The 47,987-nt window shown below is 69.2% G+C and carries 48 protein-coding genes, 2 tRNA genes and 1 pseudogene; 24 read left to right on the top strand and 27 right to left on the bottom strand.

Translation table 11 applies throughout. The features are described 5' to 3' along the window. Positions 1-428: 428 nt before the first annotated feature. The 7 genes from ACT3UN_RS13340 to ACT3UN_RS13310 all read left to right on the top strand — a co-directional run bounded on the left by ACT3UN_RS13340 (position 429) and on the right by ACT3UN_RS13310 (position 6,946). Positions 429-668: a hypothetical protein gene (locus ACT3UN_RS13340; protein ID WP_444657256.1), complete on the top strand. Its 240-nt coding sequence runs from the start codon at positions 429-431 to the stop codon at positions 666-668. Positions 669-1,247: 579 nt separating this feature from the next. Then, entirely contained in the window at positions 1,248-2,741 is a 1,494-nt protein-coding gene (locus ACT3UN_RS13335; RefSeq protein ID WP_444657255.1) for a gamma-glutamyltransferase, read from the top strand. Between the two features lie 347 nt (positions 2,742-3,088). Next, positions 3,089-3,382: a hypothetical protein gene (locus ACT3UN_RS13330; protein WP_444657254.1), complete on the top strand. Its 294-nt coding sequence runs from the start codon at positions 3,089-3,091 to the stop codon at positions 3,380-3,382. Further along, entirely contained in the window at positions 3,379-4,236 is an 858-nt protein-coding gene (locus tag ACT3UN_RS13325; protein ID WP_444657253.1) for a hypothetical protein, read from the top strand. Before ACT3UN_RS13330 ends, ACT3UN_RS13325 begins: the two co-directional genes overlap by 4 nt. After that, positions 4,233-5,237 carry a poly-gamma-glutamate biosynthesis protein PgsC/CapC gene (locus ACT3UN_RS13320; protein ID WP_301441809.1) on the top strand — a complete coding sequence of 335 codons (1,005 nt, stop codon included), beginning with the start codon at positions 4,233-4,235 and terminating at the stop codon, positions 5,235-5,237. The genes ACT3UN_RS13325 and ACT3UN_RS13320 overlap by 4 nt, the downstream gene beginning before the upstream one ends. After that, positions 5,228-6,799, top strand: coding sequence for a gamma-glutamyltransferase (locus ACT3UN_RS13315; RefSeq protein ID WP_441578823.1), 1,572 nt, complete (start codon positions 5,228-5,230; stop codon positions 6,797-6,799). Before ACT3UN_RS13320 ends, ACT3UN_RS13315 begins: the two co-directional genes overlap by 10 nt. Positions 6,800-6,873: 74 nt before the next feature. Further along, positions 6,874-6,946, top strand: a tRNA-Ala gene (locus tag ACT3UN_RS13310). A 54-nt stretch (positions 6,947-7,000) separates the two neighbouring features. Here ACT3UN_RS13310 and ACT3UN_RS13305 read toward each other — a convergent pair. After that, on the bottom strand, positions 7,001-7,567 hold the full coding sequence (locus ACT3UN_RS13305; RefSeq protein WP_301441807.1) for an LGFP repeat-containing protein: 567 nt from the start codon (positions 7,565-7,567) through the stop codon (positions 7,001-7,003). A 122-nt stretch (positions 7,568-7,689) separates the two neighbouring features. Here ACT3UN_RS13305 and ACT3UN_RS13300 point away from each other — a divergent pair, with 122 nt between their 5' ends. After that, positions 7,690-7,860 (top strand): hypothetical protein, encoded by a 171-nt coding sequence (locus tag ACT3UN_RS13300; RefSeq protein WP_301441806.1) that lies wholly within the window; start codon positions 7,690-7,692, stop codon positions 7,858-7,860. A gap of 114 nt (positions 7,861-7,974) precedes the next feature. Next, a complete protein-coding gene (locus ACT3UN_RS13295; protein ID WP_301441805.1) occupies positions 7,975-8,154 on the top strand; it encodes a hypothetical protein in 180 nt (59 codons plus the stop codon). Positions 8,155-8,173: 19 nt separating this feature from the next. On the opposite strand, the gene ACT3UN_RS13290 is transcribed toward ACT3UN_RS13295, so the two are convergent. Further along, on the bottom strand, positions 8,174-9,091 hold the full coding sequence (locus ACT3UN_RS13290) for an ABC transporter permease (RefSeq protein ID WP_444657252.1): 918 nt from the start codon (positions 9,089-9,091) through the stop codon (positions 8,174-8,176). Between the two features lie 95 nt (positions 9,092-9,186). Here ACT3UN_RS13290 and ACT3UN_RS13285 point away from each other — a divergent pair, with 95 nt between their 5' ends. Continuing rightward, the gene (locus tag ACT3UN_RS13285) at positions 9,187-9,762 is read left to right on the top strand and encodes a TetR/AcrR family transcriptional regulator (RefSeq protein WP_301441803.1); all 576 of its coding nucleotides are present in this window, start codon (positions 9,187-9,189) and stop codon (positions 9,760-9,762) included. On the opposite strand, the gene ACT3UN_RS13280 is transcribed toward ACT3UN_RS13285, so the two are convergent. Next, positions 9,722-10,726, bottom strand: a complete 1,005-nt coding sequence (locus ACT3UN_RS13280) for a DNA glycosylase AlkZ-like family protein (protein WP_444657251.1) — start codon at positions 10,724-10,726, stop codon at positions 9,722-9,724. The genes ACT3UN_RS13285 and ACT3UN_RS13280 overlap by 41 nt on opposite strands. Continuing rightward, on the bottom strand, positions 10,727-11,596 hold the full coding sequence (locus ACT3UN_RS13275; RefSeq protein WP_301441801.1) for a GDSL-type esterase/lipase family protein: 870 nt from the start codon (positions 11,594-11,596) through the stop codon (positions 10,727-10,729). It lies immediately after the preceding gene. Between the two features lie 133 nt (positions 11,597-11,729). On the opposite strand from ACT3UN_RS13275, the gene ACT3UN_RS13270 reads away from it, so the two are divergent. After that, a complete protein-coding gene (locus ACT3UN_RS13270) occupies positions 11,730-12,761 on the top strand; it encodes a methyltransferase (protein WP_301441800.1) in 1,032 nt (343 codons plus the stop codon). Here ACT3UN_RS13270 and ACT3UN_RS13265 read toward each other — a convergent pair. After that, positions 12,758-13,207 carry a DUF4442 domain-containing protein gene (locus tag ACT3UN_RS13265; RefSeq protein ID WP_301441799.1) on the bottom strand — a complete coding sequence of 150 codons (450 nt, stop codon included), beginning with the start codon at positions 13,205-13,207 and terminating at the stop codon, positions 12,758-12,760. The genes ACT3UN_RS13270 and ACT3UN_RS13265 overlap by 4 nt on opposite strands. Before the next feature lie 140 nt (positions 13,208-13,347). Between ACT3UN_RS13265 and ACT3UN_RS13260 the strand changes: the two genes are divergently transcribed. The 7 genes from ACT3UN_RS13260 (at position 13,348) to ACT3UN_RS13230 (ending at position 19,644) form a co-directional block, all read left to right on the top strand. After that, positions 13,348-14,340 (top strand): glycerophosphodiester phosphodiesterase family protein, encoded by a 993-nt coding sequence (locus ACT3UN_RS13260; RefSeq protein ID WP_301441798.1) that lies wholly within the window; start codon positions 13,348-13,350, stop codon positions 14,338-14,340. Between the two features lie 66 nt (positions 14,341-14,406). Further along, entirely contained in the window at positions 14,407-15,435 is a 1,029-nt protein-coding gene (locus ACT3UN_RS13255; protein ID WP_444657250.1) for a lipase family alpha/beta hydrolase, read from the top strand. Between the two features lie 64 nt (positions 15,436-15,499). Beyond that, entirely contained in the window at positions 15,500-16,276 is a 777-nt protein-coding gene (locus ACT3UN_RS13250) for an SDR family oxidoreductase (RefSeq protein WP_301441796.1), read from the top strand. A gap of 89 nt (positions 16,277-16,365) precedes the next feature. Continuing rightward, positions 16,366-17,208: an ABC transporter ATP-binding protein gene (locus ACT3UN_RS13245; RefSeq protein WP_301441795.1), complete on the top strand. Its 843-nt coding sequence runs from the start codon at positions 16,366-16,368 to the stop codon at positions 17,206-17,208. Then, positions 17,205-17,969 carry an ABC transporter permease gene (locus tag ACT3UN_RS13240; RefSeq protein ID WP_301441794.1) on the top strand — a complete coding sequence of 255 codons (765 nt, stop codon included), beginning with the start codon at positions 17,205-17,207 and terminating at the stop codon, positions 17,967-17,969. The genes ACT3UN_RS13245 and ACT3UN_RS13240 overlap by 4 nt, the downstream gene beginning before the upstream one ends. After that, entirely contained in the window at positions 17,966-19,033 is a 1,068-nt protein-coding gene (locus tag ACT3UN_RS13235) for a sensor histidine kinase (RefSeq protein ID WP_441582567.1), read from the top strand. The genes ACT3UN_RS13240 and ACT3UN_RS13235 overlap by 4 nt, the downstream gene beginning before the upstream one ends. After that, positions 19,030-19,644 (top strand): response regulator transcription factor, encoded by a 615-nt coding sequence (locus ACT3UN_RS13230; RefSeq protein ID WP_444657249.1) that lies wholly within the window; start codon positions 19,030-19,032, stop codon positions 19,642-19,644. Before ACT3UN_RS13235 ends, ACT3UN_RS13230 begins: the two co-directional genes overlap by 4 nt. Here the strand turns inward: ACT3UN_RS13230 and ACT3UN_RS13225 are convergent. The 3 genes from ACT3UN_RS13225 to ACT3UN_RS13215 form a co-directional block, all read right to left on the bottom strand. Next, on the bottom strand, positions 19,626-20,804 hold the full coding sequence (locus tag ACT3UN_RS13225) for an MFS transporter (RefSeq protein ID WP_441582566.1): 1,179 nt from the start codon (positions 20,802-20,804) through the stop codon (positions 19,626-19,628). The genes ACT3UN_RS13230 and ACT3UN_RS13225 overlap by 19 nt on opposite strands. Positions 20,805-20,971: 167 nt before the next feature. After that, the gene (locus ACT3UN_RS13220) at positions 20,972-21,457 is read right to left on the bottom strand and encodes a hypothetical protein (protein ID WP_441582565.1); all 486 of its coding nucleotides are present in this window, start codon (positions 21,455-21,457) and stop codon (positions 20,972-20,974) included. Then, positions 21,454-21,981 (bottom strand): nucleoside 2-deoxyribosyltransferase, encoded by a 528-nt coding sequence (locus tag ACT3UN_RS13215; protein WP_444657248.1) that lies wholly within the window; start codon positions 21,979-21,981, stop codon positions 21,454-21,456. Before ACT3UN_RS13215 ends, ACT3UN_RS13220 begins: the two co-directional genes overlap by 4 nt. A 55-nt stretch (positions 21,982-22,036) precedes the next feature. On the opposite strand from ACT3UN_RS13215, the gene ACT3UN_RS13210 reads away from it, so the two are divergent. After that, a complete protein-coding gene (locus ACT3UN_RS13210) occupies positions 22,037-23,020 on the top strand; it encodes a nucleoside hydrolase (protein WP_441582563.1) in 984 nt (327 codons plus the stop codon). 13 nt (positions 23,021-23,033) lie between these two features. Here the strand turns inward: ACT3UN_RS13210 and ACT3UN_RS13205 are convergent, their stop codons facing one another. From ACT3UN_RS13205 to ACT3UN_RS13180, 6 genes are all read right to left on the bottom strand, one after another. Further along, complete coding sequence (locus ACT3UN_RS13205) at positions 23,034-24,581, bottom strand: ABC transporter permease (protein ID WP_441588252.1); 1,548 nt, start codon at positions 24,579-24,581, stop codon at positions 23,034-23,036. A gap of 38 nt (positions 24,582-24,619) precedes the next feature. Continuing rightward, on the bottom strand, positions 24,620-25,384 hold the full coding sequence (locus tag ACT3UN_RS13200) for an ABC transporter ATP-binding protein (RefSeq protein ID WP_444657247.1): 765 nt from the start codon (positions 25,382-25,384) through the stop codon (positions 24,620-24,622). After that, positions 25,381-26,469 carry an ABC transporter substrate-binding protein gene (locus tag ACT3UN_RS13195; protein ID WP_301441785.1) on the bottom strand — a complete coding sequence of 363 codons (1,089 nt, stop codon included), beginning with the start codon at positions 26,467-26,469 and terminating at the stop codon, positions 25,381-25,383. Before ACT3UN_RS13195 ends, ACT3UN_RS13200 begins: the two co-directional genes overlap by 4 nt. A 123-nt stretch (positions 26,470-26,592) precedes the next feature. Continuing rightward, positions 26,593-27,444 (bottom strand): HAD family hydrolase, encoded by an 852-nt coding sequence (locus ACT3UN_RS13190; protein ID WP_441582559.1) that lies wholly within the window; start codon positions 27,442-27,444, stop codon positions 26,593-26,595. 13 nt (positions 27,445-27,457) lie between these two features. Next, complete coding sequence (rhuM, locus tag ACT3UN_RS13185) at positions 27,458-27,724, bottom strand: RhuM family protein (protein ID WP_441582585.1); 267 nt, start codon at positions 27,722-27,724, stop codon at positions 27,458-27,460. 89 nt (positions 27,725-27,813) lie between these two features. Further along, positions 27,814-28,743 (bottom strand): LysR family transcriptional regulator, encoded by a 930-nt coding sequence (locus ACT3UN_RS13180; RefSeq protein WP_444657246.1) that lies wholly within the window; start codon positions 28,741-28,743, stop codon positions 27,814-27,816. 58 nt (positions 28,744-28,801) lie between these two features. Here ACT3UN_RS13180 and ACT3UN_RS13175 point away from each other — a divergent pair. Beyond that, a pseudogene (locus ACT3UN_RS13175) lies at positions 28,802-29,572 on the top strand (EamA family transporter); the annotation flags it as partial. A gap of 55 nt (positions 29,573-29,627) precedes the next feature. On the opposite strand, the gene ACT3UN_RS13170 reads toward ACT3UN_RS13175, so the two are convergent. Next, complete coding sequence (locus tag ACT3UN_RS13170; RefSeq protein WP_301441782.1) at positions 29,628-31,274, bottom strand: flavin-containing monooxygenase; 1,647 nt, start codon at positions 31,272-31,274, stop codon at positions 29,628-29,630. A 122-nt stretch (positions 31,275-31,396) separates the two neighbouring features. Beyond that, complete coding sequence (locus ACT3UN_RS13165) at positions 31,397-33,085, bottom strand: hypothetical protein (RefSeq protein ID WP_444657245.1); 1,689 nt, start codon at positions 33,083-33,085, stop codon at positions 31,397-31,399. A 188-nt stretch (positions 33,086-33,273) separates the two neighbouring features. Between ACT3UN_RS13165 and ACT3UN_RS13160 the strand changes: the two genes are divergently transcribed. Together ACT3UN_RS13160 and ACT3UN_RS13155 are read left to right on the top strand one after the other, a co-directional pair. Next, positions 33,274-33,807 (top strand): peptidylprolyl isomerase, encoded by a 534-nt coding sequence (locus ACT3UN_RS13160; protein WP_441579719.1) that lies wholly within the window; start codon positions 33,274-33,276, stop codon positions 33,805-33,807. Between the two features lie 68 nt (positions 33,808-33,875). Next, entirely contained in the window at positions 33,876-34,442 is a 567-nt protein-coding gene (locus ACT3UN_RS13155) for a rhomboid family intramembrane serine protease (RefSeq protein ID WP_444657244.1), read from the top strand. Here ACT3UN_RS13155 and crgA read toward each other — a convergent pair. Continuing rightward, positions 34,405-34,683, bottom strand: coding sequence for a cell division protein CrgA (crgA, locus tag ACT3UN_RS13150; RefSeq protein WP_301444246.1), 279 nt, complete (start codon positions 34,681-34,683; stop codon positions 34,405-34,407). The two genes, ACT3UN_RS13155 and crgA, sit on opposite strands and share 38 nt — an antisense overlap. Positions 34,684-34,774: 91 nt before the next feature. Here crgA and ACT3UN_RS13145 point away from each other — a divergent pair, with 91 nt between their 5' ends. Then, positions 34,775-35,449, top strand: a complete 675-nt coding sequence (locus tag ACT3UN_RS13145) for an aminodeoxychorismate/anthranilate synthase component II (protein WP_301444247.1) — start codon at positions 34,775-34,777, stop codon at positions 35,447-35,449. A gap of 85 nt (positions 35,450-35,534) precedes the next feature. Here ACT3UN_RS13145 and ACT3UN_RS13140 read toward each other — a convergent pair whose 3' ends face one another. The 10 genes from ACT3UN_RS13140 to ACT3UN_RS13095 all read right to left on the bottom strand — a co-directional run bounded on the left by ACT3UN_RS13140 (position 35,535) and on the right by ACT3UN_RS13095 (position 47,039). Then, entirely contained in the window at positions 35,535-35,912 is a 378-nt protein-coding gene (locus ACT3UN_RS13140) for a PLDc N-terminal domain-containing protein (RefSeq protein WP_441582896.1), read from the bottom strand. A gap of 60 nt (positions 35,913-35,972) precedes the next feature. Continuing rightward, on the bottom strand, positions 35,973-36,542 hold the full coding sequence (locus ACT3UN_RS13135; RefSeq protein WP_441582897.1) for a fumarylacetoacetate hydrolase family protein: 570 nt from the start codon (positions 36,540-36,542) through the stop codon (positions 35,973-35,975). Next, positions 36,430-36,936, bottom strand: a complete 507-nt coding sequence (locus ACT3UN_RS13130; protein ID WP_444657243.1) for a hypothetical protein — start codon at positions 36,934-36,936, stop codon at positions 36,430-36,432. Before ACT3UN_RS13130 ends, ACT3UN_RS13135 begins: the two co-directional genes overlap by 113 nt. 340 nt (positions 36,937-37,276) lie before the next feature. Then, positions 37,277-39,199 (bottom strand): Stk1 family PASTA domain-containing Ser/Thr kinase, encoded by a 1,923-nt coding sequence (gene pknB / locus ACT3UN_RS13125; protein ID WP_444657242.1) that lies wholly within the window; start codon positions 39,197-39,199, stop codon positions 37,277-37,279. A gap of 124 nt (positions 39,200-39,323) precedes the next feature. Further along, the gene (locus tag ACT3UN_RS13120; protein WP_444657257.1) at positions 39,324-40,820 is read right to left on the bottom strand and encodes a serine/threonine-protein kinase; all 1,497 of its coding nucleotides are present in this window, start codon (positions 40,818-40,820) and stop codon (positions 39,324-39,326) included. Between the two features lie 139 nt (positions 40,821-40,959). Beyond that, positions 40,960-42,414 (bottom strand): peptidoglycan D,D-transpeptidase FtsI family protein, encoded by a 1,455-nt coding sequence (locus ACT3UN_RS13115; protein ID WP_441582901.1) that lies wholly within the window; start codon positions 42,412-42,414, stop codon positions 40,960-40,962. Further along, the gene (locus tag ACT3UN_RS13110; protein WP_444657241.1) at positions 42,411-43,865 is read right to left on the bottom strand and encodes an FtsW/RodA/SpoVE family cell cycle protein; all 1,455 of its coding nucleotides are present in this window, start codon (positions 43,863-43,865) and stop codon (positions 42,411-42,413) included. The genes ACT3UN_RS13115 and ACT3UN_RS13110 overlap by 4 nt, the downstream gene beginning before the upstream one ends. Position 43,866: 1 nt before the next feature. Continuing rightward, positions 43,867-45,435 carry a PP2C family protein-serine/threonine phosphatase gene (locus ACT3UN_RS13105; protein ID WP_444657240.1) on the bottom strand — a complete coding sequence of 523 codons (1,569 nt, stop codon included), beginning with the start codon at positions 45,433-45,435 and terminating at the stop codon, positions 43,867-43,869. Then, a complete protein-coding gene (locus ACT3UN_RS13100) occupies positions 45,432-45,938 on the bottom strand; it encodes an FHA domain-containing protein FhaB/FipA (RefSeq protein ID WP_441582904.1) in 507 nt (168 codons plus the stop codon). The genes ACT3UN_RS13105 and ACT3UN_RS13100 overlap by 4 nt, the downstream gene beginning before the upstream one ends. Positions 45,939-46,022: 84 nt before the next feature. Further along, entirely contained in the window at positions 46,023-47,039 is a 1,017-nt protein-coding gene (locus ACT3UN_RS13095; RefSeq protein WP_441582905.1) for a DUF3662 and FHA domain-containing protein, read from the bottom strand. 307 nt (positions 47,040-47,346) lie between these two features. On the opposite strand from ACT3UN_RS13095, the gene ACT3UN_RS13090 reads away from it, so the two are divergent. Further along, a tRNA-Leu gene (locus ACT3UN_RS13090) sits at positions 47,347-47,429 on the top strand. Positions 47,430-47,987: the final 558 nt, after the last annotated feature.

Raw genomic sequence — 47,987 nt, 5'->3', positions numbered from 1 at the left:
TCCTGAAGTCGGAGAAACGTGGTTTGCTCTACTGAGTGTTACGACTCGCACCATCTGATCAGGCATAACGCTTTATCGTGACATGGTGGGGAATCCCCACTAAATAGGCGGCCCTATCAGGGGCCGAGGATGACGCCTGTAGTCCTCCTCACCCCCCACTCAGAGCACCCGCAGGCGACCGCCCAACGGCCTCTACGGTGCGTTTCCGCAGGGGCCGCGACCCTGGAACCCGTACAGACTCCGAAGTCCCCTATGCCAACCGTAGGGGCGCCGGGCAGGGGAGGTGCCCCACGTTCCGTAGCGAAGGTTACAATTCGGTGAACATGTGAGCCGGAGGGTAGATACCGTCCGGGGTATGTGCTTATGGTATCAGCACTGGTTGTTCGGAGGCTGGGTGGTCTCCGCCAGAGCTGCTTGAAAGGTTCATCATGGACATTGCTTCAATCATCGCTGCTATCCAGGCCGCCGGCGAGGCCCTCCCGTTCATCGGTGCTGCGGGTGAGTCCCTGACCGGTTCGGCGGATGCTATCTCTGGTAGCTCCGACGTCATCGCCGGGTCGTCTGAGATTGTGGGCGGCTCCGCTACGAGCGTTGGCGGCTCCGGTGGGATCTTCACGGGTATCAGTGATGCTTTGACCCCGATCGTGGACCTGGTTTCCGGCGAGTAGTTCTGGCGCCGCGTTGGGCGGTTTGCTTCCCCGAACGGTTGAGCTGTTCGGGGTTTCTTCTTGCCTGTTCCAGTCCGCTTTCAGTCCGCTACAGGTTTAGTTGGCCGTGTCGCCGTGTCACACTGTTAGCTCTTTGACCTGCTGTTACGTCACTCTATGTGTTGTTGCTGTTTCGCCGTAACGCCTGGTGCGCGTGTTTTGCAAGCAGAAGGTCAGGGGTTCGATTCCCCTCAGCTCCACTGGAGAAACAGCAGTGACGGGCACCATCCGATGATTCGGAGGGTGCCCGTTTTCTGTGTTCCGTGGGGCACCACCACGTAGGCGCGCACCCGGGGGGGTACGCGCCTACGGCGAAAGGTAGTGCACCATGCCAGGTGCGCCATCGGCGGGTTCATCACGCCCACCGCGCACAGTATAGAACGGGTACTACAGAAAAGCAGGATGAATACCGACCTAAGAATAGAACCACCCCCGCTCGGTAGTGGTCTCACTATTTTCTTCACCGTGGATAGATAATGGCCGGGAACTGTCCGACGGGAAAGTGAGTGCCACGTGAAGAGTCTACGCACCATGGCAATCGTGGCGATTCTCTTCATCGTGCTCGCCGGCGTCACCGTCACCGTGACGTCGAATTTCCAGCGGACCTTCAGCCCCGGGGCGTCCTGCGGCAGTTCCAGGGGCGTCACCGACGCGCGGTCGGCGAAGGGGGACGAGGACGCCGGCCTGGTCGTCACCCCGGACCGCTACGCCTCCGACATCGCCTGCCGCGTGCTGGCGGACGGAGGTAGCGCCGCGGATGCCGTCGTCGCGGCCCAGTTCACCCTCGGTCTCACCGAACCCCAGTCCTCCGGGCCGGGCGGTGGGGCCGTCGCCGTCTACTACGATGCCGCGACCGACCACGTCCGGACGTGGAACGCCGCGGTCCCGGCGCCGCGGGACGGCGGCAACCTGACGGGAGTGCCCCAGACACCGCAGCTGATGCGCACCATGCAGGACGACTACGGTGTCCTGGACTTCGATGCGGTGCTCGCCTCCGTCGCCGAGCTGGCGGAAGACGGTTTCGCCGCCAGCGGTCGGCTGACCGGGGCCCTCGACCGGCGGGTCGACGTCCTCGACGGGATGCCGTGGCCGGGGGTGGACGCCCAGGACCTTCCGCGTGCGGGGGACGTGCTGACCAACCCCGACTACGCCGCCTATCTCCGCGACCTGGACGTCACGGGGCGTATCGAGCCCGAGGCACCGCTGTGCACCGGCTACCGGGACCACCAGGTCTGCGGGTCGGGCTCCACCGGTACCGGCATGATGGTCGTCGGTGAGGCGCTGGGCATCCTCGACCGGGCCGACGTCGGCGACGACCTGAGGCACGTCGTCACCGAGGCCGAGCGGCTGGCCCTGGCCAACGGGAACACCTGGATGCAGGACCCGGAGGTCGACCCCGGGCTGTCCGAGGCCTACGTGGACTCCCTGGTCACCGATCCCGGGCACCTGCAGCAGCAGGCCGACCGGATCGACCCGGACGCGACGCTGGGGTACATCGAGCCGGACCCACTGGTCGGCACCGAAGGCACCTACCTGCCGAACCTGGAGGAAGGGACCTCGCAGATCACCGTGCGTGACGGCCACGGCAGTATCGCCAGCGTGACCACCACCCTGCACCAGCACTTCGGGTCCGGCGTCCTGCGCGACGGCTACTTCCTGAACAACTCGCTGAACAACTTCAGCGCCGGCTCGAAGTCGATCAACCAGCGGGCCCCCGGGGTCCGGCCCAAGACGGCGATGAGCCCGGTGATCGTGTTCGGGGACGGGGAACCCGTTCTCGCCCTGGGCAGCCCCGGAGGCGGGGCAATTCCGTCGTATGTGATCAAGACGATCGTGGGGTTCGTCGACGAGGGAATGTCGGCGAGGGACGCGGTGGACGCCCCGAATTACGGCGCGACGGGACGTGACGCCACTTACATCGAGGAGCCTGGTGTGGGCCACGACAGTGGGCTGAGTGTAATTTCCCGCGAAGGGCGCTATTTTCGCGCCGAAGCGGATGAACGTGCCGGTGGGACGGCACGGGCAGCAGGGTAGGGGTGTCGGGGGCATCCGTCGAATCATGTGTTTTCCCTGGGCACGGGTCCCGGACCACAAGCCCGGCTAATGGTCCATAAATCGCGTTTCGTAACTGAGAAAACAGTGCTGGTGTAACACTTAATTCGGCATTAGTGTGCGGAGTAGAGGGCGCAACTACCAGCATCTTTGTCACGATCCACCTCTGTGGATCGACTTGGCATGTCTCAGGGGAACTTGCCGAAGCCCTAACATTTCGGGTACCTGAAGGAGAATTACCCATGCTCGCTTTTCTGTCCCTGTCCGCACTTGCTGCGACAACCGGGATGGCGGCTTTTCATCGTAAGGAAGTGCGTCACCGTCGTCGGATGGGCGGTCTCGACATCAACGTGCACGTGAACGGAATTCGGGGGAAGTCCACGGTCACCCGCATGATCGGCGGCGTGCTGCGGGAGTCGGGCAAGACCACGATCTCGAAGACCACCGGAACCTACGCCTGCGTGATCGACAGCCAGGCCGGTGAGCGCCCGATCAAGCGCACCGGGCCGGCGAACATCAACAAGCAGTACCGCTTCCTCGCGGAATGGCTGGACGGTGCCGACGACCCGGTCGAGGCCCTGGTCGTGGAGTGCATGGCGGTGAAGCCGAAGTACCAGACGTGATCCTGCGCTCGCCGATCACCGTGCTCACCAACGTCCGGCTGGACCACCAGGAGGACATGGGCGACACGCTCGAAGAGATCGCCGCGTCGCTGTGCTGCACCGTCCCGGAGAACGGGCTGGTCATCACCGGCGAGCGCGACCCGAAACTCGTCCAGATCATCCGTGAGCACTGCGAGGCCCGCGGCTCCCGCCTCGTCGTCGCCGAGGAGACGGAGCTCTCCCGCAGCCTGTGCAACCGGTTCGACTACCGCCAGTTCGAAGAGAACGTGGCCGTCTGCCTCGCCGTCGCCGCCGAACTCGGCATCGACACCGGCGTCGCGGTGCGCGGCATGCTCTCCGCCGAGCCGGACCCGGGAACCACCCGCATCGCCCACGTCCGCGACTCCGAGACCGGACCGTTCTACTGGGCCCCGATGTTCGCGGTGAACGACTGGGAGTCCACCACCCGTGTCTTCCACGACGTCGTCGACGACGACCTCCCGTCCTGCAGGAAGGTGGTGGCGTTGAACAACCGCGCCGACCGTACCGACCGCGCGGCGATGTTCGTCGACCTCGTCGCCACCGACCTCGCCGACGACATCGACCGGGTCGTGCTCTACGGCGAGATCCAGGACGTGGTCCGTCAGAAGCTGCTCAACGCCGGTGTGGAGGACGACATGATCCTCACCACCACCGACCTCGACGGTGAGCAGGGTGCGGACGGCCGCGACCTCGTCGCCCGTGCCCGCGCAGGTTTCGAGGGTGAGGACGTCGCCATCTTCGGCATGGTGAACATCCACACCGACCACGTGACCGCCATGGAGCGTTACGTCGGTCAGCTTGCCGAGGAGCGTATCGAGGCAGTGGCGGCATGACCTACCAGATCATCGGGTCCACTGGGTTCCTCACGGACTACGTGCACGTCACCTTCCTCGTCGGCCTGGTCATCAGCTACCTGTACTTCCGGCGCCGGCAGATCTCCGTCGGCGGCTCGCTGGCCGTCGGTTACCTGGCGTCCTCGCTGTACATGCCGCTCAACGTGCTGTCCACGCTGGTCGCCGCGCTCCTCGGCTACGTCCTCATCAAGTTCGTGATCCTGAAGATCTTCCTGCCGCGTCCGCGTCAGATCTTCGCCATCGGCCTGGGTGTGGGCGTGGGCTGCGGTGCGGTGTGGATGGCCCTGACCAGCTGGCTCCTCGGCGGTCTCTCCCTCGACGGCCTCTCACTGGTCGGCGTGATCGTGCCCGGCATGTTGTGCAACTCCCTGATCAAGCAGGGCGTGGTCCGCACCGTCGTCCCGCTGGCCTGGATGGTGCCGGCCGCGGGTCTGGCCGGGCTCGCGATCACCATGCTGACCTCCACCCTCCTGCCGGGGTCGCTGGCGAACACCATCATCGACACCAACCTCCGGCCCGTGCCGATGCTCTTCCTCATGAGCGCCCTGTCGGTGCTCTTCGCCGTGCTGGTGCAGGAGGGGACGGTGCGCTCGCGCAAGCTGCGCACCGGCGGCTACGTCACCGCCGGCGTCATCGTCAGCGTCCTGACGAGCCCGGGCTACCTCGTCGTGCTGGCCGCAGCCACGCTGCTGGTGCTCGGCGTGTACGTGCCGTACTCGCGCAAGGTCCCGCTGTTCGGCAAGGACCGCTTCGTGATCCTCTGCACCGTCTCGTTCGTGATGGTCACCCTGGTCGAGCTGGTCATGGCGTCGTTCACGGGTGTGCGTTTCGACGGTCCGACGAACGTGGTGTTCTGCGTGCTGCCGGCGATCATCGCCAACGACCTCGTCCAGTACGGGTTCAAGCGCACGTCGGCCGGCATGGGACTGTCGATCGCCGGTTGTGCCGCGGTCGCGGTGCCGGTGATGGTGTGGGGCTGAGCCGCCGGGCGGCCGGTGCCACCGTCGGCACGGTCTCCGTTCTTGCGATGGTCACGGGCTGTTCGACGCCCGAACCTGAGCCGCTGCCGACCGCGTCGCCGGACGCCTGCCTCGACGGCGGGCTCGAGGCGCGTGGCGCCTCCCGCGGTGGCATGGTGTCCACCCCGGACCCGGACGCGACGCGCGCGGCGTGCAGCGTCCTCGCCGAGGGTGGGACGGCCGCCGACGCCGTGGTCGCCGCCCAGTACGTCCTGGGCCTGCCCGAACCGAACTACTCCGGCCCCGGTGGGGGCGGCCTGGTGATCTACCACGACGCGCAGACGGGGGAGACCGCCAGCTTCGACGGCACCGTGTACGCGCCGCAGGACGATGCGTCCGACGATGCGGTGGGGGTGCCGCAGACCGACCGGCTCATGGACTCCCTGCGCCGGGCACATGGTGTGAAGAGCCTGGCGGAGCTCACGGAGCCGGCGCGGAGGCTGGCGTCCGACGGGTTCGTCGTCACCGAACGGCTCGCCGCGGCGATGGACGCGCGCAACGGGATCTTCGAGGAACTCCCCGCCGCCGGGGACGTGCTCACGAATCCGGACTACGCCGAGTACCTGATGGAACTGGAGCCCACCGAAGAGCCGATCGAGCCGTCCGACCCGCTGTGCGTGGACTACCAGGGGCACTCGGTGTGCGGGTCGCACTCCACGGCGACGGGCATGATGGTCGTCGCCGAGGCGCTCGGCATCCTGGACCGGCTGGACCTGGCCCGGCTGACGCCGGTGGCGGGGACGGCGCGGGCCACCGCGCAGCACCTCGTGATGGAGGCCGAACGTATCGCGTTCACCGACGCCAACACGTGGATGGGTGACGGTACCGAGGGGTACGTCGACCAGATCGTCACCGACGACGGGCACCTCGACGACGCCGCGGACTCCATCCGTCAGAAGACCACGCTCAGCGGGCTCGAGCCGCAGGACCTGGACGGTCTCACCGGCGAGTACGAGGACAGCGACGACCAGGGGACCTCCCAGGTCACCGTGCGTGACTCCGCCGGCAGCATGGCAACCCTGACCACCACGCTGCAGCGCAGCTTCGGCAGCGGGAAGCAGGAGAACGGCTACTTCCTGAACAACTCGCTGGACAATTTCAGCGCCGACGCCGACCCCGGTGACCCGAACTACCGCGAGCCCGGTGCGCACCCGCGCACCATGATGTCGCCGGTGCTCGTCTTCGACGGGGACGAGCCGGTCATGGCCCTCGGTTCGCCCGGCGGGCGCAAGATCCCGTCCTACGTGGTCAAGGCGCTGGTGGCGATGGTGGACTGGAACCTTCGACCGGTCGACGCGGTGGACATGCCGAACTTCGGCGCCACCAACCGCAACAGCGTGTACGCCGCGCGCGGAGGTGCCGAGCAGAAGAAGATGCGTGGGCTGCTGGAGGAATGGGGCCACGACCTGGAGGCCGGACGCTTCGACTCCGGACTTAGCGTGATCCGTCTCCGGGACGACCAGGTCGACGGCGCTGCGGACCACCGACGCGACGGTTCCGTCGCCGGGGTCGACCTGGGGTGAGCCGGGGTCAGCCGGTTATGTGCTCCGGCCCGGCCGGGTGTACGATATCCGGTGTTGTCTCCACGTGAGACTTCGGGGCTATAGCTCAGTTGGTAGAGCGTCGCGTTCGCAATGCGAAGGTCTGGGGTTCGATTCCCCATAGCTCCACAGACAAGGAACCCGCCGGTCGTCCGGCGGGTTCCTTCGTGTGTGGGGGAGGTGTTACTCGTTGCCCTCCACGTCGGCGTCCCAGGTGCCGTCCTCGTCCTGCATCCAGGAGATCGTGCCGTTCTCGAACTGCTGGGTCCAGCCCTGCATCGCGTCCCCGGACTCCGGGGCGGTGGGCAGACCGATCTCGTTTTCCAGGCCGCCGTCGTTCGCCCAGGTCTCACCGATCATGCCGATGAGCGGGGTGACTTCGCCGCTGTCGTTCTCCACGGCCCACCCGTTGTCGAACGTGGCCAGGGTCGCGCCGTCGGCGCTCTCCACGTTCTGCACGGCGCCCCACTCGCCCTGCTCGCCGCCTGCCTCGTCGTAGGCGGCCTGCAGGCCCTCGGGGAGCTCGGTGTCGCCTGAGCCCTCTGAGCCCTCGGCGCTCTCGGACTCGGTGGACTCCGCCTCGGTGGATTCGGAGCCGCCCATGGCGTCGGACGCCTCGGCGGCGCCGCTCTCCGCGGCCGAGCTGGCGTCCGAGACGCTGTCGGAATCGTCGTCGCTGCACGCCGCCGCTCCGAGGAGGAGGCCGCCTGCGGCGACGGCGGTGAAGGTGCGTTTGAGAATGGACTTCATGGTGGAACTGCCTTCCGTGTCAAATCGGGGGTGTAGTTCACCTTCCCTTTCTACCTGACGGCGACGAAGCCTGCACGGCTATGCTTGTCGCTGTCATACCCCTCCCACGGAAAGGTCCCCTCATGGACGCCCTGTTCGAACCCATCCTCAACCTGCTCAGCTCCACCGTCGGCCTGGGCTCGTCGATCGCCACCGGCAACCCGATCGGCATCGGCTCCTCCACCCTGGAGCTCGGCTCCTCGGCGATCGACCTGAGCACCGCCGGCTCCTCGGTCCTGGAGGCGCAGGACTGATCAGGTGGGGGTGGCGGGACGATTTTCAGCAATATCCCTTTCCTGGGGAAACGTTCGCCTAGTGTCAACCCCGTCACCGCGTCATAGGACGCTCACACTACGGAAAGGTCCGTCATGGAATCTCTCGTCACCCTCATCGAATCGGTCTTCGCCTTCGGCTCCTCGGCGCTGGAGCTCGGCTCCACCGTGCTCTCCGGGGACGGCTCACTGGCCGTCGGCTCCGGCGTCCTCGACCTCGGATCCTCGGCCGCAGAGCTCAGCGGGGCCGGCTCCGCTGTCGTCCAGGGGAGCTGACCTGAGGGCGCACGCCTGATCAGGCGGGGGTGACGGTGCGGCGGTTCTTGAGTGCCGCCGCGCCGACCAGCGCACAGCCGATCGCGACCCAGGCGAGCAGGACCCACACGGAGTGGGCGATGCCCGCACCGTCGAAGAAGGCCACCGAGCGGGTCGCGTTGCCCGCCGCACCGATCGGCAGGTACTGGCCGATCGCGCCCCAGGGGGAGGGGAGCCACTGCCAGCCCGTGGCGATGCCGGACAGCGGGTTGGACACGAACAGGGTCAGCACCGCGCCGATGCCCAGGCCGGGGGCCCCGATGAGCGCCTCCAGGCCGAGGACGAACAGCGACGTACCGGCGATGCCGAGTGCGAGCACCCCGGCGGTCTCCCAGTAGTTGCCGTCGAAGGTGCCGAAACCGAACTGCAGGATCGCACCCACCGCCAGGCCCGCGGCCAGCGAGAACACCATCGATCCGACGATGCGCAGGCCGTAGCGCATCTTCATGGTGAGCGACAGGACGGCCGCCGACACCATGCCGCCGAAGGCCAGCGGCAGCGCCAGGGCGCTGAGCCCGCCGGCGCTCGGGTCGTCCTGCGTGGTCGGTGCGACGTCCTCCACCGTGGCGTCCATGCCCTCGGCGACGCCGGTGAGCACCTGCGTGTAGGGGGTGCCCGCGCCGGAGGCGGTGTAGACCGTCGCGCCGTCCGCCGCGACGGTGACGGCGCCGACGGCGTCGCGGGAGAGGACGGCGTTCCGGGCGTCCGACGGGTCGTCGTAGGTGGTGACCTCGAACTTCTCGTCGAGCTGGCTGACGACCGCGTCGGGCGCGGAGACGGCGATCGGGATGTCGTCCGGGCCGGAGTGCATCTGCGGGGAGAGGAAGGCGAGCAGCATCAGTGTGACCGCGGCCGTGAGGCCGAGGATGATGCCGCCGAGCTTGAGCGTGGTCTTCATGAGGGACTCCTGCATGGTAGCGTGATAAATGGAACAAGGCGCTCCGTTTTTGTGGAGCGTAATCCTCCGGTTACCGAGATGCAAGAGGAGAGCCGATGCGAGCCGACGCACGGGAGAAACGGGCGGCCCTGCTCACCGCCGCCTGGGACCTATTCGCCGAGGACGGGCCCGAGGTGCCGCTGCGCACCGTGGCCGCACGGGCCGACGTGGGCATCGCCACGCTCTACCGGCACTTCCCGACCCGGGAGGACCTCATGGTCGGGCTCATCGAGGACATGGCCGGACGCGTCCTGGCCATCATCGAACGCCATGTCGCCGACTGGGACGGGGGGTCGGAGGGGTGGCGCAACTTCGTGCACGAGATCGCCGCGCTGAAGGTCGCCGCGCTGGCAGAACGCTCCATCGCCGTGATCCCGGTGGACGGCCGGGTCTGGGTCGAGACCGAGCCCGTGCGCGAGGAGTTCCTGGCGGCCTACCGCACCATCCTCGACCTCGCCGCCTCCAGCGGTTTCGTGGAGGACGACCTGTCGCCGTGGCGCTTCCACCTCGGCCTGGCGGCGGTGTCACGCCCCATGCCGGAGAAGGCCGAGCGCTTCGCGCCCGGTCAGGCAGACTGGTTGATCGACACCTTCATCGACGGGTTGCGGGGTAGGCGCGCAGCGCTCGGCTGACGTCGCGTCGCGCCGTCGCGCTGAGCTCCCGGAAGGGGGCCACGTCGGAAGACGACGAGGACGACCAGGTCGCGATGAACTTCCCGCCGCGCACCACCGTCCGGCGGAACACCCCACGGTTGCCGGGGGCGACCTGCTCGTGGTGGTCGGACGCCAGGAAGGACAACCGGTCGCGGTACCCCAGCATCACCTCGTCGAAGGCGGGCAGTGCGAAGGTGCCGTGGGCCCGGCGGGAGACCGCGGCGAGTTCGTCGTACAGGCCCGGACGGTGGTGGAGCCCGTCGGTGGTCTCGACCTCGCCGGCGATCTCGGCGAAGGCGTCCTTCACCACCCGCTGGGAAAGCTTCGTCCACCACGCGAAGTCGCGCAGGTCCGCCGGGCCGTGGCCGGTGAGGTAGCGCAGCAGCAGCTCGGCGGCGGGGGAGCGGTCCGCGGTGTACGGCACCGCCGTGGCGGGGACGATGAGCTGGTCGGCGCCGTCGAACGGTCCGTAGACGGCGGTGCCGTGCAGCATCATGTCGCGGATCATCAGGTAGCGGAAACCCCGGTCGTCCGGGAAACCGTGGCGGGCCCACAGCTCGCCCAGCCCGGCACGGGTGAGGCCCGGGGAGCCCAGGAAGACGTCGTGTGCGCGGGTCACCTCGGCCCGGGAGAACCCCTCCTTCTCCCAGCGCCGGGCGGACTCACGGCGCTGCTGGCCGGCGCACAGTTCGGTGACCCAGCCGACGTCGCGGGCGGACAGGGCGAATACGGTGGAACGCATCGGGTAGCCGCGGACGACCTCCCCGGCGTCGAAGGTGGCGCGCACGTCCGTGCTCTTCGGCAGTCGCAGCGCCAACGACGCCAGCACGCCGGTGAGGTCCTGGCCCTGCATCGGGCCCATGGCCTCCAGCAGGTGGACGGCGGAGTCCGCGGGGGAGAGCAGCCCCTGCGCGACCAGCCGGGCCTCGACCAGCGAGGGCATCTAGACGGCGCGGGACATCCGGTCGGCGATGAAGGTGGAGCCCTTCAGCGACGGGTGGATCATCATGTTGTAGTTCGGGGTGGTGGTGTCGAGGATGCCCGCCACGTACCGGTTCTGGTCGGGGGAGCAGGTCGCGTTGCCGGCGGACTCGGTCTTCAGGTCCACGAAGGACGCGCCGATCTGGCGGGCGGCCTCCTGCTGGTTGCCGCGCAGCCAGATCTCCACGTCGCTGAGCACCGGGATCGGCAGGCCGGCGGGGAAGTTCGGGACCACGTTGGCGAAGCAGAACATGCCGTTGGAGGTGATCGCCATCTGCCCGGCCATCACGATGCGCGCACCCGGGGCGGCGGAACGCACCTTCGCCGCGGCGGCGCGCACGTCCGAGAGGTAGCGGTTGCGCACGTCGCCCGGGTCCAGGAAGTTTGCGCCGTTGTCGGTGCCACCGGGGCCGAAGTTGTTCATCCCGTAGTTCAGCACCACGGTGCGGGTGCCGCGGTGGATGTCGCCGGCGTTGACGGCGCGGTCGATGCGGCCCAGGGCGCTGTGGGAGGTCATCCCGGAGCAGGACCAGTCGGTCACCGCCAGGCCGTGGCGCTGCTGCATCAGCCGCGGCCAGTTGTTCGGCGCCTGCAGGCAGTTGCCGCCGACCGGGTAGTTGTCGGGGACGAAGCCGTCGATGCCGCGCAGGGTGTTGTAGTACTGGTCCGGGTTCGCCGCGTAGGAGTCACCCATGACCACCACGTTGCCGGCCGGGGCAGCGGTCGCCATGGGTGCGGTGGCGAGGCCGAGGGCCACGGCGAGTGCGCCGACCACCGCGGTCGTCGCTCGGAAGAGTCGGTTGCGGCGGGGCTTGGCACGGTGGGTCGTCACGTCTTTGGTCCTCTCGAAACGCGTGCGGGCACGCGGGTGCGCTTGAAACAGTCTGCCTGGTTCTAACGGTTCGCTGTGAGATGCCGTTACTTTTGCTGCCGACACTAGCAGGGTCCGTGGAACAATCAGCGGTATGACGGAAATCGCCGACGACACCACCACCGCCGACCGGGCGCTGCGCCACTTGCGCACCGGCGGCACGCTGCTGTGGACGGGCGACTTCCACAACGCCCGCCAGCTGCTCAAGGCACTCGACCGGCGGCTGACGAAGCGGGCCGGGAGGCGTCGGACCGGGGATACCGACGCCGCGACGCTGTTCCTGCGCCAGCGCGCCGAACGCGCCGAGCGGGCGGACGTCCTGGGCCGCGTCCTCGTCGATCTGGGGGAGGACTACAGCCTCGACCTGCGACGGGCGCCGGACGTGCGCGAGGCGTGCCGGCACGCCTACGGGCAGGACGGCCCGCGGCGCGTGCCGTTCACCGAACTGCAGGGCGTCCTCGGCGCCTGGCAGTGGCACCTGCGCGGGGTGTGGGTCGAGGAGCTCGGCGACCACGTCCACCCGGACTACGGCGTCTTCTCGCCGACGCGCAGCGAGTACGTCGGCCTGGTCGACCGGCTCGCCGACGAGACGTCCGGACGCGACGTCCTGGAGATCGGCACCGGCACCGGCGTCCTCGCCGCCGTCCTGGCACGGCACGGGGCACGCGTGACGGCGACGGACGTCAGTGCGCGTGCCGTGACCTGCGCGCGCGCCAACCTGGAGCGCCTCGGGGTCTCCGCCGAGGTCGTGGAGGCCGACCTGTGGCTGCCCGGGCAGCGCGCGGACATCGTCGTGTTCAACCCGCCGTGGCTGCCGGGCACGCCGACCTCCGAACTGGAACTCGGCATCTACGACGACAGGTCGGACGCCCTGCGCCGCTACCTCGCCGGGCTCGCCGAGCACCTCACCGACGGCGGGGAGGGCTGGCTGGTGCTCTCCGACCTGGCCGAACACCTCGGCCTGCGCACCCGGGAGCAGCTGGAGGGGTGGATCGCCGACGGTGGGCTGCGCGTGGTCGGGCGGGAGGACACAGCCCCACGCCACCCGAAGGTCCGCGACGCCGACGACCCGCTGCACGTCGCCCGCAGCCGCGAGGTCACCTCGCTGTGGCGTCTGCGCGCCTAACGCTTGCGCCGGTAGTACACCTGGCGGCGGACCGTGGCGACGGTGTCGCCGGCCTCGTCGGTGACGTCCACCTCGAACCAGTGCAGGTACTTGCGCCCCTCGGTGGTCTCCTCGCGGATGCGTTCGTAGGTGGCGTCGTCGATGCGCATGTCGGCGGTGAGGGTGCCGCGCCCCGGTTTGAGGAACGAGACCTCCGCGCCGACGTCCCACACGTTGAACCCGCCGCCCAGGCGCGCCATGGAGGCGAGCATGAAGAAGGGGTCGGTCATCGACATGATCGTGCCGCCGAAGGCGGTACCCACGATGTTCCTGGTCAGGCGGTTGGGACGGTGGGTGACGAGGACGCGCGAGCCGTCCTGCGCGAACTCGCGGATCTTCACCCCGGCACCGAGCAGGGGCGGCCACAGGGGCATGAGACGTCGGAGCTGGGTGGTGTTGATGTCCATGCTCTCCGTGTCTAGCACGATAGGCAACTGGTTGCTTAAGTTTCGGTGAACCTTCGGCAACGTCCCCTGCGGCGGGCGCGGCGGGCCGTTACGGTCAGATCGCCCCCGACGACAGCCCCCGACAAAAGCCCAGGAGAACCATGCCCCGCACCCCTCACATCGCCGCCGCCGTCTCCGTCTCCGCCGTTCTGGCCGCGGGGCTCGCCGCATCCCCCGCCGCCGCCTCGGTGACCGGCAGCCTCGGCCTGCCGCCGGTGCCGCCGGCGGTGTCCTCCCCGGCGGACAACCTGCCGTCCACCTTCGACCTGCAGGCCCACCGCGGCGGACGCGGCGAGTACACCGAGGAGTCGGTCGCCGCCTTCGACCACGCCCTCGACCGGGGCGTGACCACCCTCGAGCTGGACGTCCACCTGTCCGCCGACGGCGTCCCCGTCGTCTGGCACGACGCCTCCATCCAGGCCGACAAGTGCACCGGCGAGCACGTCGGCGAGGACGTCCACGACCTCACCTTTGAGCAGCTGCAGACCCTCAACTGCAACCTGCCGCTGGAGGACTACCCCGACGCCGTCCACGCCGACGACAACCGCATCCTCTCCCTCACCGACGTCTTCGACCTCGCCGCGCGCGACCCGCAGGTCCACTTCAACATCGAGACCAAGATCGAGGCGGAGCAGCCGGAACGTTCCGCCCCGGCGCAGGAGTACGTGGACGCGATCCTCGACGCCGCGCAGGACGCCGGGACCACCGACCGCATCGCCGTGCAGTCCTTCGACTGGTCCAGCCTGCCGCTGGTGCGCGAGCGCGCACCGCAGGTCCCGCTCATCGCCCTGTTCGACGCGACGACGTGGGTGCCGGACTCGCCGTACCTCGGCCCGGTGGACTACGGCGACGGGGACGTCGTCGCCGCCGCGCAGCGGCTCGGCGTCGAGGTGCTCAGCCCCGCCTACGAGGACGTCGACGCGGCGTCCTTCATCACCCGGGCGCACGACGCGGGCCTGCGCGTGGTGCCCTGGACCATCAACGAGGCCGCGGACATGGAGGAGTACGTCGACGCCGGCGCCGACGGCGTGATCACCGACTACCCCACGCGCCTGCGCGACATCCTGCAGGAGCGGGGCGTCGCCTACCGGTGACGAAACTGCCTCGAACCACACCGATCCATGTTTGCGGGCGAACAGGATCCGGTACGGTTCTGGATCATGTTACGTTTCAAAACCAAAGGCGCCGTCGCCGTGGCGACGGTGGCCACCGTCGCGGCCGTGACCGTCTCCACTGCGCCAGCTGAGCCCGCCGCCCCGTCCAACTTCGTCGACGCCTTCGTGCAGAGCTTCCACGACCCGCTGCGCTCCCCGGCCGGGGCCAACGACTGGGACTGCACCAGTGACCGCAACCCGGTCGTCCTGATCCACGGGACGTGGGAGAACGCCTACGACAACTGGTCCGCACTGGCGCCGGCACTCGCCGACGACGGGTACTGCGTCTTCGCCCCGAACTACGGGCGCGCGGAGATCCAGGACAAGGGCGGCGTCGGCACCGTCCTGCCGAACACCTTCGCCACCGGCGACATCGCCGAGTCCGCCACCGAGGTCGGCGAGTTCGTCGACCGCGTCCTCGAGGCCACCGGCAGCGAGGAGGTCGACCTCGTCGGGCACTCCCAGGGCGGGCTGCTGGCACGCCAGTACCTCACCTTCAACGGTGGGGCGGACAAGGTGGACAGGGCCGTGACCCTCGGTGCCACGAACCACGGCACCACCCTGTCCGGTATCGCGAACCTCAACCGGTTCATCGGTGGCCTCGGCCTGGACCTCGACCCCGCGCTGGACTACGTGATCGGCGAGGGCGGCACCCAGCAGCAGTACGGCTCACCGCTGCTCGAGCGGCTCAACGCCGCGGGCGACACCGTGCCCGGCGTGGACTACACCGCGGTCGGTACGAAGTACGACGAGGTCACCACGCCCTACGACTCGACGTTCCTCACCGCCGGTGAGGGTGCGAGCGTCACCAACGTCACCGTGCAGGACGGGTGCGAGCAGGACCATTCGGACCACGTCTCCATGTCCTACTCGCCGCGGGTCGTCGACATCGTGCGTGACGCCCTGGACCCCGGCAGCGTCCCGGAGAAGCGCTGCACACCGAACTCGCCGATCATGGGTGCCGGCACCACGGAGATCACCGAAGGCCTCACCGGGCCCTTCGGCTGGCTGTCGGAGAACACCCGCCCACTGTAGTGGGGGAAAGCTTATTTTTCGGATTGTGATGTATCTATGTTGGACCCCTGATAGATTGCGCCCTATGAACAACACGAAGAGCATCTTCATCTCCGGCGGCGCCGCCGGAATCGGTCGCGAGGTCGCACTGAAGTTCCGCGACGCAGGCTGGACCGTCGGCGCCTACGACATCGACGAGCAGGGCCTCGAGCTGCTCAAGGAGCAGTTCCCCGACATCATCACCGGCCGTCTGGACGTCACCGACTACGAGTCGTGGGAGGAGGCCCTGGCCGACTTCACCTCGCACACCGGTGGCCGTCTCGACGTCCTCGACAACAACGCCGGCATCATCGGCGACCACGACGTCGCCGACCAGGCCCCCGGCCTGATCGCCAAGCAGATCGAGATCAACTGCACCGGCATCACCTTCGGCGCGCGTGCCGCCCACCAGTACCTCAAGAACACCAAGGGCTCGCACATGGTGTCGATGGGGTCGGCGTCCGGCATCTACGGTCAGCCGCACATCACCCCGTACTCCGCCTCGAAGTTCTACGTGCACGGTTTCACCCAGGCGATGAGCCTGGAGTGGCGCAAGGACAAGATCCGCGTGGTCAACATCATGCCGCTGTGGGTCAAGACCAAGCTCGCCGACGTCGAGGCCGCCTCGACCAAGCGTCTCGGTGTGCGCATCAAGACCGAGGACGTCGCCGACGCCGTGTGGAAGTCCGTGCACCCGAAGAACTGGCTGGAGCGTCAGCGCCAGGACTACTCGGTGTCCTTCCCCGACCTGGCCCTGCGTCTGGCCGCCCGGTTCTCCCCGGCCCCGGTCGCCCGCGAGTTCAACAAGATCATCGCCGGCTGATCACCGGGTCGGACACATGACAACTGTCATGGTCACGTCGTGACCGTTGCCCCGGGCCTTCGGGTCCGGGGCGCGGTTGTGTTGGGGGCATGGAGAACACAGCCACCACAACACACACGGCCATCAACGCACAGGGGCTGCACAAGTCCTTCCGCGGCGGCGTCAGTGCCTTGCAGGACGTCAGCCTGACCGTCACCAGCGGGGAGATCGTGGCCCTGCTCGGCCGCAACGGCGCGGGCAAGACCACCCTGATCGACCTGGTCCTCGGCCTCACGAAACCCACCGCCGGCACGGTCAACGTGCTCGGCGGCACACCGCGTGCCGCGATCACCGGCCAATGCGTCGGGGCGGTGATGCAGACCGGCGGGCTGCTGCCCGACATGACCGTGGAGGGCACGGTGGCGATGATCGCCGCCACGATGCACCGTCCGCGTCCCGTCGCCGAGGTGCTGGAGCACGCCCGGCTGACCGACATGAGGAAACGCCGTGTGGGACGCTGCTCCGGCGGTGAACAGCAACGCCTGCGCTTCGCCCTCGCCCTGCTCGGCGACCCACGGCTGCTCATCCTCGACGAGCCGACCGCGGGCATGGACCCCGCCAGCCGCCACGACTTCTGGGAGGACATGCGCGTGCAGTCCGCCCGCGGGGTCACCGTCGTCTTCGCCACGCACTACCTGCAGGAGGCGCAGGACGTCGCCGCACGGATCGTCCTGCTCGACGGTGGTGCCGTCGTCGCCGACGGCACCACCGAGGAGCTGCGCGGCGGCGGGGACGTCGTCGTGGAGTACGACCTGGACGGCCACCACTCGGTGACCACCGGGGAGTCGGACGCGCTGGCGCGCGACCTGCTCTCCCGCGGCGCGTCCAACCTGCGTATCAGCGGGCGGACGCTGGAGGACACGTTCATCCGGCTGACCGGGGGTGCGCGATGACCACGCTACGTTTCGCCCTGCACGACCTGCGTCGGCTCTCCCGCGACGGCGCGATGCTCTTCTTCTCCATGGGCCTGCCCGTGGTGTTCTACCTGGTCTTCGGCCAGGCGATGGGGTTCGGCGACGAGTCCGTGGGCCGAGGCGACGTCTCGGCGTACATCATGATCGGCATGGCGCTCTACGCCGGCGTGACCGGCGCGGTCGCCGCCGCCGGGCAGGTCGTGGTCGAGAGCACCACCGGCTGGGGACGCCAGCTCGCGCTCACCCCGCTGACCCACGCCCAGCTGGTGGCGTCGCGTCTGCTGGGCATCACCATCCGCGCGGTGCTGCCCGTCGCCGCCGTGTTCACCGTCGGTGCGGTGACCGGCGCGTCGATGCCGGCTGCGGCGTGGGCGGCGTCCTTCCTGCTGTGCGTCGTCGGCGCGGTACCCTTCGGTTTCTACGGCATGGCCTGGTCGCAGGCCTGGCCCACGGAGACCTCGGTGAGCATCGCCGGGACCAGCGTGGTGGTGCTCGCGTTCCTCGGCAACCTGTTCATGCCCCTGCCGGAGACGATGATGACCGTGGGACGCTTCAGCCCGATGTACGGGGCGGTGTCGCTGGCCAGGTGGCCGCTGAGCGAGGGCTACCAGTCCGTCTCGTACGAACCGTGGCTCGTGCACGACCCGCTATGGTGGGCGGTGGTGAACTTCCTGGTCTGGACGGCGGTCCTCGTCGCCGTGGTCCTGGCCCTGCACTCCCGGGAGAAGGGACGGCGATGAAGAACTTCGACGGTGCCTCCAGCCTGATGGCGTCCATCTGGCTGGTCGTGCTCGTGGTCCCCGCGGTGGTGCTGGTCGTCACCGAGGGGTTCACGCCACGCACGGTGGCCGGGGTCGCCCTGTTCGTACTCTTCGGCACGGTGTACGCCACCGCCTTCGGCCTGGTCGACCACTGGCCGGGCGGGATGTCGATGATGCGGCGCTACCTGTTCTGGTTCTCCCTGCTCGCCGTCGTGGCGGTGGTGACCGCCGTGGTCGTCGGCGCGTTGGCGGCCTTCCTCGTCCCCTTCTTCGTGGCGGTGCTGTCCTTCCCGCTGCCGGTACGGTTCAGCCTGCCGGCCACCGTGGTGCTGGTGGTCGTGTCGACGGCGCTGGTGTGGCTGCTGGAACCGGCGGCGATGCCCGGGGTGCTGGGCGGCACGCTGGTCTCCCCGGCGATGGTCTACGCCGTGGCACTGGTGACCCGCCGCTACGAGGAACGCGCGGAGCTCGAGCACGACCTGGAGATCTCGCGGCAGCGCGAGTCCATCGCCGTGGACGTCCACGACCTGCTCGGCCACTCCCTGACCGTGGTGACCCTGAAGTCCGAGCTCGCCGGACGCCTCGTCGACACCGACCCGGCGGCGGCGAAGGACGAGCTCGAGCAGATCACCCGGATCTCCCGCACGGCCCTGGCCGAGGTGCGCTCCACGGTGACGCGGATGCGCTCGCCCGACCTCGCCGGCGAGGTGGAGGCCGCGCGCCGGGCGCTGGGCACCGCGGGCATCCGCGCCGTCCTGCCCCACGACGTGTCGGTGGCCGGGGTGAACGCCCACCTGTACTCGTGGGTGGTGCGTGAGGCGGTGACGAACGTGGTGCGTCATTCGCGGGCGCGTACGTGCGAGGTGACGATGAGCGCCGACCGGGTGCAGGTCAGCGACGACGGTGTCGGCGGGACGGACGCGGCCCGGTGGGGCAACGGGCTGACCGGGCTGGGTCGCCGCGTCGCCGATGCCGGCGGCACGCTGACAGTGGACGGCACCGCCGGCACCACCGTGCTGGTGAGAATGGCGGGTCGACCATGATCCGGGTACTTGTCGCCGACGACCAGGACCTGGTGCGCGGTGCCCTCGCCGCGCTGCTCGCCACCGAACGCGACATCGACGTCGTCGCCGAGGTCGGACGCGGCGACGAGGTGGTCGACGCCGTGCGGGAGCACCGCGTCGACGTCGCCCTGCTCGACATCGAGATGCCCGGCATGACCGGCATCGAGGCGGCGGAGGAATTACAGGCGCTGGCGGCGTCCGGCACGTCCTGCCGTTCGGTGATCGTGACGACGTTCGGACGCCCCGGCTACCTGCGCGCCGCGCTCGCCGCCGGTGCCACCGGCTTCGTGGTGAAGGACACCCCGGCGTCCCAGCTGGCCGAGACGGTGCGTCGGGTGCACCGCGGGCTGCGCGTGGTCGACTCCGCACTGGCGGAGGAGTCCCTGTTCACCCCGGACTCGCCGCTGACCGCGCGCGAGGTCGAGGTGTGCCGCGCGGCGCGCTCCGGGGCGGGCGTCCGGCAGATCGCCGCCCAACTGCACCTGTCGCAGGGCACGGTACGCAACCACCTGTCCTCGGTGATCGGCAAGACCGGGACGTCCAACCGCTTCGAGGCGGTGGGCGTGGCCGATCAGAACGGGTGGCTGTGACGTGCGGTGACGAGCACCGACACCGCGCAGACCGCCGCGCCGACGCAGAACACCGGCACGTAACCCACCGTCGGGGCGATCAACGAGACCACGAACGGCATGAAGAAGCCCAGGTACGTCAGGGCGTAGAAGACCGCGGTGAGTGAGCCGAGCTCCCCGGGCCCGGCGATGCGCTGCACCTCGCGCAGCCCGGAGACCATCATGATGCCGTAGGCCGTGCCCAGCACCACCGCGGTGGGCACCAGGAACCACACCGCCTGGGTGGTCACCACCACGATCGAGGCGACCATGCCCAGCCCGGCGGTGCCCAGCGCGTACATCGGCGGGGTCACCCGCGTGTGCACCGGCAGCCGCCCCGCCCACGGCTGCACGAACGTGCCGGTCAGCATGGTGACCCCGGCGATGAGCCCCGTGTAGGCGACCGGTGCCGACACCTGTGCGGTGACCAGCGGGGGCAGCACGGCGAAGGACGTCGTGGCCAGGCCGAACGCCCACGGCGCCCACAGTGCCACCGTGAACAGGAACCGCGGTGAGCGCGCCGAGGGCGGGACACGCAGCCGGGCGTCCGAGCGTCGGCCGGCCTCCGGGGTCACCCACACCAGCGGGGTGACGACCAGCGCCATGACCAGGTGCAGGATCAGCGGGGTGGTGTCCGGCCCCGGCAACCACTCGGCGACCGGGCCGCTGACCAGCGGGCCGACCCCGAAACCGGCGGACGTGGCGGCGGTGGCGCGCCGGGCGGCGGCCCCGTCGGTGCCCGGCGTGACCTCCTTGAGCCACGACGCCCCGGCGGCGAGGACCAGGCCCACCGCCACGCCGGTGAGCATGCGTCCCGCGCTGAGCAGGACGGGGCCGACGGCAGCAGTGGCGTCAGTGGCGTCAACGGCGAGGTGCGCGGCGAGGGTGACGAGCGTGCCCGCCACGGAGAACAGCAGCGCGGGACGTACCACGGCGCGGCGTCCACGACGGTCCGACAGCGGGCCGCCGACCATGAGTGCGGGGATCAGGCCGAGGACGTAGACGGCGAGGATGAGGTTCACCGGTGCCTGCGCGAGACCGTGGACGTCGCGCATCACCGGCAGCAGCGGGGCGAAGAGGTTCGCGCCGTAGGAGACGGCGAACATGCCCAGGGCGATGCGGACCCAGGGTGGCAGTGTCATGAGTCACATTGTGGCATGCGCTTCGCGGGCTTATGGATACCGGGCTGTTTCTGACGCAGAAAGGTCCAGTAGAATCCCGCGCAATGGTCCAGTAGGGGAGGCCAATGCAGGTCAGACGATTTCATCAGTGACACGTCCGATGGGGGATCAGGGCCTCACGGAGCGGCTCACTGCACGACGAGGCCGGTCGTGGAACCGCCCGTGGCACACCGCTCGGGAAGGCCGTCCAGGTCCTCGAGCTGCACCGGCACCGCCTCGACGCTGATCGGCTCGCCGACGTAGACGGTGTCCTGCCCCGGTGGGGTGACCGACGGGCGGCCCCGCTCGGTCACCGACTCCGTCCCGGCGGGGAAGACCACCGGCCGTGGAGCCTCGTCGGTGGACCCGTCGACGATCGCGAAGCAGGAGCCCTGCCCGGTGACGAGACGGCCGTCGATGCTCTCCGCTGTGCCCTCTGCGCCCTCTGCGCCGCCGTCGGAGGCGGACAGGGCGATCGGGCCGCGGCCGGAGGCCTCGACAGAGAGGGCGCTTGCCCCGGTGGCGGCTTCAGTGGTCGACTCGGTGGCTGGCCCGCCGTCCCCGCCGCAGGCGGTGAGGGGCACCGTGACCAGGACGGCCAGCACGCCGACGGCGGTGGTGCGCGGAGACCTCATGCATCTCCGCGCAGGTCGGCGGCGACGACGCGCACGGCGTCGGCGAAGCTGCCGGCGACGTTCGTGGCGGGCACCGCCATCATCAGGTTCACCGCGAAGCCGAAGTCCTCCACGAAGCGGCCCTCCGGGTCGGTGGGGCGCTCGCCGGGCGTGACCGGACCGTGGAAGCGCTCCACCCGTTCCACGGTGGTCGCCCCCTCGGAGTAGACGTACAGCTTCTTGCCCAGGGCGTGGGCGAACCCCAGCTCGAAGCAGGTGCCGGAGTCCGGTTCGGCGCCGCGGAAGTGGTTGACGTTGGCGATGACCGCGTCGGCGCCACGGATCTTGGTGACGTTCTTGTCGAAGATCCACGTCGCGTCCGGTTCTGCCGGTGTTGCCGTTTCGTCCAGTCCGGCGTCCAGCGGGGCGACGGGCGTCAGCCCGTTGTCGCGGCAAACCTGCTGCATGCGCGCGACCACGTCGGCGGCGTCCGGCAGGAACACCTCCGGTCCCGCCAGGTAGACCCTGTACTCCTGCGTGCTCAACTGTCCTCCTGTGTTCGGTGTCCTCCGGCCCGCCGATGGTAGCTACACTGGCCCGATGATCGCGAACCCCGTGTACCTGGACTGTGACACCGGCATCGACGACGCCCTCGCCCTGGGCTACCTGCTCACCGGCCCCACCGACCTGGTTGACCTGGTCGGCGTGGGGACGGTGCACGGCAACGTCAGCGCCGCCGGTGGTGCCGAGAACACCCGCCGCCTGCTTGCCCTGGCAGGACGCGACGTGCCCGTCGCGACCGGTGCGTCCGACCCGTTGGTCGGCGCCTTCGCCGGCGGCGCGGTGGAGGTGCACGGCACCGACGGGGTGGGGGAGGTGCGCGAGCGGCTGCTGCCGCCCGCCGGAGAGCAGGACGCACAGGAGACGCAGGACGCCGCCGACCTGCTGATCGACCTGTCGCACCGCCACGCCGGACGCCTGCACGTGCTGGCGATCGGGCCGCTGACGAACCTCGCCGTGGCGCTGGAGCGCGACCCCACGCTGGTCGACCGCGTCGCCCACGTCACGGTGATGGGTGGTGCGGCGATGGTCGCCGGCAACATCGGCCCGGTGACCGAGGCGAACATCGGGCACGACCCGGAGGCCGCCCAGGCGGTCGTCACCGCCGGGTGGCAGGTCACCCTGGTGCCGCTGGACACCACGATGGAGAACACCTTCGAGGCGTCCGACATCGCCGCGCTGCAGGCGTCCGACGTGCCCTTCGTCGCCGCGGTGGGGGAGATGCTGGACTACTACTCCGACTTCTACCGCGACATCTACGGGCGTCGGTGCTGTGCGCTGCACGACCCGTTGGCCGCGGCCGTCGCCCTCGGCGAGGTGGAGCTGCTGCGCGCGCCGAAGGTGCCCGTCGTCGTCGACACCACCGACGGGCCGGGGCGTGGGCAGACCGTCTGCGACCTGCGGCACCAGCGCCCCGCGGCAGGACGCCACGACGTGGACGTCGACGGCGCGACCGTGCGTGTCGTCCTGCGCTGCGCCGACGGTTTCGCCGACCTGCTGCGCACCCGGTTGCTGGAGATGTGACGCGGCGGTCCGCTCACACGCCCCAGCGTCGGCGGGCCGCTCCCTCCAGCAGCGAGGCGAGTCCGTAGAGCACCAGCGCGCTGACCGTCACCACCGTCACCGACGCCCACACCACGTCGGTGTCCGCACTGCCCACCGCGGTGATCACCGTGTTGCCGATGCCCACACCGGTGGCCAGCCACTCCGCCAGCAACGCACCCGACAGCGCGCCGGGGATCGCGATGCGCACCGCGGCGAAGATCGCCGGCAGGCACGCCGGCACCCGCACCGTGACCAGCTCGCGGGTACGTCCGGCACCGTAGGTGCGCACCAGGTCCACCAACGCCGGCGGCACGTTCTTCAACGCCGAACCGATGTTGACCAGGGCAGGGAAGAACACGATGATCGCGCCCATCACCGCCACCGTGAGCTGCCCACGGCCGATGACGATGATCAGCACCGGGGCGATCGCCACCAACGGCACCGACTGGAAGAACAACGCCAAGGGCATCAGCGCACGCTCCAGGGTGGGGGCCACCAGGAACAGCGAGGCCACCAGGACCGCGGCGACGAGGCCCAGCACGAAACCCGTCGCCGTGTCGAGCAGCGTGCGCCACAGGTCCGGCAGCAGGGCGACGAGGTGGTTCGTGCCGTCCGTGTTGTCGGCCAGGTAGGAGACGACCTGCGCCGGGGTGCGTCCCACGAAGGGGGAGATGCCGAGGAGCCGCAGGCCCAGCGTCCACACCACCACGATGACCACCAGGGAGACCACGACCTCCACCGCGACGGCGGTGGGGGAGCGCCGGCCACGCTCCGGGGCGGCCGTCGACACCTCCGCCGACCCCCAGCCCAACGTGGTGACCAGCCGGGCCAGCAGGGCCATCACCGCGAACCACGCGCCGGCCAGCACGGCGGCGGCCAACGCCAACGCCCACGTGCGTGAGACGTCCGACGACTGCTGGGCGTTCAGCAACGCCGGACCCAGACCACGGTCCACCCCGCCGACGTACTCGCCGAGGATCGCGCCGAGCACCGAGATCGGCGCGGCGACCTTCAGCGCCGTGAGGAACGACGGCACCGCCGCGATGAGCTGCACCTTCACCAGCCGTGTCCAGCGAGAACCGCCGTAGACGTCCACCAGGTCCAGGGAGCGACGGTCCGCGGCGTCCAGCCCCAGCAAGGTGCCGACGACGGTGGTGAAGAAGATCGCCAACGCCGACAGCAGCACCGCCGTCGCCGACGGGTCACCGCTCGACGGCGCACCGACCATGAGGTAGATGACTGGGCCGACGGCGATGATCGGCAGCGAGTAGGTGATCACCGCGACCTGCATCACGATGCCGCGCAGCCGCGGCACCAGCAGGGCCAGCACCGACACCGCCACCGCCAGGCCCACGCCCAGCAGGTAGCCCTGCCCGGCCTCCATGGCGGTGACCTTCAGGTTGACCCAGTAGAAGTTCAGGCCGTCGTCGGCGATGCGGGCCACGATGTCGCCGGGGGTGGGGATCGTGCCCAGGGGGCGCAGCACCGTGGCGGCCAGCAGCCACCACAGTGCAAGCGCGCCGAGGAGGACTGCGGGCACGGACAGCACAGACAGCGTTCGTCTCGCCTGCCGCGACATCAGGCGTCCTCGAAGGAGAACAGCAGGTCGGACACGTGGTCGACGATGGCGTGGAACTCCGGGGTACGCATCATCTCCGGGGTGCGCGGACGCGGCAGGTCGACCTCCACGACCTCGCGCACCGCGCCGGGCCGCGCACTCATCACCGCGATGGAGTCCGCCAGGAACACCGCCTCGGAGATGCCGTGGGTGACCAGCAGCGTGGTGGACGGGTTCTCCGTCCAGATACGCTGCAGCTCCAGGTTCATCCGCTGGCGCGTCATGTCGTCCAGCGCACCGAAGGGCTCGTCCAGCAGCAGGACGGACGGGTCGGCGGCCAGGGCGCGCGCGATGGAGACGCGCTGGCGCATGCCGCCGGACAGCTGCCCGGGCTTCGCCCCCTCGAACCCCTCCAGGCGCACGAGCTTCACCAGGTCGGCGAGGGTGTCGTCCGGCAGGGGGTTGCGGGCGATCTCCCGCGGCAGGCGGATGTTCGACTCCACCGAACGCCACGGCAGCAGCGCGGCGTCCTGGAAGGCGATGCCGAGCTCGTGGCGGCTACGCAGCTCCTTCGGCGTGAGGTCGTGCACCGTCGCGGTGCCGGCGGTGGGTTCCTCCAGACCCGCCAGGATGCGCAGGACCGTGGACTTGCCGCAGCCCGACGGGCCGACGAGCGCCAGGAAACTGCCGCGCGGGACGTCCAGGCTCACGTGGTCCAGGGCGGTCACGCCACCGGTGAAGGTCTTGGTGAGGTCGTCGAGGCGGATACCGGTGCCGGTGCTCATGGTGCGTCCTTCGTGTCGGTGGGGAGGGGTTCGGCCAGTTCGGGGTGCTCTTCGTAGACCTCGTCGAGCAGGCTCATGTCGAAGAGTTCCTCGCGGGAGACGTCGATACCGGCGAGACGCAGCGCCGCCACGTTCTCGTCCATCGCCTCGTCGGTGAGGCGGAAGAGCTGATTCGGCAGGGTGTGGTCGTTGACGATGTACTCCGTCTGCGCCTCCGCCTGCAGCAGCTCCTTCTCCGGGTCGAGGCCGAGGTCCGCACCGTAGACATCTGTGGACAGCTCCGCCCCACGTGCCGGGTCGGTGACGGCGTCACGCCAGCCGCGGATCGAGGCGACGAGGAAGTCCTTGAGGTTCTCCCGGTTGTCCTCGATGCTCTCCCGTGACACCGCGTAGGACGCCCCGGCGAAGGGCATCCCGTGGTATGCCAGCGGCAGGGAGACCACGTCGTGGCCGGCGCGCTGCAGGTCGATGAGTTGGTTCGCGGCGAGTCCGTGGAAGCCGTCGACCTCACCGCTGGTGAGCACGGCGGTCTCCCCGGCGGGGACGAAGGTGATGGTGGACGGGTCGACGTCGTTGGCCCGGGCCAGGCCCTCCACCATCGATTGTGCGGTGCCCGGGGTAACGGCGATGCGGGCGCCCTCCAGGTCGGCGGGGGTGCGGATGGCGTCAGGGCCGTCCATGGAGAGGATGGTGAAGGCGTTGACGCTGTAGATCGCCCCGATGATGGTGATCGGCATGCCCTCTTCGGCGATGGCGTTGGCGGTGCCCAGGGCCATGGAGCCGGCGACGGTGGCGTGGCCGGTGGCGGCGGACTGCTCCACGGCGGTGGGCCCGGCGATGAGGTCGACCTTGGAGAAGCCGGCGTCCTCGTAGTAGCCGTCGTGGTCGGCGATGTACTCCCCGGCGTTCTGCGAGTTCTTCACGAAGGCGAGCTGGATGCGCAGGGCGTCGTCGTCGAGTCCGCGGAGGGCGCAGCCGCCGAGGCTGAGGGCGGTGACGGTGAGCAGGGCGGTGAGGACCGTCCCGGCGCCGCGGCGTCTGGAGGTGTGCCGGGCGGCGCCCGGTGGTGTCAGGCTGAACGTCATGGGCGTCAACTCTACGGTGCGGTGGTGTCGACGGCAGTGCGTGGGAAGGCCGGACGGCGAAGTGCTCGTTTCGCTGTTCATTCCGGACATGCACCGTTGTTCGTCGGCAGCCGGTCCCGGCAGCTACCCCAGCAGCCGGCGCAGCACCTGCACCACGCCGTCCTCGGTGTTCGCCGGCGCCACGTAGTTCGCCGCGGCGGTGATGCCGGGGTGGGCGTTGGCCATGGCGAAGGACAGGTCGCCCTCGCCGACCATCTCCAGGTCGTTGAGGTAGTCGCCGAAGACCGCGGTGTCCGCCCGCGAGATCCCCAGCTCCTCCTGCAGGTCGTGCAGCGCGGAGCCCTTGTTCGCCTCCGGCAGCATGATGTCGATCCAGTTCGCCCCGGAGATCACCACGGCGTTGTCCGCCTCGACCTGGCTGGCCAGCGCGTCCTCGCCGGTGAAGAGCACCGGGGCGGCGTCCTCCGCGGAGCCGAAGGCGAAGACCGCGACCTTGACCACGGGGCCCTGCACCGTGGTCAGGTCCTCGACCTGCTTCAGGGAGTGGTAGTACTTCGCGGCCTCGTCGAGGAACTCGCGGTCGGTGCTCTCCACGTAGGCGACCTCCGGGGTGCACACGACCAGGCCCAGACGCCGGTCCGTCCCGCGCACTGCGGCGATGCACTGCTGCACCGTGTCGCCGGACAGGGGAGAGGTGGCGACGACCTCACCGTCGTGCACGACCACGGTGCCGTTCTCGGCGAGGTAGGTGCGGATGCCGCGGTCGCCGAACATGTCGTGCAGGGTGGCGTACTGGCGTCCGGACGCGGGCACCACCACGATGTCGCGCTGCTGCATCACCGGCAGCAGGTCCCAAAATGCCTCGGGGACGGTGCCGTCCTCGCGCAGCAGGGTGCCGTCCATGTCGAGGACGACGAGGCGGAGGTCGGGGGTCGCGGCGAGTTCGGTCCAGGGGCGCGTGGTGGTGTCGGTCATGGGCACCATGGTTTCACATGACCCCTGCGCACCGGGCACAGCAGGTGGCCGCAATCAGTGGCAGGATCCTTCTGTGATCCGCAGGGAGGGCGTCACGGACCCGGTAACCGACGGCGAGGATGGCATCCAGGTTGTAGTGGGTGACGTCCCGGCGGATGGTCCGGTCGCCCTCAGATCGAACTGTTTGGAGTTTTCTAACAGTTCGATCACTGGTCAGCGACACTTTCTCGAGGATGTTCTTGAAGTGAGCGCTGATCGTAGGAACGCTCACCCCGAACATTTGGGCAACCTGCGCCTGGGTCATCCAGACCGTCTCGCCGACGCCGACCGCATGGTTTCACATGAAACATCGCCGCGCGGCCACGCACCTCACAGCTGATCCGGGGTCTCCGGCGACTCCCGCCGCGCCGCGGCGCCCAGTGCGGTACGGAACACCCGCACCCCGGGATGGTCGGCGTAGCCTTCGCGCACCGCGGTGAAGAGCTGGCGGTGCGGCGAGCCGGGCATCGCCAACGCCTGGGTGTGGTCCAGGTGCGGGCCGGCCAGCATCGCCGGGATCACCGTGACCCCGTGCCCGGTGCGCGCCATGTGCGCGCGCAGGATCGGGTCGGCGGTCTCACACTTCACCCGCGGTTCCACCCCGGCTTCGCGTAGGACGGTCCGCTCCCAGCGTCCCTGCGGCATCGTCGCCGGCTCCAGGATCCACGGGTATTCGGCGAGGTCCGCCAGTCCGTCCAGTTCCTCGGCGGGCACGGCCCACCGGCCGGTGGTGGGCAGGACCAGCAGCATCGGGTCGGCGAAGAGTTCTTCGCGGTGCAGTCCGGGGCGCACCGGTTCGGGCTGGCCGGGGAACTCGTCGCCGATGACCACGTCGTAGGAGTGCGCCGCCAGGCCCTCGAAGGCCTCGGCGACCTCCCGGTGGTAGACCTCCACGTTCAGCGCGGGATGACGCTTCTCCAGCATGGTCAGTGCCGTCGGCAGGATCGTGGCCAGCGCGGACTGGAAGCTCGTGACCCGCAGCGTGCCCTCGGCACCCGGGCGTGAGGACGCCAGCTCCGCCTCCGCGGAGTCCAGGATCGTGAGCACCTCCTCGGTGCGCGCCACGAGCCGCAGGGCCGCGCCGGTGAGCCGGACGCCGCGTCCCACGGTCTCCAGCAGCGGCACCCCGGCCTCGCGTTCCAGCTGGCTGAGCTGGTGGGAGACCGCGGACGGCGAGTAGTGCATCTCGCGGGCCACCGCGGCCAGGGTGCCGCGCTGGTGCACCTCGCGCAGCAGGGTCAGTCGTTGAATGTTGAGCACAATTCACCATTATCGTTCAGATACCTGAGATAGACGAACCATTGGTGCGGGCCCCACAATGAGAGCCATGAGCATCACCCGTTCCTCCGCACTCGTCCTGGCGTCCTGCGCATCCCTGCAGTTCGGCGCCGCGACGGCCGTCGGACTCTTCGACACCCTCGGTACCTGGGGCGTGACCTTCCTGCGCCTCACCATCGCCGGTGCCCTGCTGCTGGTCGTCGCGCGACCGGCGTTGCGCGCCTGGAACGCCGACGACTGGCGCGCCGTCGCCTTCTTCGCGGTGATGATGGCCGGGATGAACGGGTTCTTCTACGCCTCCCTCGACCGCATCCCGATGAGCGCGGCGGTCGCCGTCGAGTTCATCGGCCCGCTGGTCTACGCCGGGCTCACCTCCCGACGACGCGGCGACCTCGTGTGGGTCGGCCTCGCCGCCGCCGGCATGGCCGTGCTCGGGTTCGAGGCCCTGTCGGACGCCGCGCTCGACCCGGTCGGCATGCTGCTCGCGCTGATCGCCGGGGTGTTCTGGGTCGGCTACATCGTCGGCTCCGCCGCCGTGGGCCGGCGCATCCCCGGCACCGGCGGCCTCGCCGTCGCCATGCTCCTCGGCGGCCTCATGCTCGCCCCGGTCGGACGCGCCGGCGTGGAGGGCGTCACCGCCGACCCGTGGCTGATCGTGCCGGCGGTGGTCACCGCCCTGATGGCGTCGGTGATCCCCTACTCCCTGGAGCTCGCCGCGCTGCGCCGCCTGCCGTCGGCCGTCTTCAGCGTGCTGATCAGCCTGGAACCCGCCTTCGCCGCGCTGGCCGGTTTCGTGCTGCTCGACCAGGAGATGACGCCGCTGCGGGCGGTGACCATCGTGCTGGTGATCTCCGCCTCCGTGGGCATCACGTGGTCGGCGCAGCGTCGTGAGAACCGGTCGGCCCAGGCGACACAGCCTGGGCGGTCGAGGCAGGAAGAGCGCGTGCGACGGCCACGGCTGCGTCGTCGAACACCATCTCCTCAGTGAGGTCCCCGCGCGCCAGCTCCGGCCATTCGCGCAGGTAGTCCTGCCGGTACAGCCACGGTGACCGGTCACCCTGGCGCGGGGTCACGTGCTGCGAGCGTTTGATGTAGCCCGCGTCGAACTCCAGCAACGCCCGACGCTCCACGTCCGACCCCGGGAACACCGGCGCGGCCAACGACTCACCCCGGTTGACCATGTGGTGCCACAGCCGCACCATGTAGCGGGCCGTGAGGTCCGCCCGCGTGGTCCACGACTGGTTGAGGTAGCCGACCGTGAAACTGAGGTTCGGCAGGCCCGAGATGAGCACACCCCGGTAGGCCACGGTGTCCGGCAGTCCCACGGGCGCGTCGTCCACGGTGAGTTCCGCGCCGCCGAACAACTGCAGCTGCAGCCCCGTCGCCGCGATCACCGTGTCCGCCTCCAGCACCGTGCCGTCCTGCAGGCGCACGCCCTGCGGTACCAGACGGTCGATCGTGGCGGTGACGACCTTCGCCCCGCCGTCCTTGATCGCGGCGAAGATGTCGCCACCCGGGGCCTTGCACACCCGCTGCGCCCACGGACGGTACGGCGGGGTGAAGTCCCGGCGGATCTGTGAGGGGGAGAGCCACCGCAGCTGCAGGGCGTGCAGGAACCCGCTGAACAGGAACGGCGTGCCCTTGGCGAGGTACCACTGCACCATGTCGCGGGTGATGTGGTTGGCGCGGGCGACCTTGTACGCGAGACGCTTGTTCGGGATCAGCGACGCCCAGATGGTGGTGATGGTGTCGAACCGGGGCAGCGCGGCGACCCACGTCGGCGTGCGCTGCAGCATCGTCACGTCCGCACCCTTCTGCGCCAGCGCCGGCAGCAGGGTGACCGCCGTGGCACCGGAACCGATGATCACGATGCGGCGTCCGGCGACGTCGCCCTGCTCCTCCGGACGCCACTGCTGGGCGTGCACGAGCTGCCCGTCGAAGTCCTCCTCGCCGTCGAAGTGCGGCTGGAACCCCGCCCGGTGGTCGTAGTACCCGCAGGCCAGGTGCAGACGCCGCGTGCGGGTGAGCGTCTCGGCACGGTCGGCGTCCGTGGCGTCCGACCGGTCGTCGGGGCCGTGACGCCACGCGCGCACCGTGGTGACCTCCCAGTGCGGACCGTGGGCCTCGGCCGCGGGTCCGGTGGTGACGAAGTTGGCCCGCTTCACCCAGGTGCGCAGCTGGATACGCTGCAGCACGCCGTCGTCGCGGGCGGCGTCGCGCAGGTACTCGCGGATGTCCGCGCCCTCGCCGAGCGTGCCCTTGTGCGGCCAGTGCCGGTACGGCAGGCCGAAGCTCGCCATGTCCGAGTCGGAGCGGATGCCCGGGTAGGTGAAGGTGTTCCAGGTGCCGCCGAGGTCGTCGTTGGAGTCGACGATCCGCCAGTTCCAGCCGGGGAACTCGTCGACGACGTGGTGGGCGAGGTCGATGCCGGCGACACCTGCCCCCACGATGAGCAGGTCGAGAACGGTGGAGTCGGTGGTGCCGGTGGGCTCGGTGGGCTCGGTGGTGGTCATGTCAGTCACCCTACTGGCTGACTATCGTCTCCGGAACCAAATCTTCTGCATCGGACGGGCCCGCCGGGACGCGGAAAACCCCCGGACGTAACGTCCGGGGGTTCACGCGGGGTCAGGGGAGACTACAGGCGGTGCTTTCCGCCGTCGTCCTCCGGGTTGGCGTCCTTGGCATCCTTGGCGTCCTTCTTGTCCGCCTTCGGGGCGCCGGGAGCACCGGGGGCGCTGGGGGCCGCGGGCGCGTTCTTCTTCGCCTGCTTCTTGTCGGCCTCCTTCTTCACGTCCTCGGCCTTCTCCTGGACCTTGTCCTTGGCCTCCTCGGCCTTGTCGGCGACCTTGTCGGCAGCCTCCTTGGCCTTCTCCGGGGCCTTCTCGGCAGCCTCGTCAGCCTTCTCCTCGGCCTTGGCCGCGGCGGCCTTCGGCTTCGCGGCGGCACCGGTGGCGGGGGCACCGTTGGTGCGCGGGGTCTTCGCCGGGGCGGACGGGGAGGCCGAGCCGCTGCCCTTGGCCTTCTGCGCGACGAACGCGACGGCGGCGGCGATGATCGCCAGCAGCAGGATGTTGCGTCCCGTGTGCTTCTTGCGGTTCGCCTTGGCGGCCTTCTTCAGCTCCTTGGCACGGACCTTCTCGGCCTTCTTCGAGGCGGTCTTCTTGATCTTGCGCTGCGAACGGGAGAGCTGCTTGTTGGCGGTCTTCGCATTCTTCTGGGCGAACTTCTTCGCCTTCTTCGCCTGCTTGGACGCCTGCTTACGGCCCTTGGCACCCTCCTTCTTCGCGGTCTCGCCGACCTCGGAGGCCACCTCGGACGCCTGCGACCAGGCGCTCTCCAGGGACTTGCGGGCGGAGTTGCCGGCCTTGTCGGCCTTCTTCTTCGCCGCCTTCAGGTCCTTGCCGTGGTTCTTCTTGAGCTGCTTCTTCGACTTCTTGGCGGTCTTCTTCGCCGACTTCTCGGCGTCCTTGCCCGCCTTGCGGCCGGCCTCGACACCGGTGGCGGCCAGGGCCGCACCGGCCTTGCCGAGGTGGTTGGCGCGGTCGCGTGCGTCGTCGAGGGCGTCGCTCACGGCGTCCGACTCGAGGAATGCGGAACCGCGTTCCTGCGCCTGGGAGAACAGCTCGCCGCCGCGCTCGGCGGCGGTGCGGCCCCAGCGGGTGACGGTGTCGGTGAGGTCAGCGTCCGGCGCGTGACGCACCTGGTCGGCCAGGGCGTTCGCCCGGTCACCGGCGGCCGAGGTGACCGCGGAGACCCGCTTCTCCACGAAGTCGCGCGGGGACTCGTTGCGGCCCGCGGCCTTCTTGGCGACCTTGTGCTGACGCTTCAGTGCCTTGGCCTGGGTCTTGTCCGCCTTCGCACGACGCTTGTCAGCCTTCGAGGAGATCTTGTCGGCCTTCTTGGTGGCCTTCGACGCCTTCTTGCTGAGCTTCTCGGCCTTGCTGTCCTTCAGGGTGTCGAGAGCGCTCTCGGCCTCCTGTACGGCCTGGTCGAGGCCCTGCGTGGTGTCGTTCTTCGTGGCGTTGCTCACCGTAATTCCTTTCGAGGCGGTATTGCTGTCATCTTTGTCGGACGTCGGGGAGGCCGGCTGCCGTGCCGCCCGGTTCTCGGCGAGGAGCTGCTCCACGATCAACCGGTGGTGGCCCGGGGCCGAGGACAGGTCCTGCGGTCCCCGTGCACGTGCCCCGCTCCCGGCACGGGGCCGCAGAGCGTAGAGGCCGGAGACGTCGCGGACGTCCCCCTTCTTGCGCCTGCCGTCGCCGCCGAGACTCGACGAGACCTGCCGGGCGGCACGTAGCGCGGTGAACGCGGTGTTGGGGTCCATGGACCGTGCATCTCCTTCAACATCCTCGGCGGACCGGCCGGTAGTCGGTCACTTCTCTGGCACTTCACTAACGGTTCTTCTGTCGACACAAAATGGGTCGTCATCCAACGATAACCAAATCTGTCCCCGAGGGTAGTCGGAATCGGGCGATCAGGGGTGCCCGCCCGGCGTCCGGTAGCCTTGCCCCCATGACCGTTCAGAAAACCGCGACAGCGACCCTGCACACCAACCACGGCGACATCGTCATCGACCTCTTCGGTGACCAGTCCCCGGCCACCGTGAACAACTTCGTCGGCCTGGCCACCGGCGACAAGGAGAAGGCCCCCTACACCACGGAGAACGCCTCCGGCAGCACCGAGGGCCCCTTCTTCGACGGCGCGATCTTCCACCGCATCATCGACGGCTTCATGGTCCAGGGCGGCGACCCGACCGGCACCGGCCGTGGCGGCCCCGGCTACGAGTTCGCCAACGAGAACCACCCGGAGCTCCAGTTCGACCGTCCGTTCCTCGTCGCCATGGCGAACGCCGGCCGCGACACCAACGGCTCCCAGTTCTTCATCACCGTCGGTGCCCACCCGCACCTCAACGGCGGCTACACCATCTTCGGCGAGGTCACCGACAAGGAGTCCCAGAAGCTGGTCGCCAAGATCTCCCGCGTCTCCACCAACCGCATGGACCGTCCGGACGAGGACGTCGTCATCGAGTCCGTGGACGTGGCCTGATCCTCCGCAGATTCTTCACCGGTGCCCCCGCCACGGCAGGCCTGATCCTGGCCTGCCTGGTGGTCTACGTGGTCACCGGACTCGACAGCGGGAGCCTGGCGCGTCCCGCGTCGGCCCCGGGCGTGGCGTGGGACCTCATGGTCGACCCGCACGCCATCACCGCCGACGGTGAGTGGTGGCGTCTGCTCACCGGGGCATTCGTCCACCTGGACCCGGGCCATCTGCTGATGAACATGCTGCTCATCGGTCTGATCGGCCGGGAGCTGGAGCGTGCCTACGGCACGCTCACCATGGTGGTGTCGATGGTGCTCTGCGCCGTCGGCGGCGGGCTGGCCGTGATGTGGCTCCAGCCCGACAGCCTCGTCGGAGGGGCGTCGACCATCGGCTACGGCATGTTCGCCATGCTGGTGGGACTGTCCCTGGAGCGCAGGACGGACGTGCGCGCACCGTTGGTGCTCATCGTCGTCAACCTGCTGTACTCGGTGACCGCGGGCGGGGTCTCCCTGCCCGGTCACCTCGGTGGCCTGGCCGCCGGTGCGCTCGTCGCGGTCGTGCTGACCGTGGTGCGCCGGGGCCGTGGCGTCCGGTCGGACCGGGCTACTTCCAGCCCATGGTCATCAACAGACCCACGATGAACAGGCCGAAGCCGATCAGGTAGTTCCAGGCGTTGAGCTCCGCCATGAAGGGGATGTGCGGGCCGGCGATGTAGTTGACGACCAGCCAGGCCAGGCCCAGCAGCATCAGGCCGAGCATCACGACGATGTACCAGCGCGGCGTGCCGGTCGCGTTCAGCTTGACCGGTGTGCGGCGGTCGGCGGCCGAGGAGCCGACGGCGCCGTTGTACTCCGGTGAATCGGAGATCCGAGACTTCGGCATGTGTATCCCTCACTGACATGGTGACGTGTTCGAACTGAACCAACCCTACCAGCACGAACCCCGGATTCCCCCACGGGTTAGGATGAGCGTCATGCGCATCCTCGTCATCGACAACTACGACAGTTTCGTCTACAACCTGGTGCAGTACCTCGGGGAACTCGGCGAGGACTGCACGGTGTGGCGCAACGATGCCGGGCAGCTCGGCACGTCGGACGGTGACCTGGTCGGTGCTCTGGAGTCCTTCGACGCCGTCCTGGTCTCCCCGGGGCCCGGGGACCCGACCTCGGCGGGCCGCACGCTGGAGGTCATCGCGCACTGCGCCGCCCACCGCGTCCCCCTGCTCGGCGTGTGCCTGGGACACCAGGCGCTGGCCCAGCACTTCGGCGCGTCCGTGGTGCGCGCCGACGAGATCTTCCACGGCAAGACCAGCCCCGTCACCCACGACGGCACCGGGGTCCTCGCCGGGATCCCCAGCCCGTTCACCGTGGCCCGCTACCACTCGTTGACGGTCGACCCGGCGACGGTGCCGGACGACCTGGTGGTCACCGGGCGTGTGGCGTCCGGCATGATCATGGCGATGCGCCACGCGACCCTGCCGATGCACTCCGTGCAGTTCCACCCGGAGTCGGTGATGACCGGCAATGGGCACCGCATCCTCGCCAACTGGCTGTCGGACGCAGGACGGCCCGTCGACGAGGCCGAGCTGGCGCGTCTGGCCGAACGCCACGCCGCCACGCTCGCCGGGGCGACCGCCACCGGCGTGTAGCCGTCCCCGGCACGACAGAACCCGGCACCCACGTGGGTGCCGGGTTCTCGCGTCGGGTCATGCAGGGTTCACACCCGGCCCTAGGTCAGGAGAGCGCCTTGGCCTTGATCCGGTCGAACTCCTCGGAGGTGATGACACCGTCCTTCAGGAGCTGGTTCGCGGTCGAGATCTGCTCGGAGGGGGAGGTGGAGCCGGCCACGTGCCGGATGTAGTCCTCCGCCCCCTGCTGGGCCTGGACCTGGGTCTCGCGCTGCCGCTCGGCCATGCCTCTGCCACGGGTGACGAGGTAGACCAGCGCGGTGATCAGCGGGACCAGGATCAGGAAGATGATCCAGACCGCCTTCCAGCCGCCGCCGAGGTCACGGTCACGGAAGAGGTCGGTGATGATCTGGAAGAGCACGATGAGGTAGGCGATCAGGAAGAACGCGTAGATCAACAGCCAGAAGAAGTCCCAGAACTGCATGGGGATGGGTCCTTTCGCTTTTGAGGGGAGGGGGTGTTCAGGTCAGGCCGGGCAGGCAGGTCAGGACGGACGGGTCCATTCGACGCTGCGGCCGCGGGGCACCGGGTGCACCTCGACCGGTTCGATGATCTTGTTGGTGATGGTGCCGATGCCCTGCACGGTGACGGTGACGGTGTCGCCGACCTTCACCGGGGCGGGCTCGAGCTCGCCGTTCCAGCCCCAGTGCTCGGCCAGGCAGCCACCGCCGCAGGTGCCGCTGCCGAGGATGTCGCCACGACGGATCTGCGCGCCACGGCTGGCGTAGGACACCATCTCGGCGAAGGTCCACGCCATGTGGGCCAGGGTGTCCGTGGTGATCTTCGTGCCGTTGATCCACAGCTCCATGGTCAGGTCGTAGAACTCGCCGTCGCGGTACTGCTCCAGCTCGTCCTTGGTGACCACGACCGGGCCGATGCTCATCGAGGAGTCCTTGCCCTTCGCCGCGCCGAGACCGACCTTCATCTCCTCGGCCTGCAGGTCACGGGCGGACCAGTCGTTGAGCACGGTGAAACCGCCGATGTGGTCCCAGGCCTCCTCCACGGAGAGGTTGAAGCCGTCCTTGGAGATGACCGCCGCGACCTCGAGCTCCACGTCGAAGAGCTCGCATCCCGGGGGGGGGGACGCGCACGTCGTGGCCCGAGCCGGTGGCGGCGTAGGGGTTGGTGAAGTAGAAGGCCGGGGCGCGGAACCACTCGTCGGGTGCGTGGACCTCTTCGCCGTCGTTGCCGGCGTCGGTCATGGACTGCATGGAGCCGGCGGTGTGCTGCTCGAAGGTGATGAAGTCGCGCACGGTCGTGACGGGCAGCGGCGGCTCAAGGACGTCGAGTTCGTCGAAGTTGACGGTCCCGTCGGTCGGGATCTCCGGTGCGTCCGGGTCGAGGGCGTCAAGGGGGTCACGGTCGGTGACGAAGAGGTGGACCACTCCCTCGTCGTCCACCCGCCCGAAACGTCGGGTGCCGTCGATGTCGGCGGAAACGATACGCATTATCTTTCTCCGATCAGGTAGTCGAGAACGATGACAGGCTTGAGCCCCTCGACGGGCGGGAGCCTGGTCACGCGGTACACGTCGGGGACGATGACGGGAAAGATGTGGAACGGCGGAGAGTCATCGGACGTCGGTGTGCGTTGTGGGACTCCGGCCGGTGTCGGGGGGAAACCCCGGTCGGGCTCCGTCCGTGACGGAACCTGGCCTTACCCTCCGATTCTGCGGACTTTAGGTGAGGCTGTCAAGGGCAATTGTCACCCTGCGATAATCGCAGATTCATTGACATATCAGATAGTAAGAGGGCGCGACGGGGATCATCCGGTCACGGACGTCTGAGACGTCAGGGGATCCCCAGCACGTTGACCCGCACGGTGATCGGCGCGTTGCGGTCGATCGTCTGACCCTCCTCGGCCGACTGCCCCACGACCCGGTCGACGGCGAGCGGGTCGAGCTGGTTGACGTTGGTGCGGTTCACCCGGTTGGCGTTGCCACGCCAGCCCGCCTGCTGCAGCGTGCTGTAGACCTCGTCGTAGTCCTTGCCCACCAGCTGCGGCATGGTGAACTGGTTGCCGCGGGAGACCTCCAGGGTGATGGTGGTGCCCGGTGACTGGGTGGTGCCCTCGTCGGTCGCCGACAGCACCCGGTCCTCGTCCTCGGAGGAGTCGACCATGACCACGTCGACCTCGAAGCCGGCGTCCTCCAGGTTCTGCACCGCGTCGTCGCGGGACTGGCCGGTCACGCGCGGCACACGCACGTCCGCCGGGCCGGTGGACACCGTGATGCCCACCTCGGTGCCCTCGGCGACCTGGGCGCCGGACGGGTGGGTCTGCTCGATGACCTGGCCCGCGGTGACGTCGTCGCTGGACTGCTCGGATACGTTCGAGCGCAGGCGCAGGTTCGCCTCCTCGAGTGCGGCCTGGGCCTGCTGCGTGGTCATCCCGCTGAGGTCCGGGACCTCGGTGACGGCGCGTCCGGAGGACACGTACAGCGTCACCTCCGAGCCGGAGGGGACGGAGGAGTCCGCAGCGGGGTCCGTGCGGATCGCCTCGTCACGCGGTACCTCGGCGTCCGCCTGGTCCTCGACGGTGACGTCGAAGCCGGCGTCCTCCAGCGCGCTCAGCGCCTCGTCGCGGGGCTGGCCGCTGACGTCGGGGACCGTCTCGAGTGCCGCGACCTGCTCGGAGCCGTCATCGTTCAACCAGTTGACGGCGATCGCCGTACCGCCGCCGATGAGGGCGAGGATGGCGATGATCCACAGGGCCACGACCCACCCGCGGCGACGCTTCTTCTCCTTCCGCGGTGCCGGCGCGGGCGCCGGCGTGGGCGCGGGCGCGGCGGCGGGCATGTGCGTCGTCGTCGCGTCCTGCACGGGTTCGTCGGTGTAGGCCTGCGCGGCCAGGGGCATCCGCCCCTCGGAGATGCGCTGCAGGTCGGACGCCATGTCGGCGCTGTTGTCGTAACGGTCGGACGGGTCCTTCGCCATCGCCGTCAACGTGACGGCGTCCAGTGCGAGTGCCTGGTTCTGGTCCAGGTTCATGCCGGTGACCTGCGACGGCGGCAGCGGGCTCTCCTGGACGTGCTGGAAGGCCACCGAGAACGGCGACTCCCCGGAGAACGGCGGCTGACCGGTGGAGATCTCGTAGAACACGCAGCCGGCGGCGTAGATGTCCGACCGGGCCTCGGCGGACTTGCCGCGGGCCTGCTCGGGCGAGAGGTACTGGGCGGTGCCGATGACGGCGGCGGTCTGCGTCATCGCCGAACTGGTGTCCGACAGCGCGCGGGCGATGCCGAAGTCCATCACCTTCACCGCGCCGGTGTTGGTGATCATGATGTTCGCCGGCTTGATGTCGCGGTGGATGATGCCGGCCTCGTGGGAGAAGCTCAACGCCCGGCAGACCTCGGCCATCACCCGGCCCGCCTCCTCCAGCGGGAAGGGGCCGGAGTCGCGCAGGGTGTCGCGCAACGTCTGGCCGTGCACACGCTCCATCACGATGTAGGGCACGGACCCGTTCGCCTCGTCGGTCTGACCGGTGTCGTAGACGGCGACGATGGCGTGGTGGTTCAGCTTCGCGGCGTTCTTCGCCTCGCGGCGGAAGCGCTCGAGGAAGGTGTCGTCGCGGGCCAGGTCGGCGCGCATCATCTTCACCGCGATGTCGCGGCCGAGGAGTTCGTCGGTCGCCGCATAGACGTCGGACATGCCTCCGGTGCCGATGACCGGCCCCAGCAGGTACCGACCGCCGAGCCGGGTGTTGCTCAGGTCCATGCTGCTCCCTTCCTCGAGTTACGGATGTGCGGACGTCCCCGACCCTGCGGGAACGCTTTCCCTTGGAGAATACCGATCCCACGGGCTCCGGTGCGAATACCAGACGTCCCAGTCGACACAGCCGTCACAGGCGCCCCATGGCGGGCCAGTCGGCGGCGGCATCCCCGGAGTCACCGTTCGGGGACGTCTCGGTGTTACCGCCGGGCTGCAACTGCTCCTGGGATGCCTGGTCGGAGGTGTCGGGGTCCGTGGGCTCCTCGGTGGGGCCGCTGGTCTCCGGCACCGTCGGCTGCGACGGCTCCCCGGTGCCCGTGGTGTCCGTCGTACCGCCGCCGGACGTCTCCGAGGGCGTGGACTCGTCGGACGTCGTGTCCGGCGTGGACGTCTCCACCGGGTCGCCGGTGTCGCCGGGGTCGACCGGCTCGGGCACCACGGTCTGCTCCTCGGTGACCTCGCTGGTGACGGTGGTCGTCTGTGTGGGCGCGCTCGGTGCGTCGTCCTGCCCGTACTGGGTGAGGAACCACAGCAGGACGCCGAGGACGGCAACCAGGCCGATGACCAGTGCCCAGATCCAGCCGCGTTTGCTGCGCGTGCGTGGTGCGGGGCCCATGTTCGCCTCGTCGGTGACCTCGCTCAGCCGGCTCTGGCCGGTGGGCACCCGGTCGGCGACGACGGTGGCCGGTGCGACGGCCGCGGCGGCGCCGGTGGGCATGCCTGCGGCGGGGTCCGGCGGCATCTGGCCGTCGCGCACGGGCACGGTGGCCGCGGCGAGCGCGGCGCCGTCGCGGTAACGGCTCTCCGGGTCCTTGCGCAGGCAGATCGCGATGAGACGACGCATCGGGTCGCTGACCGTGTCCGGCAACTCCGGTGCGGTCTCGTTGATGTGCTTGAGAGCCACGGACACCGTGGAGTCGCCGGAGAAGGGCCGCTCGCCGGCGAGCACCTCGTAGCCGACCACGCCGAGCGAGTAGACGTCGCTCGACGGCCGGATCGTGAGGCCCTGGGCCTGCTCCGGGGACACGTACTGGGCGGTGCCCACGACCATGCCGGTACGGGTCAGCGGCACGGCGGAGGCGGCCTTGGCGATGCCGAAGTCGGTGATCTTGACGACGCCGTCGGCGGTGACCATGAGGTTGCCGGGCTTGATGTCGCGGTGGATGAGCTGGCGCTCGTGGATCTCCTGGAGCCCGACGGCCGCCTGGGCGATGAGGTCGAGGACCATCACCTCCGGCAGGGTGCGCTGGCGCGACAGGATGTCCGCCAGGGACTCGCCCTGCACGTACTCCATCACGATGAAGCAGTAGGAGATGCCGTTGCCGTCGACGTCGGTCTGCTCGCCGTAGTCGAAGGTGCGGACCACGTTCTCGGAGGTGATCGTCTCGGCGGCCTCGGCCTCCTGACGGAAACGGTCGCGGAACTCCGCGTCGTCGGTGAGCTCGGGCTTGAGCACCTTGACGGCCACGTCCCGCTCGCCGACGGTGTCGTACGCGAGCCAGACGGTGGACATGCCGCCGCGTCCGACGATGCGGGACACCTCGAAGCGGCGTCCGGCCGCGGAGTCGTAGTGGGTGTCGAGGACGCGCTGCAGGCGGTCCGCCGCCGCGCGGTCCCGGGGCGTCATCTGCTCCGGGTCCACGGGGCCGGAGTGCTCCTCCGGGGTGCTGAACACACGGGTGCCGTCGGGATCGCCTGAGTTGGCGGGGTTGCTCGGGTTATTCGGGTCGTTCGGGTCGTTCGGTCCGGTCACGCCATTCACCTCGCTACTGTGCTTCCTGCAGCGCCGCGTTGATCACGGCGCGACCGATGGGTGCGGCGACGGAGCCGCCGGTGGCGGCCTGCCCGGCGTCGCCGCCGTTCTCGACGAGGACGGCGACGGCGATGTCGGCGTCCTCGTCCGGGTCGAAGGCGACGTACCAGGCGTGCGGGTTGGAGTTGCGCGAGTCCTCGCCGTGCTCGGCGGTACCGGTCTTCGAGGCGATGTTGGACTGGCCGCCGGCGTACTGCTCGGCACCCTCCATCAGCTCGGTGAGCTGTGAGGCGACGTCGGAGTCGATGGCACGGCCGGCCTCCTCGGGACGGGTCTCCTGGATCACGTTGAGGTCCTGTCCGGTGACCTGCTTGACGATGTGCGGCTTCATCCGTACCCCGTCGTTGGCGATGGACGCGGCGATGACCGCGTTCTGCAGCGGCGTCAGGGCCACGTCGCGCTGGCCGATGGCGGACTGGCTCAGCGCGGCGGAGTCGGGGATGTCACCGATGGTGGAGTTCTGGATGGGCAGGCCGAAGTCCTCGTCGTCCTCGGCACCGATGCCGAAGGCGTCGGCGGTGGCGCGGAAGGACTCCTCGCCGTGGCGGTTCACCAGGTCCACGAAGGAGGTGTTGCAGGACTTCTCGAAGGCGGTGCGCAGCGGCACCTGGGAGGCACCGCAGGACGTCCCGTCGTAGTTCTCCAGCGTGGTGGTGGTGTCCGGCAGGGTGATCTCGGACTCGCCGGTGACCATCGTGTCGGCGGTGTCGCCCTCGGCCAGCGCCGCGGCGGTGGTGATGAGTTTGAAGGTGGAGCCGGGCGGCTGGGTCTGCTGGGTGGAGCGGTTCAGCAGGGGCGCGTCCGGGCTCGCCTGGAGTTCCTCGAAGGCCGCGTCCGCGGTGGCGGAGTCGGAGCTGCTGACCACGGAGGGGTCGAAGCTCGGCGTCGACGCCATGGCGAGGACCTCGCCGGTGGACGGGCGCAGGGCCACGACGGAGCCCGAGTAGCCGCGAGAGGAGAGCTCGTCGTAGGCGACCTGCTGCACGTTGGGCTGCAGGGTGAGTTCCACGTTGGCGCCGCGGCGCTCCTTGCCGGTGAGGGTGTCCCAGGCGCGGGTGGCGAAGAGGGAGTCGTCCGTTCCGTCGAGGATGGAGTTCTGCGACGCCTCGATGCCGGAGGCGCCGTAGCGGTCGGAGAGGTACCCCAGCACCGCCCCGTAGGACGCCGGGGCGGTCGGGTAGTCACGGAAGTAGAAGTCGTTCTCGTCGGCCTCGGACTGGGCGAGGATCTGACCGCCGGCGGAGATCTGGCCGCGCGGGATGGACTTCGTCTCGTAGTACTGGCGTGCGTTCAGGGAGTTCTCGGCGTAGCGGGACGTCTGGAAACCCTGGATCCAGGTCAGGTTCACCAGCAGGATGATGACCAGGACGAAGGTGAAGACCGAGACGTTACGGATGGACCTGTTCACGAGCGGGCCTCCTTGGGTGTCTGGTCTGCATGGGACTGATCGGGGTACTGGCCGGGGTACTGGTTGTTGACCACCGGGTTGAGTGACGTCTGCGGGTCTGCCTGTGGGTCAGCCTGTGGACCCGCCGGGTCCTGTGGCGGCCCCGCGGCCTTGCGGGTGTTCACGTCGTGTGAGATCTTCAGCAGGATCGCCAGCAGGACGTAGTTCGCCAGCAGGCTGGACCCGCCGTGGGACATGAACGGGGTGGTCAGTCCGGTCATCGGCAGGAGCTTGGAGATGCCGCCGGTGACCACGAACACCTGGATGGCGATCGTCAGGGACAGCCCGGCGGCGACGAGCTTCCCGAAGGAGTCCGGGGTGCGCAGGGCGATGATGAACCCGCGGGTGACGAAGACGGCGAAGAGCATGAGCACGGCCGCCAGGCCCACGAAACCGAGTTCCTCACCGATGGAGGACATGATGAAGTCGGCGTAGGACACAGGGACGACCTGCGGATAGCCTTCGCCCAGCCCGGTGCCGGTCAAGCCGCCGAAGGACATGCCGAACAGTGCCTGGGACAGCTGGTAGCCGGTGCCCTCGTCGTAGGTGGCCAGCGGGTCGAGGAAGTTGGTGAAGCGGTCCTGGATCTTGTCGGAGATCTGGAAGACACCCCAGGCGCCGATGATCGCCAGGCCCAGGCCGAGGACCAGCCAGGAGGCGCGGCCGGTGGCCATGTACAGCATGCCGAGCACGGTGCCGAAGAGCAGCAGGGCGGGGCCGAAGTCGTTCTGGAAGATCGAGATCAGGATGGCAAGGCCCCAGACCAGCAGGATCGGACCGAGGTCACGCAGGCGGGGGAACTGCATGCCGAGGAACCGGTAGCCGGCCACGGAGAACAGGGCCCGCTTGTTGACCAGCAGGGCGGCGAAGAAGATGAGCAGCATGATCTTCGCGAACTCGCCGGGCTGGATGGAGATCGGCCCGATGCTGATCCAGACCTGGGCGTCCGCCGTGAGCTCCGAGGGGAAGACGCGGGCCCAGACGATCGGCAGGGCCGACAGGATCAGTCCGCCGAGTCCGAGGAGGAAGGCGTAGTTCTGCAGGCTGTTGTGGGACTTCAGGAACCAGATGACCCCGGCGAAGATAACCAGGGCGATCACGGTCCACATCACCTGGGAGTTGGACCGGGTGGTCTCTGCGGCGAGGTCGATCCGGTAGATCATCACCAGGCCGATGGCGTTGAGCATCGCGGCGACGGGCAGCATGATCTGGTCGGCGTTGGGCGCCTTCAGACAGAGCACCAGGTGGGCGAAGCCGAAGACGAGGATGTAGCCGCCGACGAGGATGCCGACCTCGGAGTCCAGGTCGTTGCCCTGGGAGAGTTGCAGGGCGATCAGTGCGATGCCGAGGATGACGGCGGAGAACACCAGCAGGGCGAGCTCCAGGCCGCGGGCGTGGGCCTCACGGAACATGTCAGTCCACCTCCCTGCAGGAGACGCCGGGGGTCGTGAGGTCGGACGGCTCGCCGCTGCGGGCGTCCGCCGCGTTGTCACGGGTCACGCAGACCGGCAGGGTCTGCTCGGCGAGCCGGCGGATCTGGCCCTGGATCTCCTCGTAGGAGTCGCGGGGCAGGTTGTCGAGGGTGCCGCGGGCCGCCGGGGTGAGGTCGGAGGTGGAGAACCGGTGGCAGTCGTCGTCGCTGCCGGCGGGCAGCAGACGCACCTCGGCGTCGTCCGAGAGGCAGACCTCCTGGTAGACCGACTGGGTGGAGATGCCCAGGATGCTTCCCGGGGCGCCCTGGTAGATCTGGATCGGCGGGCCGGTCTCGGCGGGGGCGGCGGGCTGCTCGGTGGGTGCCGCCGACGCCGACGCCGATGCCGACTCGGAGGCGGACGCCGAGCCGGAGGCCGGGGCGGGCGCCGTCAGCGGTGTCGTGGTGGACGTCGTCGTGGCGGCGGCGCCGGTCTCTGCGACGGCGATGAAGTACGACTGGCTCAGGGAGTCGCGGACGTACCAGACCGTTGCTCCGGCGGCGACGACGAGCACGAGCATCGCGGCGAGGGTGATGAACAGTCCCTTGCCACGCTTCTTGCGTTGTTCAGGCTCCTCGGTCTCCGGCTCCGCCGTGGCGGCGCCGGAGTCGGTCTGGGTGGAGCGGGGACGCTGCACCACGTTGACGGCCGAGGCGCGTCCGGCGGAGGTGTTCGGCCGGGGGAGTTCGGGGGCGTTGGTGTTCACCGCGCCGGCCAGGGCGGGGGCGGTGGGCAGCACGGAGCCCTCGGGGAGGCCGGTGGGGTCCACGACGTCGGCGACGACGACGGTGACGTTGTCGGGCCCGCCGCCGCGCAGTGCCAGGTTGATGAGCTGCGAGCCGGACTCCTCCGGGGTGCCGGTGGCCAGCACGTCGCGGATGGTGTCGAAGCTGACCGGGTCGGAGAGGCCGTCGGAGCACAGCAGGTAGCGGTCACCCGGCTGCGCATCGCGCAGGGTCAGGGTGGGTTCGACCGGTCGGCCGGTGAGCGCCTTGAGGATCAGCGAGCGCTGCGGGTGGCTGCTGACGTCCTCCGGTGCGAGCTTGCCCTCGTCGACGAGGGACTGCACGAAGGTGTCGTCCTTGGTGATCTGCGTCAGGGTGCCGTCGCGCAGCAGGTAGCCGCGGGAGTCACCGACGTGGCAGACGCCCAGTGAGGCGCCGTCGAAGACCATGGTGGTCAACGTGCAGCCCATGCCCTCCTGGGTGGGGTTGTCGTCCACGTGGGCGGCGATGGCACGGTTGCCGTCGTCCATGGCCTCGGCGAGCATCGTCAGCAGACGGTCCCCGGACGGCTCCACGCCCTGGGAGAGCGTGTTCTCCAGGACGTAGAGCGAGGTGATCATCAGCTCGGAGGCGACCTCGCCGGCGGCGTGGCCACCCATCCCGTCGGCGAGCGCCAGCAGGTGGGGGGACGCGACGGCGGAGTCCTCGTTGTTCGTGCGCACCAGGCCGCGGTCCGACAGGGCCGCGTAGTTCAGTGCGAGGGGCGTGGCGGTCGTCTCTGTCATGCTTCCAACCTCACCGTGGTCTGGCCGATGCGGATCTCCTGACCTGCGGAGAGCTGCTCGGGCTGGTCGATGCGCTGGCCGTTGAGGAAGGAGCCGTTACGTGAGTCCAGGTCCTCGAGCAGCCAGGTGCCGCCCTGGTGGAACAGCCGTGCGTGGGTCCCGGAGGCGAAGTCGTCCTCCAGGACGAGGGTGCAGGACCCCGAGCGGCCCAGGGTCACGTCCTGGTAGCCCTGCAGGTTCAGGGTCGTCCCGTTCAGTGGCCCGGAGGTGACCGTCAACGATCCCGGGGGAGTGGCACGTCGGAAACCGCGTCCGCCGGACGCCTTGTGCGCCGGTGCCGCACCGGCGGGTGCGCCGGTCGACGGGCCAGCGGCAGGTGCGGCGCCTGCCGTGGCTGCCATGGTGTTCACGTCCTTGCGCATGGCGCGGACGGCCACCCAGATGAACAGCCACAGCACGACGAGCAGGGCGATCTTGGCGAGCAGCACCAGAGTCGTCTGCATTCGGGTCATCTCCTTCGTGCCGGTGGGTTGACCGGTCGGTCAACGATTGATCCTACCGGCTGAATCTACCTTCCGGAGACCCCGTCAACTGAACCGAACGTCGATCTCACTGTGCCCGATGGTGATCACGTCACCGTCGGCGAGCAGCCAGCTGTCCACGGGGATCTCGTTGACGGTGGTGCCGTTGGTGGACTTCAGGTCGGTCAGGACGGCGTCGTAACCGTCCCAGGTGATCTCCGCGTGCTGACGGGAGACACCGGTGTCCGGCAGGCGGAAGTCCACGGCGTTGCCGCGCCCGATCACGTTCGTCCCGTGCTGGAGCAGGAAGTTCCGCGCGGAACCGTCCTGCAGGAACAGGGTGACGGTGGTCTGCGGTGCCTGTTCGCCCTCTGCGGCGTTGGCCGCGCCGGTGGCCTCGTCGGCGTTGTTCGCCGGGGCCTGGGCGTTGTGGGAGATGACCTCGGTGCCGGGGTAGCTCTGCAGGGGTTCGCCGAGTGGCGGTTCCTCCGCCGACTGCTGTGCCTGCTCGTCGGCCTGGCGGGCCTGCGCGGCCTGGGGCGACTCCGAGGGACGGGCCAACCCGACGAGCGGGTTGGGGTCTGCGGCGGGGGCGGCGGGCGCTTCCGGGGCGGAGGGGGAGTCGTCGGCGTCGTAGGGGTGGGCGACGGAGCTGCGGCCGGAGTCCGGCTCGCTGCGCGGCCAGTGCGGTTCGGGCTGCTCGGTCTTCTCGAAGGAGGAGCGGGCCTTGAGCTGGCCGGTGTGGAGACCGTCGTCCTTGATGATCTCCACGGCGACCGGGTGGCGGCTGTCCCATCCTTCGTTGCGGATGAAGCGTTGGAGCCGGCCGCGGAGCTCGTTGGCGAGGTCGGGCCGGGCCTCGAGCAGGGCGGCGTGGTCGTGCTCGGAGACGTGGACGCGGTAGGAGGAGGGTGCGAAGACCGTTCCGGTCTGGTCCTCCATGAGGGTGTCCTCGACCTCCTGCTTGAGGAGTTCGTCGATCTCGGCGGGGACGACCTCGCCGCCGAAGACGCGTGCGAAGCCGTTGTCCAGCCCGCGCTGCAGGGAGCTGTCGAGCTTACGGAAGCGACCGAAGAGGTCCATGGTGGTTACGCCTCACCTTTCGTTCTCTCGTCCCGCGGGCCGGTATGTGTGTGGCGGGGTCGCCGGCTGCCGGGGTGCCGACAGGAGGACGGCACACGTTGTCGGCCCACTATACGGACTGTGGCTGTGAAGTGGGTGTCGCCGACGGCGTGTGGGGCTGCCGGGCCGTGGAGCTTGGTCTTGAAGGCGCCATGGAGCGGGCGAGGAAATGTGCTTTGTCCTGCGCCTTTGTGTGGCGGGGGTGGCGATGCTAGTGTTACTCTCCGTTGCAGAAGCAACCCACGTCGATGCTAGTTATCGATGCCACGGGCGAGTGGCGGAATGGCAGACGCGCTGGCTTCAGGTGCCAGTGTCCTTAGGGACGTGGGGGTTCAAGTCCCCCTTCGCCCACAGTGAGCGGTTCACGAACTGAACCGGCCGGAGGTTACAAACTCGAAAGGGTTTGCGACCTCCGGTTTTTCGTTGTCCGGATGTCAGGTCCTCTGAGATTGTCAGTTGGGGGAGTCGCGCGGCGAAGTCCCGAACAGTGGTGGGCGGGGCGGTTCTCCCGAGGGTTTCGGTGGGATTCGGTCACGAACTTCTGGTGTGGCCCACCTGTCCGGAGAGAACTCAAGCCAGGTTGGTCGGGCAGCTTCCTGCTTCTGCCTGTAAGGGAATGGCGGCTGGACACCCGGTGTTGCGGTCAGCATCAAGAAAATCCGGTTCATGGGTGCCGGACACTTCGGCAGTACTTTGGCGGGACTCGCTATCGACGCGGACTACGAGGTTTTGCTGAGCAACCGGCGCTTGCGCTGTCTGCGACCTACGGGCGCAAGTATCTTGGAGGCTTTCGACTCAGGAGTTGCTCTGGCCGCTACTCTGCAGAGCATGACGTCTTCATCCCCACCAGTTCGTTCGTCGGCCCCGGACTCCACATTCCGGTTGGCAGCCTATGCTGTGTGTGTACGC

Source organism: Corynebacterium sp. AOP12-C2-36, assembly GCF_052379185.1.
Classification (GTDB): domain Bacteria; phylum Actinomycetota; class Actinomycetes; order Mycobacteriales; family Mycobacteriaceae; genus Corynebacterium.
This window is presented reverse-complemented; position numbering and strand designations above follow the sequence as displayed.

What these genes read in the sequence shown, in the direction of transcription:
- ACT3UN_RS13170 (WP_301441782.1), bottom strand. Translation starts at nt 31,274, where the DNA reads ATGACCACCACCGAGCCCACCGAGCCCACCGGCACCACCGACTCCACC.
- ACT3UN_RS13250 (WP_301441796.1), top strand. Translation starts at nt 15,500, where the DNA reads ATGAACAACACGAAGAGCATCTTCATCTCCGGCGGCGCCGCCGGAATC.
- ACT3UN_RS13255 (WP_444657250.1), top strand. Translation starts at nt 14,407, where the DNA reads ATGTTACGTTTCAAAACCAAAGGCGCCGTCGCCGTGGCGACGGTGGCC.
- ACT3UN_RS13210 (WP_441582563.1), top strand. Translation starts at nt 22,037, where the DNA reads ATGATCGCGAACCCCGTGTACCTGGACTGTGACACCGGCATCGACGAC.
- ACT3UN_RS13305 (WP_301441807.1), bottom strand. Translation starts at nt 7,567, where the DNA reads ATGAAGTCCATTCTCAAACGCACCTTCACCGCCGTCGCCGCAGGCGGC.
- ACT3UN_RS13130 (WP_444657243.1), bottom strand. Translation starts at nt 36,936, where the DNA reads ATGCGTATCGTTTCCGCCGACATCGACGGCACCCGACGTTTCGGGCGG.
- ACT3UN_RS13190 (WP_441582559.1), bottom strand. Translation starts at nt 27,444, where the DNA reads ATGACCGACACCACCACGCGCCCCTGGACCGAACTCGCCGCGACCCCC.
- ACT3UN_RS13140 (WP_441582896.1), bottom strand. Translation starts at nt 35,912, where the DNA reads ATGCAGTTCTGGGACTTCTTCTGGCTGTTGATCTACGCGTTCTTCCTG.
- ACT3UN_RS13095 (WP_441582905.1), bottom strand. Translation starts at nt 47,039, where the DNA reads ATGGACCTCTTCGGTCGCTTCCGTAAGCTCGACAGCTCCCTGCAGCGC.
- ACT3UN_RS13265 (WP_301441799.1), bottom strand. Translation starts at nt 13,207, where the DNA reads ATGGACATCAACACCACCCAGCTCCGACGTCTCATGCCCCTGTGGCCG.
- ACT3UN_RS13195 (WP_301441785.1), bottom strand. Translation starts at nt 26,469, where the DNA reads ATGACGTTCAGCCTGACACCACCGGGCGCCGCCCGGCACACCTCCAGA.
- ACT3UN_RS13280 (WP_444657251.1), bottom strand. Translation starts at nt 10,726, where the DNA reads ATGCCCTCGCTGGTCGAGGCCCGGCTGGTCGCGCAGGGGCTGCTCTCC.
- ACT3UN_RS13165 (WP_444657245.1), bottom strand. Translation starts at nt 33,085, where the DNA reads ATGGACCCCAACACCGCGTTCACCGCGCTACGTGCCGCCCGGCAGGTC.
- ACT3UN_RS13260 (WP_301441798.1), top strand. Translation starts at nt 13,348, where the DNA reads ATGCCCCGCACCCCTCACATCGCCGCCGCCGTCTCCGTCTCCGCCGTT.
- ACT3UN_RS13160 (WP_441579719.1), top strand. Translation starts at nt 33,274, where the DNA reads ATGACCGTTCAGAAAACCGCGACAGCGACCCTGCACACCAACCACGGC.
- ACT3UN_RS13290 (WP_444657252.1), bottom strand. Translation starts at nt 9,091, where the DNA reads ATGAAGACCACGCTCAAGCTCGGCGGCATCATCCTCGGCCTCACGGCC.
- ACT3UN_RS13295 (WP_301441805.1), top strand. Translation starts at nt 7,975, where the DNA reads ATGGAATCTCTCGTCACCCTCATCGAATCGGTCTTCGCCTTCGGCTCC.
- ACT3UN_RS13270 (WP_301441800.1), top strand. Translation starts at nt 11,730, where the DNA reads ATGACGGAAATCGCCGACGACACCACCACCGCCGACCGGGCGCTGCGC.
- ACT3UN_RS13245 (WP_301441795.1), top strand. Translation starts at nt 16,366, where the DNA reads ATGGAGAACACAGCCACCACAACACACACGGCCATCAACGCACAGGGG.
- pknB (WP_444657242.1), bottom strand. Translation starts at nt 39,199, where the DNA reads ATGGACCTGAGCAACACCCGGCTCGGCGGTCGGTACCTGCTGGGGCCG.
- ACT3UN_RS13200 (WP_444657247.1), bottom strand. Translation starts at nt 25,384, where the DNA reads ATGAGCACCGGCACCGGTATCCGCCTCGACGACCTCACCAAGACCTTC.
- rhuM (WP_441582585.1), bottom strand. Translation starts at nt 27,724, where the DNA reads ATGTTCGGGGTGAGCGTTCCTACGATCAGCGCTCACTTCAAGAACATC.
- ACT3UN_RS13120 (WP_444657257.1), bottom strand. Translation starts at nt 40,820, where the DNA reads ATGACGCCCCGGGACCGCGCGGCGGCGGACCGCCTGCAGCGCGTCCTC.
- ACT3UN_RS13320 (WP_301441809.1), top strand. Translation starts at nt 4,233, where the DNA reads ATGACCTACCAGATCATCGGGTCCACTGGGTTCCTCACGGACTACGTG.
- ACT3UN_RS13235 (WP_441582567.1), top strand. Translation starts at nt 17,966, where the DNA reads ATGAAGAACTTCGACGGTGCCTCCAGCCTGATGGCGTCCATCTGGCTG.
- ACT3UN_RS13300 (WP_301441806.1), top strand. Translation starts at nt 7,690, where the DNA reads ATGGACGCCCTGTTCGAACCCATCCTCAACCTGCTCAGCTCCACCGTC.
- crgA (WP_301444246.1), bottom strand. Translation starts at nt 34,683, where the DNA reads ATGCCGAAGTCTCGGATCTCCGATTCACCGGAGTACAACGGCGCCGTC.
- ACT3UN_RS13240 (WP_301441794.1), top strand. Translation starts at nt 17,205, where the DNA reads ATGACCACGCTACGTTTCGCCCTGCACGACCTGCGTCGGCTCTCCCGC.
- ACT3UN_RS13340 (WP_444657256.1), top strand. Translation starts at nt 429, where the DNA reads ATGGACATTGCTTCAATCATCGCTGCTATCCAGGCCGCCGGCGAGGCC.
- ACT3UN_RS13285 (WP_301441803.1), top strand. Translation starts at nt 9,187, where the DNA reads ATGCGAGCCGACGCACGGGAGAAACGGGCGGCCCTGCTCACCGCCGCC.
- ACT3UN_RS13110 (WP_444657241.1), bottom strand. Translation starts at nt 43,865, where the DNA reads ATGTTCCGTGAGGCCCACGCCCGCGGCCTGGAGCTCGCCCTGCTGGTG.
- ACT3UN_RS13230 (WP_444657249.1), top strand. Translation starts at nt 19,030, where the DNA reads ATGATCCGGGTACTTGTCGCCGACGACCAGGACCTGGTGCGCGGTGCC.
- ACT3UN_RS13220 (WP_441582565.1), bottom strand. Translation starts at nt 21,457, where the DNA reads ATGAGGTCTCCGCGCACCACCGCCGTCGGCGTGCTGGCCGTCCTGGTC.
- ACT3UN_RS13100 (WP_441582904.1), bottom strand. Translation starts at nt 45,938, where the DNA reads ATGCAGACGACTCTGGTGCTGCTCGCCAAGATCGCCCTGCTCGTCGTG.
- ACT3UN_RS13330 (WP_444657254.1), top strand. Translation starts at nt 3,089, where the DNA reads ATGGGCGGTCTCGACATCAACGTGCACGTGAACGGAATTCGGGGGAAG.
- ACT3UN_RS13105 (WP_444657240.1), bottom strand. Translation starts at nt 45,435, where the DNA reads ATGACAGAGACGACCGCCACGCCCCTCGCACTGAACTACGCGGCCCTG.
- ACT3UN_RS13225 (WP_441582566.1), bottom strand. Translation starts at nt 20,804, where the DNA reads ATGACACTGCCACCCTGGGTCCGCATCGCCCTGGGCATGTTCGCCGTC.
- ACT3UN_RS13145 (WP_301444247.1), top strand. Translation starts at nt 34,775, where the DNA reads ATGCGCATCCTCGTCATCGACAACTACGACAGTTTCGTCTACAACCTG.